Annotated in this window: 51 protein-coding genes (2 of these 51 cut by a window edge); 21 read left to right on the top strand and 30 right to left on the bottom strand. The window is 70.6% G+C overall.

Going from position 1 to position 55584, the window contains the following annotated elements; translation table 11 throughout:
- A protein-coding gene (locus ACQEXA_RS47990) for an MMPL family transporter (RefSeq protein WP_433133006.1) crosses the window boundary here: on the bottom strand, nucleotides 1-1583 show its 5' portion. The gene continues 652 nt to the left of window position 1, outside the view; only the first 1583 of its 2235 coding nucleotides appear in the window; it begins with the start codon at nucleotides 1581-1583; its stop codon lies off the left edge, out of view.
- A 251-nt stretch (nucleotides 1584-1834) separates the two neighbouring features.
- Here ACQEXA_RS47990 and ACQEXA_RS47985 point away from each other — a divergent pair, with 251 nt between their 5' ends.
- From ACQEXA_RS47985 to ACQEXA_RS47975, 3 genes are all read left to right on the top strand, one after another.
- Nucleotides 1835-2467 carry a TetR/AcrR family transcriptional regulator gene (locus tag ACQEXA_RS47985; RefSeq protein ID WP_432924241.1) on the top strand — a complete coding sequence of 211 codons (633 nt, stop codon included), beginning with the start codon at nucleotides 1835-1837 and terminating at the stop codon, nucleotides 2465-2467.
- Between the two features lie 258 nt (nucleotides 2468-2725).
- Nucleotides 2726-3094: a hypothetical protein gene (locus ACQEXA_RS47980; RefSeq protein ID WP_432924243.1), complete on the top strand. Its 369-nt coding sequence runs from the start codon at nucleotides 2726-2728 to the stop codon at nucleotides 3092-3094.
- A 61-nt stretch (nucleotides 3095-3155) separates the two neighbouring features.
- Nucleotides 3156-3803: a hypothetical protein gene (locus ACQEXA_RS47975; protein ID WP_432924245.1), complete on the top strand. Its 648-nt coding sequence runs from the start codon at nucleotides 3156-3158 to the stop codon at nucleotides 3801-3803.
- A 6-nt stretch (nucleotides 3804-3809) separates the two neighbouring features.
- Here ACQEXA_RS47975 and ACQEXA_RS47970 read toward each other — a convergent pair whose 3' ends face one another.
- The 5 genes from ACQEXA_RS47970 to ACQEXA_RS47950 all read right to left on the bottom strand — a co-directional run bounded on the left by ACQEXA_RS47970 (nucleotide 3810) and on the right by ACQEXA_RS47950 (nucleotide 8534).
- Nucleotides 3810-4442 (bottom strand): hypothetical protein, encoded by a 633-nt coding sequence (locus ACQEXA_RS47970; protein ID WP_432924247.1) that lies wholly within the window; start codon nucleotides 4440-4442, stop codon nucleotides 3810-3812.
- Nucleotides 4439-6145 (bottom strand): PHP domain-containing protein, encoded by a 1707-nt coding sequence (locus ACQEXA_RS47965; protein ID WP_433133004.1) that lies wholly within the window; start codon nucleotides 6143-6145, stop codon nucleotides 4439-4441. Before ACQEXA_RS47965 ends, ACQEXA_RS47970 begins: the two co-directional genes overlap by 4 nt.
- A 247-nt stretch (nucleotides 6146-6392) precedes the next feature.
- Entirely contained in the window at nucleotides 6393-6845 is a 453-nt protein-coding gene (locus ACQEXA_RS47960) for a flavodoxin family protein (RefSeq protein WP_433133002.1), read from the bottom strand.
- 196 nt (nucleotides 6846-7041) lie between these two features.
- Complete coding sequence (locus tag ACQEXA_RS47955; RefSeq protein ID WP_432924253.1) at nucleotides 7042-7452, bottom strand: tautomerase family protein; 411 nt, start codon at nucleotides 7450-7452, stop codon at nucleotides 7042-7044.
- A 50-nt stretch (nucleotides 7453-7502) separates the two neighbouring features.
- A complete protein-coding gene (locus ACQEXA_RS47950; protein WP_433132999.1) occupies nucleotides 7503-8534 on the bottom strand; it encodes a nitronate monooxygenase in 1032 nt (343 codons plus the stop codon).
- A gap of 288 nt (nucleotides 8535-8822) precedes the next feature.
- Here ACQEXA_RS47950 and ACQEXA_RS47945 point away from each other — a divergent pair, with 288 nt between their 5' ends.
- Nucleotides 8823-9674: a LysR family transcriptional regulator gene (locus ACQEXA_RS47945; RefSeq protein WP_432924257.1), complete on the top strand. Its 852-nt coding sequence runs from the start codon at nucleotides 8823-8825 to the stop codon at nucleotides 9672-9674.
- A gap of 223 nt (nucleotides 9675-9897) precedes the next feature.
- On the opposite strand, the gene ACQEXA_RS47940 is transcribed toward ACQEXA_RS47945, so the two are convergent.
- From ACQEXA_RS47940 to ACQEXA_RS47925, 4 genes are all read right to left on the bottom strand, one after another.
- On the bottom strand, nucleotides 9898-10698 hold the full coding sequence (locus ACQEXA_RS47940) for a sigma-70 family RNA polymerase sigma factor (RefSeq protein WP_432924259.1): 801 nt from the start codon (nucleotides 10696-10698) through the stop codon (nucleotides 9898-9900).
- A gap of 83 nt (nucleotides 10699-10781) precedes the next feature.
- Nucleotides 10782-11120, bottom strand: coding sequence for a hypothetical protein (locus ACQEXA_RS47935; protein ID WP_432924261.1), 339 nt, complete (start codon nucleotides 11118-11120; stop codon nucleotides 10782-10784).
- Nucleotides 11121-11157: 37 nt separating this feature from the next.
- Nucleotides 11158-12879: an MFS transporter gene (locus tag ACQEXA_RS47930; protein ID WP_432924266.1), complete on the bottom strand. Its 1722-nt coding sequence runs from the start codon at nucleotides 12877-12879 to the stop codon at nucleotides 11158-11160.
- Between the two features lie 46 nt (nucleotides 12880-12925).
- Nucleotides 12926-13372, bottom strand: coding sequence for a MarR family winged helix-turn-helix transcriptional regulator (locus ACQEXA_RS47925; protein WP_432924268.1), 447 nt, complete (start codon nucleotides 13370-13372; stop codon nucleotides 12926-12928).
- Between the two features lie 349 nt (nucleotides 13373-13721).
- Here ACQEXA_RS47925 and ACQEXA_RS47920 point away from each other — a divergent pair, with 349 nt between their 5' ends.
- Nucleotides 13722-14573, top strand: coding sequence for a methyltransferase domain-containing protein (locus ACQEXA_RS47920; protein WP_432924270.1), 852 nt, complete (start codon nucleotides 13722-13724; stop codon nucleotides 14571-14573).
- Nucleotides 14574-14700: 127 nt separating this feature from the next.
- Here the strand turns inward: ACQEXA_RS47920 and ACQEXA_RS47915 are convergent, their stop codons facing one another.
- Both ACQEXA_RS47915 and ACQEXA_RS47910 read right to left on the bottom strand, forming a co-directional pair.
- Nucleotides 14701-16161, bottom strand: coding sequence for a dihydrolipoyl dehydrogenase family protein (locus ACQEXA_RS47915; protein WP_432924272.1), 1461 nt, complete (start codon nucleotides 16159-16161; stop codon nucleotides 14701-14703).
- Between the two features lie 251 nt (nucleotides 16162-16412).
- Complete coding sequence (locus tag ACQEXA_RS47910; protein WP_432924274.1) at nucleotides 16413-17063, bottom strand: FMN-dependent NADH-azoreductase; 651 nt, start codon at nucleotides 17061-17063, stop codon at nucleotides 16413-16415.
- Between the two features lie 121 nt (nucleotides 17064-17184).
- On the opposite strand from ACQEXA_RS47910, the gene ACQEXA_RS47905 reads away from it, so the two are divergent.
- Entirely contained in the window at nucleotides 17185-17550 is a 366-nt protein-coding gene (locus tag ACQEXA_RS47905; RefSeq protein WP_359392784.1) for a winged helix-turn-helix transcriptional regulator, read from the top strand.
- A gap of 176 nt (nucleotides 17551-17726) precedes the next feature.
- Here the strand turns inward: ACQEXA_RS47905 and ACQEXA_RS47900 are convergent, their stop codons facing one another.
- Together ACQEXA_RS47900 and ACQEXA_RS47895 are read right to left on the bottom strand one after the other, a co-directional pair.
- Complete coding sequence (locus ACQEXA_RS47900) at nucleotides 17727-18605, bottom strand: YegS/Rv2252/BmrU family lipid kinase (protein WP_432924277.1); 879 nt, start codon at nucleotides 18603-18605, stop codon at nucleotides 17727-17729.
- A 70-nt stretch (nucleotides 18606-18675) separates the two neighbouring features.
- The gene (locus tag ACQEXA_RS47895) at nucleotides 18676-20271 is read right to left on the bottom strand and encodes an FAD-binding oxidoreductase (protein WP_432924279.1); all 1596 of its coding nucleotides are present in this window, start codon (nucleotides 20269-20271) and stop codon (nucleotides 18676-18678) included.
- Nucleotides 20272-20342: 71 nt separating this feature from the next.
- On the opposite strand from ACQEXA_RS47895, the gene ACQEXA_RS47890 reads away from it, so the two are divergent.
- The 4 genes from ACQEXA_RS47890 (at nucleotide 20343) to ACQEXA_RS47875 (ending at nucleotide 25817) form a co-directional block, all read left to right on the top strand.
- On the top strand, nucleotides 20343-20942 hold the full coding sequence (locus tag ACQEXA_RS47890; protein ID WP_432924281.1) for a TetR/AcrR family transcriptional regulator: 600 nt from the start codon (nucleotides 20343-20345) through the stop codon (nucleotides 20940-20942).
- Complete coding sequence (locus tag ACQEXA_RS47885; protein ID WP_432924283.1) at nucleotides 20939-22537, top strand: glycerol-3-phosphate dehydrogenase/oxidase; 1599 nt, start codon at nucleotides 20939-20941, stop codon at nucleotides 22535-22537. Before ACQEXA_RS47890 ends, ACQEXA_RS47885 begins: the two co-directional genes overlap by 4 nt.
- A 252-nt stretch (nucleotides 22538-22789) precedes the next feature.
- A complete protein-coding gene (locus ACQEXA_RS47880; protein ID WP_359392774.1) occupies nucleotides 22790-23314 on the top strand; it encodes a hypothetical protein in 525 nt (174 codons plus the stop codon).
- A gap of 253 nt (nucleotides 23315-23567) precedes the next feature.
- Nucleotides 23568-25817, top strand: a complete 2250-nt coding sequence (locus tag ACQEXA_RS47875) for an FUSC family protein (protein WP_432924286.1) — start codon at nucleotides 23568-23570, stop codon at nucleotides 25815-25817.
- Nucleotides 25818-25941: 124 nt separating this feature from the next.
- Here ACQEXA_RS47875 and ACQEXA_RS47870 read toward each other — a convergent pair whose 3' ends face one another.
- Complete coding sequence (locus ACQEXA_RS47870) at nucleotides 25942-27579, bottom strand: APC family permease (protein ID WP_432924288.1); 1638 nt, start codon at nucleotides 27577-27579, stop codon at nucleotides 25942-25944.
- 494 nt (nucleotides 27580-28073) lie between these two features.
- Between ACQEXA_RS47870 and mgrA the strand changes: the two genes are divergently transcribed.
- Nucleotides 28074-29117: an L-glyceraldehyde 3-phosphate reductase gene (gene mgrA, locus ACQEXA_RS47865; protein WP_432924290.1), complete on the top strand. Its 1044-nt coding sequence runs from the start codon at nucleotides 28074-28076 to the stop codon at nucleotides 29115-29117.
- A 125-nt stretch (nucleotides 29118-29242) separates the two neighbouring features.
- On the opposite strand, the gene ACQEXA_RS47860 is transcribed toward mgrA, so the two are convergent.
- A complete protein-coding gene (locus ACQEXA_RS47860) occupies nucleotides 29243-29488 on the bottom strand; it encodes a hypothetical protein (protein WP_432924292.1) in 246 nt (81 codons plus the stop codon).
- Between the two features lie 248 nt (nucleotides 29489-29736).
- Here ACQEXA_RS47860 and ACQEXA_RS47855 point away from each other — a divergent pair, with 248 nt between their 5' ends.
- Nucleotides 29737-30606: a helix-turn-helix domain-containing protein gene (locus ACQEXA_RS47855; RefSeq protein WP_432924294.1), complete on the top strand. Its 870-nt coding sequence runs from the start codon at nucleotides 29737-29739 to the stop codon at nucleotides 30604-30606.
- A gap of 27 nt (nucleotides 30607-30633) precedes the next feature.
- Here ACQEXA_RS47855 and ACQEXA_RS47850 read toward each other — a convergent pair whose 3' ends face one another.
- From ACQEXA_RS47850 to ACQEXA_RS47830, 5 genes are read right to left on the bottom strand one after another with little or no spacing between them, the layout of a single operon-like run.
- The gene (locus ACQEXA_RS47850; RefSeq protein ID WP_432924296.1) at nucleotides 30634-31824 is read right to left on the bottom strand and encodes a thiolase family protein; all 1191 of its coding nucleotides are present in this window, start codon (nucleotides 31822-31824) and stop codon (nucleotides 30634-30636) included.
- Nucleotides 31825-31841: 17 nt separating this feature from the next.
- The gene (locus ACQEXA_RS47845; RefSeq protein ID WP_432924298.1) at nucleotides 31842-32471 is read right to left on the bottom strand and encodes a CoA transferase subunit B; all 630 of its coding nucleotides are present in this window, start codon (nucleotides 32469-32471) and stop codon (nucleotides 31842-31844) included.
- Nucleotides 32472-32514: 43 nt separating this feature from the next.
- Nucleotides 32515-33300, bottom strand: coding sequence for a CoA transferase subunit A (locus tag ACQEXA_RS47840; RefSeq protein WP_432924300.1), 786 nt, complete (start codon nucleotides 33298-33300; stop codon nucleotides 32515-32517).
- Nucleotides 33301-33309: 9 nt separating this feature from the next.
- On the bottom strand, nucleotides 33310-35073 hold the full coding sequence (locus tag ACQEXA_RS47835; RefSeq protein ID WP_432924302.1) for an FAD-dependent oxidoreductase: 1764 nt from the start codon (nucleotides 35071-35073) through the stop codon (nucleotides 33310-33312).
- A gap of 15 nt (nucleotides 35074-35088) precedes the next feature.
- Nucleotides 35089-37020, bottom strand: a complete 1932-nt coding sequence (locus ACQEXA_RS47830; protein ID WP_433132997.1) for a maleylacetate reductase and hydroxyquinol 1,2-dioxygenase domain-containing protein — start codon at nucleotides 37018-37020, stop codon at nucleotides 35089-35091.
- 350 nt (nucleotides 37021-37370) lie between these two features.
- On the opposite strand from ACQEXA_RS47830, the gene ACQEXA_RS47825 reads away from it, so the two are divergent.
- Nucleotides 37371-37754: a VOC family protein gene (locus ACQEXA_RS47825; RefSeq protein WP_360997297.1), complete on the top strand. Its 384-nt coding sequence runs from the start codon at nucleotides 37371-37373 to the stop codon at nucleotides 37752-37754.
- Nucleotides 37755-37916: 162 nt separating this feature from the next.
- Here ACQEXA_RS47825 and ACQEXA_RS47820 read toward each other — a convergent pair whose 3' ends face one another.
- A complete protein-coding gene (locus ACQEXA_RS47820) occupies nucleotides 37917-39068 on the bottom strand; it encodes a glutathione-independent formaldehyde dehydrogenase (RefSeq protein WP_359392750.1) in 1152 nt (383 codons plus the stop codon).
- A 179-nt stretch (nucleotides 39069-39247) separates the two neighbouring features.
- Here ACQEXA_RS47820 and ACQEXA_RS47815 point away from each other — a divergent pair, with 179 nt between their 5' ends.
- Nucleotides 39248-40468 (top strand): RNA-guided endonuclease InsQ/TnpB family protein, encoded by a 1221-nt coding sequence (locus ACQEXA_RS47815; RefSeq protein WP_433132995.1) that lies wholly within the window; start codon nucleotides 39248-39250, stop codon nucleotides 40466-40468.
- Between the two features lie 535 nt (nucleotides 40469-41003).
- Here ACQEXA_RS47815 and ACQEXA_RS47810 read toward each other — a convergent pair.
- Nucleotides 41004-42098, bottom strand: a complete 1095-nt coding sequence (locus ACQEXA_RS47810) for a carboxylate-amine ligase (RefSeq protein ID WP_433132993.1) — start codon at nucleotides 42096-42098, stop codon at nucleotides 41004-41006.
- A gap of 374 nt (nucleotides 42099-42472) precedes the next feature.
- Between ACQEXA_RS47810 and ACQEXA_RS47805 the strand changes: the two genes are divergently transcribed.
- Nucleotides 42473-42913 carry an ATP-binding protein gene (locus tag ACQEXA_RS47805; protein WP_432924311.1) on the top strand — a complete coding sequence of 147 codons (441 nt, stop codon included), beginning with the start codon at nucleotides 42473-42475 and terminating at the stop codon, nucleotides 42911-42913.
- A 123-nt stretch (nucleotides 42914-43036) separates the two neighbouring features.
- On the opposite strand, the gene ACQEXA_RS47800 is transcribed toward ACQEXA_RS47805, so the two are convergent.
- Both ACQEXA_RS47800 and ACQEXA_RS47795 read right to left on the bottom strand, forming a co-directional pair.
- On the bottom strand, nucleotides 43037-43960 hold the full coding sequence (locus ACQEXA_RS47800; protein ID WP_432924313.1) for a GlxA family transcriptional regulator: 924 nt from the start codon (nucleotides 43958-43960) through the stop codon (nucleotides 43037-43039).
- Nucleotides 43957-44502 carry a cysteine hydrolase family protein gene (locus ACQEXA_RS47795; protein WP_432924315.1) on the bottom strand — a complete coding sequence of 182 codons (546 nt, stop codon included), beginning with the start codon at nucleotides 44500-44502 and terminating at the stop codon, nucleotides 43957-43959. Before ACQEXA_RS47795 ends, ACQEXA_RS47800 begins: the two co-directional genes overlap by 4 nt.
- A 253-nt stretch (nucleotides 44503-44755) precedes the next feature.
- Between ACQEXA_RS47795 and ACQEXA_RS47790 the strand changes: the two genes are divergently transcribed.
- Nucleotides 44756-45691, top strand: a complete 936-nt coding sequence (locus ACQEXA_RS47790) for a serine hydrolase (RefSeq protein WP_432924317.1) — start codon at nucleotides 44756-44758, stop codon at nucleotides 45689-45691.
- Nucleotides 45692-45783: 92 nt separating this feature from the next.
- On the opposite strand, the gene ACQEXA_RS47785 is transcribed toward ACQEXA_RS47790, so the two are convergent.
- Complete coding sequence (locus ACQEXA_RS47785; RefSeq protein WP_359392734.1) at nucleotides 45784-45951, bottom strand: hydrophobic protein; 168 nt, start codon at nucleotides 45949-45951, stop codon at nucleotides 45784-45786.
- 250 nt (nucleotides 45952-46201) lie between these two features.
- Nucleotides 46202-47293, bottom strand: a complete 1092-nt coding sequence (locus ACQEXA_RS47780; protein ID WP_432924319.1) for an alpha/beta hydrolase — start codon at nucleotides 47291-47293, stop codon at nucleotides 46202-46204.
- Between the two features lie 375 nt (nucleotides 47294-47668).
- On the opposite strand from ACQEXA_RS47780, the gene ACQEXA_RS47775 reads away from it, so the two are divergent.
- The 4 genes from ACQEXA_RS47775 (at nucleotide 47669) to nrfD (ending at nucleotide 51225) form a co-directional block, all read left to right on the top strand.
- A complete protein-coding gene (locus tag ACQEXA_RS47775) occupies nucleotides 47669-48235 on the top strand; it encodes a GNAT family N-acetyltransferase (protein ID WP_432924321.1) in 567 nt (188 codons plus the stop codon).
- Nucleotides 48236-48417: 182 nt separating this feature from the next.
- Complete coding sequence (locus tag ACQEXA_RS47770) at nucleotides 48418-48870, top strand: hypothetical protein (RefSeq protein ID WP_432924323.1); 453 nt, start codon at nucleotides 48418-48420, stop codon at nucleotides 48868-48870.
- Nucleotides 48871-49168: 298 nt separating this feature from the next.
- Nucleotides 49169-50215: a 4Fe-4S dicluster domain-containing protein gene (locus tag ACQEXA_RS47765; protein ID WP_432924325.1), complete on the top strand. Its 1047-nt coding sequence runs from the start codon at nucleotides 49169-49171 to the stop codon at nucleotides 50213-50215.
- Nucleotides 50212-51225 (top strand): NrfD/PsrC family molybdoenzyme membrane anchor subunit, encoded by a 1014-nt coding sequence (gene nrfD, locus ACQEXA_RS47760; RefSeq protein WP_433132991.1) that lies wholly within the window; start codon nucleotides 50212-50214, stop codon nucleotides 51223-51225. The genes ACQEXA_RS47765 and nrfD overlap by 4 nt, the downstream gene beginning before the upstream one ends.
- Before the next feature lie 26 nt (nucleotides 51226-51251).
- Here the strand turns inward: nrfD and ACQEXA_RS47755 are convergent, their stop codons facing one another.
- The gene (locus ACQEXA_RS47755; protein WP_432924329.1) at nucleotides 51252-51938 is read right to left on the bottom strand and encodes a haloacid dehalogenase type II; all 687 of its coding nucleotides are present in this window, start codon (nucleotides 51936-51938) and stop codon (nucleotides 51252-51254) included.
- Between the two features lie 189 nt (nucleotides 51939-52127).
- On the bottom strand, nucleotides 52128-52280 hold the full coding sequence (locus ACQEXA_RS47750; protein ID WP_432924331.1) for a hypothetical protein: 153 nt from the start codon (nucleotides 52278-52280) through the stop codon (nucleotides 52128-52130).
- On the opposite strand from ACQEXA_RS47750, the gene fdh reads away from it, so the two are divergent.
- Nucleotides 52279-55539, top strand: a complete 3261-nt coding sequence (gene fdh, locus ACQEXA_RS47745; protein WP_433132989.1) for a formate dehydrogenase — start codon at nucleotides 52279-52281, stop codon at nucleotides 55537-55539. The two genes, ACQEXA_RS47750 and fdh, sit on opposite strands and share 2 nt — an antisense overlap.
- Before the next feature lie 24 nt (nucleotides 55540-55563).
- Here fdh and selD read toward each other — a convergent pair whose 3' ends face one another.
- A protein-coding gene (gene selD, locus ACQEXA_RS47740) for a selenide, water dikinase SelD (RefSeq protein WP_432924335.1) crosses the window boundary here: on the bottom strand, nucleotides 55564-55584 show its end. Its footprint extends 1002 nt past the window's final position; only the last 21 of its 1023 coding nucleotides appear in the window; its start codon lies off the right edge, out of view; it ends in the stop codon at nucleotides 55564-55566.

The raw sequence follows: 55584 nt of genomic DNA, 5'->3' as shown, positions 1-55584 counted from the left end.
GCGTTCGGCAGGGCGTGGTCGGTCAGGTCGGTGAGGAGGCCGGTGGTCGCCGCGTCCTGCGGGCCCGTGGTGGGGGTCATGGTGCTGGCGAGGATCTTGCCGTCCGTGCTCGGTGTGACGGGGGTGAACCGGTCGACGCCGGGGGTGCGCTGCAGGGCCCGAGTGACATCGGCGGCGATCCGGTCAGCAGGGACACCTGCGTGGCGTAGGTCCACGACGGTCACGACCTGCCCGTTCGCACCTGGTCCGAAACCCGGTCCGTCGGCCTCGGCGATCCAGTCGTAGGCGAGGCGGGTGGCGCTGCCCGGCTTGTCCGCGCCGGCTCCGACATGGCCCAGCCGCATCGACAGCAGCGGCAGCGCACACAGGGCGAGGACCGAGGTACCGACGACGAGGAAGGGCCAGGGGCGGCGGGCGACGAGGGTCGCGTAGCGGTACCAGTTGTCGTCCTCGCCTGTGCTCTCGGCGACGGGCCGCCGTACGTGCAGCCGGTCGATGCGCCGGCCGACCAGGCCGAGGGCCGCGGGAACGAGGGTGAGTGCGGCCCCTGCGGTGACCACGACGGCGATGGTGGCCGCGAGTCCGAGCTTGCCGATGAAGGTCAGGCCGCAGGCGTACAGACTCAGCATGGCGACCGCGACGGTGACCGCGGCGACCAGCACGGCGCGCCCACTGGTGCGGGTGGTCCGGGCGGCGGCGTCGACCGGGTCACGGCCTTCGATGAGGTCCTGACGAAAACGGGTCGTCAGGAACAGGGCGTAGTCGATGCCCACTCCCAGCCCGATCATGCTGGCAAGGGTGGGCGCGGCGGTCGCGAAGTCGATGGTCGCCGCGACGATACCCACCAGGCCGAGCCCGGTCCCGACGCTGATCAGCGCGGTGACCAGGGGCATCAGGGCGGCCGCGACGCTGCCGAAGCCGACCAGCAGAATCACCAGCGCGGTGGCGACGCCGACCAGTTCGCTGAGCCTGTCGTTCGCCGGCGCGCGGACGACCTGGTCCAGGTCGCCTCCGTAGGCCATGTGAACACCTGCGGCGCGGGCGGGTTCGGTGGCCTCGTCGAGCGAGGACGTGTAGTCGTGTCCCAGGTTCTTCAGCTGTTCGTCGAAGGAGACCGCGGTGTACGCGGTGCGGCCGTCGGCGCTGGTCACCAGGGTGGACACCGCGGTGACGTGCGGGAGCTTCCCCAGCGTGGCCAGGGTCCGGTCCACCGCCGGCCGTTCCGCGGCCACGGTGCCGGAGTCGACGTGGAGGACGACCTTGCCGCTGGGGTCCGCCACGCCCGGCTCCGATGCCTTCAGAAGGTCGGCTCCGGTGTGCGACGGGGTGCCGGGCAGGCTGATCTGATCGCTGAAGGCGGGACCGGCCATGTGCCGGCCGACGAGGGCACCCGTCAGCAGGAGCAGCCAGACGACGATGACGAGGACGGGACGGCGGGCGCACGCCCCACCGATCCGGGCCGGCACGCTCCGCCTCTCCGGATCGGGCGAGGGCTCCTGCTCCCGGACGTCGGGGGGCTCGGGCGCTTCGAGCGATGGCTGCATGGGACGGGACGACACCGTGTCCTCCAGAGAAAGTGTCACGAGTGACAGGAACTCTGAGGCAATCTGGCATGAGTGTCAATTGTCACTGTCGACAGATTCAGGGCCTGGGGGCGCTTCGAAGGCGGTCAGCGAGGAGTCGCCTATCATCTGCCGGCGCAACGTCGGCGGGATGACAGGCGAGGTCAAGAGGCTCATCGGGTGGGTAGTCGCAGACCTGGGCCACCTCTGGAGCCGACGACATGGCACCACTGCCAATTGACACTCCGATGCCCATGCCTGAGGCTTCGGGTATGCCGAGTGACACCGCCGAGCCAGGACTGCGAGAGCGCAAGAAGGAGGAGACCCGGCGCCTGCTGCGCGAGGGAGCCGCGCACTTGTTCAAGGAGCGGGGCTTCGAAGGCACCACCGTCGCCGACATCGCCGCGTACGCCAATGTCTCGGTACGCACGTTCTTCCGGTACTTCGAGAGCAAGGAAGCCCTGCTCCTGCCGGACAGCGTCGAACTGTTCGCCTACGTGGAGAAGGCCCTGGCGGAGCGCCCCGCGGAAGAGGCCCCATGGGACGCGGTCTGCAACGCACTGCTCGCGGCCGCGGAACCGTTCGCCGCCTCGACCCTCACCGCGCTCACCCACCCTTTCGAGGGCACGGAGAATCTCGTCGCCGCCCGCCTGGTGCAGTCGTTCAGCGACTTCGAAGAGCGGCTGACCACTCTGGTGCATAGGCGTCTGCCGCCGGACACCGATGACGCCGATCTGAAGGCCGCCGTGATCGCGTGCGCCGCGCTGTCGGCGGTCCGTGCGATGCTGCGCACCCGGCGGGCCCGCCGTGCGGCCGGCCACGCGGTCACCGGCCCCGCGCCGCTGCCCAGGGCCTTCGCCTTCCTCAAGGAGATCGGGACGGATCGCTCCCGGGCAGGCACCTGACAGCGCCGAGCATCCACGTCACTGGACTCAGGAGACCCAGACCGCTTCACGCCGGCGGCCCCGCGTCCATCACTGATTGTCAGCCGCTGTGGGCACGGTCCGATCAATAGGTCGGCACCGGACGAACGCAAGTGCACCATCGGCGACAATTCACATCAACCACATGTGAACCCGCTCGCCACCCCATAACGTGCTCATCCTGTGACGCCGAGTGATCGACGCGTGCACGACCGAGGAAGCTCCTGGGGAGGTGCCCGGATGGATCCGGCAACGTTGGTGACACAGGCGCCGGCCACGGGCGCGAGCGCCTGCTTGACCACCGCCACCTCGAGCGCCGTCCGCGACGCCCACGGCGCGTTGAGATCGGCCTGCCTTCAGCGCCTCCCCGAGAGGTACCGGGAGCTGTACGCCACCGAAGCCGCGGACTCCTCGACGCCGTTGCCGGAGCCGGTACGCGAGTCGATCGCCACCGGCGGCGTCGACGCGCACCTCGTGGAACTCGCTCGACGGCTGTTGGCCCTGACCGACCCGGCCGGAACGCGCTCCGGGACCTACCGGGTCGACCTGCGTCAGGCCCGAGGCGTCCAGGTCGGCGACCACAACATCCAGCACAACACCTTCGGTTGAGCCATCCATCCCACACACAAGGGCCCGCGCCGCTGATGCGGGCCGCAGAAGGCAGACAGCGATGAACATCGATCGGACCAAGGGTGCCCAGGTCGGCGAGGGCAACGTCCAGAACAACACGTATCTGCCACCCCGTGCCGGCGCGCGGCACCATTCACCCGCCATGTCCGTCCACGCGGGTGACAACGCCCACGTCCATCAGAAGAACACCCACCTCAAGTTCTCCATCCCCGTCATCGGGCAGCTCTTCAACATGGCATCGGCGCACCCGGTGATCGCCGGTGCGACGGCCGTGGCACTCATCGGAGGCGGGACGATGGCGACCACGGTCGTACTCCAGGGCCCGGGCTCCCCGGCGTCCACCGCCGTCGTGCGCGGCTTCACGATGAAGAGCGACGGTCAGGGTGCGCCCACGGGCTACGACTTCTCCCACAGACCGCCGGTGGTTGCCGAAAGCGATTCCGACGCCATCTATGTCTCGGGAAGTCTGCTGGTGTCCACCAACGGCAAGCTGGCCGCCTGGCAGTCCGCGGCACTCCCCACGGGCGCCGAGTGCCGCACCGCCGTGGCCGAACACCCGGTGCGTGAGGCGCCCTTGGGTATCCAGTCGGTGTTCTGCTACCTGGATCGCAACGGTGACCCCGGCTATATCGCGGTCACCGCGTACGACACCGAGACCACGACCATCGACACCGCGCGGCTGAACTGACGTCCGTCAGGCGTGATCCGCGCAGCACGGCGTGGGGTTGGGCACCTCGAACGGAGCCAGCACTCCCCCTGCGGCCGGAACCAGGGCCAGGAGCAGCTGCCCGTCCCGCCACTCGGGACGTACATGGTCGCGTGTGAGCACAGGAGTGGCCGGATCGGGTCCTGGACCGCCGGTCGACGGAGCGCCGAGCACGGTGACCCGGTCGATCACGGCACGGGTGAGGACGTCCGCCACGGTGACGCTGCCGGTCAGGTGGTGGACGCCGGGGAAGACCACGGCCCGCCCGCTGTGCCGGTGGACGTGCTCGGCAGCCGCCAGGGCCGCCGCGCGGGCGGACTCGGCAGGGCCGTACACCCGCTCCCCCAACACGACACCGGCCGCGCTCATTTCCCTTGCGGCGAGTGCGGCCAGCGGGCCCCACGCCGCGTCCGCCGCGGCGCCATCGGGCACGGCGAGCGAGATCGCCGTGCCACGCCGCTCCGCGGTGCGAATCAGATGGGTGCAGGCGATCGTGCCCGCAGGAAGATCCAGTCGGTCCACCAGATCGTGGATCAGGTGGTCCGCCTCGCGCAGGGTCGCCGTCCCGGCGTCCACCCCGATGACGGAGTGGACGCCGGGCGCGTCGTGCTGTTCGGTCATGCGGGCAGGACCCACATGGGGTTGGTGTAGAACCAGAGGTCCTTCCACGGGTCGGCGTCGCCCAGGACGTCGATCGCCGGACCGGCCGGGTCGACGGAGGCGCCGTGCAGGCCGACGGCGCTGCGGTTGCCGTCGGTGCCCCTCAGCCGGACGTACACCGGCTTGTCCAGGCGTCCCAGGGAGTACGTCAGGCGCACCGCCCCCGTGGCCTTGTTCACCTCGAAGGACTGCACCACCTTGGTGGACGGCGTGGCGAACGCGTCCTTGTCCGCGACCGGGCCGGTGACATCGCCCTGGATCACGTCGACACGGGACAGCGCCGGCACGAACTGCGCCCAGTTCGGGCCGTTGGCGAGGCTGATCTCGACGACCAGGTCGACCCGGCTGCCGCGGCGCACATGAAGCGCACCGCCCAGCGTGACCTCGCGTCCGTCCGCACGCAGCCGCGCGTTGAGGCCGCTGATCAGCCCGCCGTGGTCCACCCAGACACGGCCGGCACGGATGCCGTCCATGACCGCCTTGTAGGAGAAGGAGCTCGCACCGACGTGGGTACGGGAGTACTGGCCGGGCCAGAAGTCGGTGTCGGTGAGGTTGAGCCCACCGCCGTACACCGGGTCGTCGTAACGGCCGTTGGCGTTGAAGTCGCTGTTCGGGCCGCGGACGGCGGCGTCGGCGTAGACGTTGTGCGAGTCGGAGTTGGCCGTGATCCACCACGGCTTGCCCTCGGCGAGCAGGCTGTCCCACAGGCCGCCGACGGTGGCGGTCATCCAGTCGAAGCCGCCCCACGTGCGGTAGCTCTCCAGCGGGTAGCCGGGGAAGGAGTCGGCGCTGGGGCTGTTGTCGTAGATGCCGCGTGCGCCGCCGGGGCCCTTCGGCGCGGGCACACCGCCGGCCTGGTGCCCGGGCGCGCCCTCCATGCCGACGGCGATCGACGGCTGCGCGTCGCGCCACGCGCGGATCTCGTGCGGAGAGTCGATTCCCTTGCGGGCCGGGTGGTTGGCCAGGAAGAGGGCGTCCTTGACCTTGCGGCGCTGAACCTGCTCGGCGAGGAAGTTGATGCCCGCGATGGCGAGCGCCTCGTTGGCCGGCGTGGCGGCGGAGGCCCCCTTCACCGAGCCGTCGAAGGAGTTCTCGAACTCCTTCAGCACCGCGACCTCGTTGTTGCCGGGGTGCACGAAGACGGTGCCGTGCTCGGCGGCCGGGATGTTCCACTCCAGGCCCTGGAAGACGAGCGTGTCGTCGATCTGGTCGCGGGCCGCGACGATGTCCGGGTTGACCTTCTCCACACCGATCTTGGCGTGCGCCTCGCTGCCGTGGTCGGTGATCACCATCCAGTCCAGGCCGTGCGCGTTCGCCTGCCGGACGTGGTCGATGACCCGGTACTTGGCGTCGGAGCTGTACTGCGTGTGGATGTGGTGGTCACCGGCCAGCCACAGGTACTCGCCGGAGCGCCCGCTGTGCTGAGCCGACGATCCGTGCGCCGCCGCCTGGCCCGCGCCCGCGAGGACGCTGCCCGCGGCCAGCCCCGCTCCCAGCAGACCGGTGCGGCGCAGCATGGAACGCCGCGAGAGCTGACTGGGCGTCAACTCCTCGTCCGGCACCGACAGGTCGAGCGCCGGCGGCAGCGACGAGGCGTCGCCGCTTCCGTGGTCGTGGTGGTGATGGTGGTGTCCATGCCTGTGTCCGTGACCGTCGTGGCCCATGTCAGCTCCCGCTGCAGCATTGGATTTACCTTTCAACGAGGCCGAGATTGGGCAGCGGGAATGAATGTCGGCCCACGCGCCAACTGCGGAACGACGAACACCGGATGTGCTACCGGCGGCTTGCGGAAGCCGGTGTTTCGGCCCTGTTCGACTCGGTCGTCCCCACACGCGGTCGCGGTCGCGAATCCGGGGCGGACCACACCGACTCCCTTGACCCGCCTCTCTGTTGACGCGAGTGCCTGCCGGGTCAGCTCATCAGTCCGGCGGCGACCGTCGCCCCCAGCTCCCAGCACGCCTCGATGTCGGTCTTGCCCGGCTCACCCGTCACCGTCACGGACGCGGCCGCAGGCCGCCAGCCGAGTCCGCCCGTGATCGCCTCGATACCGCGTACAGCCCCGGTCACATCGCTGCCGCCGTGTACCCAGAACCCGAAGGGCCGACCGCGCGTCTCGTCCAGACACGGGTAGTAGACCTGGTCGAAGAAATGCTTGAGGGCCCCTGACATGTAGCCGAGATTCGCCGGAGTGCCCAGCAGATACGCGTCGGCGGCCAGTACGTCGGCCGCGGTGGCGGACAGCGCCGCGCGCCGTACGACCCTCACTCCCTCGATCTCCGGCGCCGTTGCACCGGAGACGACGGCTTCGAACAGCGCCTGGCAGTTGGGCGAGGGCGTGTGATGGACGATCAGCAAGGTGGCCATACGGCCGAACACTGCCGTGACGCTCGGCGGGCCGCAACCGACGTACCCGGCGCCCGGTTGACGACGACCTGGTCACCATGGGCGGCCGAGCCACGTCCGGCCGGGCGATGGCCCCGGCAACCGCCGTCACATGCCGGCGACAGTGGGGACCTTGTCGGGCAAGGGCAGCAGGCCGACACGTCTCACGGGACGGGACTCAGTGCGCGTCGCCTGGAACGGCGAGCTCTCCTTCGAGGTACTGAGCGCGGCCGTGGGCGAACGACCAGTCCTGAGGGGCGTTCTCGGTGATGCCGATGAAGACGTCCTCTCCCTTGATGCCGAGCCGGCCCAGGCGTTGCGCGATGACGCGGTACAGACGCTGCTTGACCTCGGCGGTGCGCCCCGACTGAGTGAAGATCTGGATCATGACCAGCGCGGAGCTCCGGTCGAAGCCCAGGCCGGCGTCGAGGGCGATGATGTGGTCCGCCGCGTGCTCGGTGACGATCTGGAATCTGTCGCGTTCTGGAATCCGCAGCACCTCCACGATCGCCTGATGTGTGGCATCGGCAATCGCCTGGACCTCGTCCGTTCGGCGTCCACGGATCATGTCGATCCGTACCAGGGGCATGCCGGGCCTCCTTCCTGTCGCTGGATGGCTTGGTGAATCGGCGTTGGCGGTCAGAGATCGGCGGCGAGCCGGGCGAAGGTACGGGCAGCAGGCTCGGTCCTGGCGCGACGATGACCCGTGCCCGCCCACAGATGGATCAGACGGGTGTCCCCCGCTGCCGCGGCGGCTTTGCGCAGGGGGCTGGTCAGGTGGTGCAGGGCCGGGTAGCCGGCGGGGGCGATGTCGTCGTAGTGGTCGACGAAGTAGTTGCGCAGCGCGCGTGCCGGCCGCCCGGTGAAGGCCCGGGTGATCACCGTGGTGTCGAAGGCGGGGTCGGCCAAGGCGGCCTTGTGCGGCGCGGAGGCGCCGCTCTCGTCGGTGCGCAACAAGGCGGTGCCGACCGCGGCGGCTTCCGCTCCGGCGCGGAGGACGTCGGCCACGTCCCCTGACTGTGCGATTCCGCCCGCGGCGATGACCGGCAGCGGTACGGCGCTGCACACCTGGGCGACCAGTTCGGGCAGCGGAGTGGGCGGGGGCAGCTGTGCGGGGGTGAAGGTGCCGGAGTGCCCGCCGGCCGCCGATGCCTGGACGGCGACCGCGTCCACCCCGGCCTCCGCAGCGAGCCGGGCCTCGTCGGCGGAGGTGACCGTCTGCACCACTGTGCTTCCCGCCTTGCGCAGCTTCGCGACGACCGAGCGATCGGGGAGGCCGAAGGTGAAGGACACCACGGGGACAGGGTTCGCCACCAGCAGGTCGATCTTGTCCGTCCAGTGGTCGTCGTCCTCGACCGGATCGCCTTCCGGCAACGGCAGCCCGTATCGGGCGGCCTCGGACCTGATCGCCCGGACGTAGTCGCGGTAGTCCTCGGCGGATACAGGGACCGGATTGGGGGCGAAGAGGTTGACGCCGAACGGCACACCTTCTGCACGCACGGCCTCGATCTGCTCGGCGAGCGCCTGCGGCGTCTTGTACCCGCCCCCGAGGAAGCCCAGACCGCCCGCTCGCGCGGCCGCAATCACCAGTGCCGGTGTGCTCGGGCCGCCGGCCATCGGGGCCGCGAGGATCGGAAGACTGAGTCCGAAGGGGGACAGGAGTCGACTCATGACGGCTTCTCTTTCGTCGTTCGGGCAGCTTCTGCGTTCGGGCAGCTTCGTCGTGCGGACAACTTCGTCTTTCAGGCGGCTTCGTCGCTCAGGCCTGGCACCAGGATCGGCCACGGCGACCGTGTCCTGATGGGCGCGAAGCCGGATCGCACGGCAGTCATGATCCCTTCCTTTCGCGGTGCTCTCGACTGCGCTCTCCACGGTAGGCACTCGTCGCAGCGCTGTTAAATGCTGATTACGCTGCTTCTATAAGCGTCAGGCATAGACGCTGCGAAGGGACGGGCAGACATGGACGTCGAACTCCGCCATCTACGGGCGTTCGCCGCCGTGGCCCATCACCGGTCCTTCACCCGCGCGGCCGAGGAACTGCTGATCAGCCAGCCGGCCCTGAGTCGCACCGTCACACAGCTGGAGTCCGCCCTGAGCGTCCGGCTCCTCGACCGTTCCTCCCGGCACGTCGAGCTGACGACGTCCGGCACAGAATTCCTCACCCATGTCGAGCACGTCCTGGCCGCCCTGGACCAGGCCCTCGCCGCGGCCCGCAGAGAGATCACGATCAGGCTCGGCTTCAGCTGGCTGCTGCCCGACCCGTGGGCCCAGCGGGCTGCGAACCGCTTCAAGGAAACCACCGGTGCCTCCGTGGCATTGACCCGCTGCGACGATCCGCTACGGGGCCTGAGGCAGGAGAACATCGACATCGCCCTGGTCCGCGGCGACTTCACGGCCCCCCGGTCGGCCCACGCGGTGCATCTGTACGACGAGCCCCGCATCGCCCTCTGCTCCCAGGACAGCGAGCTGAGCCGGCTCGAACGCGTTGACTGGGCAGACATCCCCCGCTGGCCCCTGGTCGTCAACATCCTCAGCGGCACCACCGGCCCCTGGTCATGGCCGGCCGCGCAGCGCCCCGCGCAGATCATCGAGACGGCCAACTTCGACGAATGGCTCGAGTCGGTGGCGGCCAACCGCGGAATCGGCATCGTTCCCGAGATCGCTCAACGCCGCATCAGCCACTCCGCGGTCCGCTTCGTCCCCCTCACCAACGCACCTCCCAGCCCGGTGAGCCTCGTCTGTCTGCCGCACGCGCAGCAGGCCCTCATCCGCAGATTCCTCGATTCCGCCGTCTCTGCGGTGAGCGAGTGAACTGCCGCCTCCGGAGCGGCCGTCCGGGTCTCCGGACCAGCCCTCGGCCGCGCTCCCCCGCCCGACGAGTCCCGAAGCCCGTCCCAGCTGGGAGCCGTTCGTTCGGTACGGCACCGTTCTGCCACTGGCGCGTCTCCACCGGAGCGAGTCGGCATGCCGCCTGCCACTTCGTGGGTCCTGTCGGCAACACCGCTGTGAGACGTGACGGCCGTCCATGGCCGCCTCACCTGGGCAGTTCGGTGTGCTTCGGAAGGAGCCCGTGCTCGCCTGCGTAGTCCTGCAGCAGTTCGCGCATATGGTGCCGGGCCCGGTGGATGCGGCTGCCGACGGTGTTCGTGGTGACGCCCGTGATGTCGGCGATCTCTCGGTAGGTGAAGCCCTCGACGTCACAGAGGTAGATGGTGACCTGCTGTTCGGTGGGAAGGGCGTGGAGAGCCGCCCGGACGTTCGGGTCGCCGAGGCGGTCCAGCACCTCGGCCTCGGCCGAGCGCAGTCCCGGCAGGAGAGGGAAGTCGGCTTGGGCCTGCTCCCAGTCCTCGATCTCACCGGTGCGGCTGCGTGCCGGCTCACGCCGGGCCTTGCGGTTGTTGTTGAGGAAGGTGTTCGTCAGGATGCGGTCGAGCCATGCTCTGACGTTGGTGCCCTGCTGGAACTGGTCGAAGTGCGCGTACGCCTTGGCGTAGGTGTCCTGCACCAGATCCTCGGCGTCCACCCGGTTACGGGTCATGCGCAACGCGGCCGCGTACATCCGGCTGCGGAGTTCCAGGGCAGATGCGAAGCCGGGCTTGCCTTCTGCGACAGGCCGGCTCTGCTCCCGACGTATCTCGTGCGTGCTGCCCTCGGGGGCGGCCGGCGGCTGCCTCAGGTGCGTCCGGCCCGTCCAGCGGTGGCCGCCGTTCGGACTGCCGCCGGGCAGGGGCTGGTTGGTGGCGGTGCCCCGTCCTCGGTGACGGCCGGTGCTGTCGCCCGTCGTCGGCATCCTGCTCGAAGTGCCGGTGAGGGGACCTGTGCTGGGGTTGGGCATCGATGGTCTGCTCCTGACTGAGCCATGCCTCGCGCGCTCCGCAGTGCCGAAGGGCGTACCGCGGTTGCGCGGTACGCCCTGTCTCAGCCCTGGGGCAGGCCGAACCGGTAGTGGTCACCGTCGATTTCGAAGAGGTAGGGACGGTCCAGCTTGTCCCAGGCGCCGATCAGGTCGGCGTCGAACGCCGCGTCCCCCAGCGTGTGCAGGATGTTCTGCACCTCGTGGGCGTGGCGCGGGTTCTCGCCCGCCAGCCAGGTGGTCCTGACCTGCGCCTGGGCCTGGGACAGCAGCCGAAGCTCGTGCTCGCGCGCCAGGCGGCGCTGACGGTGCAGCACCCATCGCCAGCCCAGAGCGCTCCCGATGCGCCTGCCCGGCCAACCCGGTCGTGTCCGCGTGCTCGTGCACTCGTTCGTCGCCCTCACTTCGGCTCCTGTCCTCACTGCGCCGTGCCCGTACCGGTCAGGCGCTCTTGGTACGCAGCTCCTCCAGTGACGCTGCTGTCAACCGGTGCGGTGTCCGACCGGGTTCGACCAGTACGACGTTGCAGGCCGCGGCGTGGGTCAGCGCGGCGGTGAAGCTGCCGTCGGTGAACTGCGCCACCGCTCCGCGCGGGGAACGGCCGACCGCGATCGTGTGCGCCTCGACGTCGGCGGCGTACTGAGCGAGGACCCTGCCGGCTGCGGCGTGGTCACCGACGCTGGTGAGCACCTGTCCGGTCGCGGTGATGCCGTGTGCGGCGAGGCGGTCGAGGTGGGCGAGGACTGCGGCGCGTGCGTGGTCGGCGTCCTCGGTGTCGACGGCCTGTTCCTCGATCACGGCGGTCTCCCGTACGTGGACGACTTCCAGCGCGCTGCCCGTCTCGCGGGCGACGGCGGCGGCCGCGTCCACGATCCGGTCGGGGTCGCCGGTGGCGCCGATGGCCACGACGACCGGACGGTACCCGGGCGCCGGGACGGCCCCGATCCGCTCGAGGGTCGGGCGCACCGTCTCGCCGTGGGCCTCCTTGTTCTCGGCGGCGCTGACCAGCTTGTGGCCCGAGGCGAGGACGAAGATGGCGAGGATGAAGCTGGCGCCGCCGAGGTAGAACGGAACGCTGAGGTCGGTGGCCTCGGCGAGCTTGCCGGCGACGAAGGGGGCCAGGCCGCCTCCGATGAACCGGACGAAGCCGTACGTCGAGGAGGCGACCGATCGCTCGACCGGGGAGACGAGCATGACGGCCTGGGTGGTGAGGGTGTTGTTGATGCCGATGAACGCGCCGCTGACGATGACCGCGACGATCACGGCGGCGGGGGTGTCGACGCCGACGGCGATGACCGTCATGACGATCCCGAGCCCGACCATGTTGGCGCAGAGCACGGGAGCGGTGCCGAATCGTGCCTGCAGGCGAGGTGCGACGAATACGCTGAAGGCGGCGACCAGCAGGCCCCAGCCGGTGAAGACCAGGCCGAGTTGGTGGGCGTCAAGCTTCATGGGGTAGGGCGCGTAGCCCAGCATGGTGAAGAATCCCCAGTTGTACAGCAGCGCCATGATGCCCATGGTGAGCAGCCCGCGGTGCCGCAGTGCCTTGAGCGGGGCGCTCAGAGATGTGCGGCGCTCGGGTTTGGGCAGTGCGGGGACGAAGGCTAGGGTGGCGATCAGGGCGATGGCCATGAGTACGGCGACACCGAAGAACGGCCCGCGCCAGCTGATGCTGCCCAGTTCACCGCCGAGCAGCGGACCGACCGCGATGCCGATGCCCAGCGCGGTCTCGTAGAGGATGATCGCTCCGCCGAAGCCGCCGCTGGCCGAGGCAACGATGACCGCCAGGCTGGTCGCGATGAACAGGGCGTTGCCCAGGCCCCATCCCGCACGGAAGCCGACGATGCCGCCGATGGAGCCGGAGGTGCCGGCGAGCGCCGCGAACACGACGATCAGCGCCAGGCCTATGACCAGGGTGCGCTTGGCACCGATCCGGCTGGACACCCAGCCGACCACCAGCATCGCCACCGCGGTGACGACCAGGTAGCTGGTGAAGAGCAGCGACACCTGACTCGGGGTGGCGTGCAGGCTTTCGGCCAGCGAGGGCAGGATCGGGTCGACCAGGCCGATGCCCATGAACGAGATGACGCAGGCGAACGCCACGGCCCAGACGGCACGTGGCTGTTTGAAAGGGCTCGTCGAAGTCCCATGCGGTGCGGTCATTGCCTCTTTCTTCTCCTGGAAGGTCGGCTGTCTTCGATGCCGGCGGTCAGTCGGACGCCTCGGCCTGGACCAGCCGGGCGAGCGCGGGAAGTGCGATGACGACTGCGGTCCGCTCCTTCGGGTCGAGCCGCTCCATCAGCCTCTCCAGGGCTTCGGCGCGCTCGGAGCGCCGCCGTCTGACAAGGTCGGCTCCGGAGTCGGTCGATTCGACCAGCACGCATCGGCGGTCATCGGTACTGGCGACGCGGCGCACCAGCCCGTCGCGTTCCATACGCGTGACCAGCTGTGTCATGGCGGGCTGCGAGACACCCTCGGCGCGTGCGAGTTCCGTCAGCCGCTGGGGTCCCTCGCGGCCGAGGCGGCCCAACGCGGACGAGGCGGCGGTGCTCAGGCCCCCGGCCGTACTGACCTGGCGCACGTACCGCACCAGCTGCTCGAAGGCGACGACCAGCTCTTCGCCGGAGCCGCCGGATTCCATAAGCTCGTTATGCATAACTGCATTATGAATCTATACGAAGTCGACCGTCAATGTGACCCAGGTCTCAGCAGGGTTGTCGAGCGGCCGGCACGGACAGCCCACGGCACAGGCGGCTCAGGGCCCGTCCGACGCCCCTCCAGGGTTTCGTCGAGGCTCGTAGACTCATGACGTGGCATTCATGAGCACCCCGCACTGCTGCTTCCTGTGATCGGAAGGCGTTGAGGGCGATGTCGGACGGCATCGCCCTCGTTGGTGTGCCTTCCGTGTGAACTACCCCCTTGGCGCTGCCCGTTCCTTCCTGAGGCAGTGACCTTCTGTGCACGGAGGCACGTTCTCTTCCCTTCAGCCGCGCCAGGAGTGCCTCGTGCCCGTGTTGCTTCCCCCTGCCCTCAAACTCTCCCTCGACCTGCTGCGTTGCCCGACGTGCCGCACCCGCCGCCTGCATCCCGGCTGGGGCGCACTTCGCTGTCCGGCGGGCCACACCTTCAATATCGCCCGCCACGGCTATGCCGGCCTCCTGACGGGCACCCGCGCCACCAGCGGCGACGACGCGGCCATGGTCCAGGCGCGAGACCGCTTCCTGGCCACCGGCAGGTACGCCCCCATCCGCCAGGCCGTGGCCCACCTGGCGACCGGCTCGGCCCCTGAACGGGGAACGGTCGTGGACGTCGGGTGCGGCACGGGCTACTACCTGGCCGGCGTTCTCGACCAGCTGCCCGGCGCCCGAGGGCTGGGCCTGGACACGTCGGTGCGCGCGCTGCGCTCGGCAGCGCGAGCCCATGAGCGAGCCGCTGCGGCAACCTGGGATGTCTTCCGTCCCTTCCCGCTGGCTGACGATGTGGCCGACGTGGTGCTGGACGTGTTCGCACCCCGCAATCCAGCCGAGTTCTACCGAGTGCTCCGCCCGGCCGGCCGGCTGATCGTGGTCCGTCCGAAGGCGCGGCACCTGGCCGAGCTTCGCGGCCGGGTGCCTGCCATGGTCACCATCGACCCGGCAAAGGAACAGCGCCTGCACCGGACACTGGACCCCTACTTCGAGGCCGTCGTCACCGAACGCGTGGAGTACTCCATGGCCCCGATCGGGCCGGAGGCCCTGGACTTGGTGGGGATGACGCCGAGCGCACGTCACTTGAGCCCCACAGAGTTGGACGATGGCGGGCCCCTGCCCGACCGGCTCACGGTCTCTGTGCTGGCCACCGCCTACAAGCCCCGGTGACCACGAGCGGGCGCCTGCGCCTGCTGACCGGCGAGCAGTGGGCACGCCTGGCGCCCCGGCTTCCTCACAACATCTGCAGCCGTGTCAGCAGCGGTAGTCACCTGGTCACGAAGTTGAGAGACACGGCCTAATGCCGCTGCGTGCGCAGGGTCTCCAGGAGGCGCAGCCAGATCTCGCTGACCGTGGGGTAGCTGGGCACGACGTGCCACAAGGTGGAAACAGGGATGCGCCCGACGATCGCCGTGGTCGCGGAGTGCACGAGTTCGGCGATGCCGGCGCCCACGAACGTCGCTCCCAGGACGACGTCTTCGGCACGGTCCACGACGAGCTTGGCCCGGCCGCGGTAGTCCGCGCTCATGACCCAGGTGCCGGCGAGCGCGGCGAGGTCGTACTCGACGGTCTCGACGTCGGCCCCCGCGTCCCGGGCCTGCTGCTCGGTCATGCCGGCGCTGCCGACCTCGGGGGTGGTGAAGACGACCTGGGGCAGCCCGATGTGACCGAGCGCGGCGGACGGCAGGTCGGAGGAGCCGGCCGCGCGCGCCGCGATGACCTCTCCTGCGACACGGGCCTGGTACTTGGCCATGTGTGTGAGCAGTGCGCGGCCGCACACGTCGCCGATGGCGTAGAGCCAGGTGCCGGCCGCGCCCCGCACACCCTGGTGGTCGTCGACGTCGAGGTAACCGCCGGGGCTCAACCCGACGGATTCCAGGCCGATGTCATCGGTGTTCGGGGTGCGCCCGGCCGCCACGACGGCCTCGTCGGCCACGATGACCGTGCCGTCGTCGAGGGTGACGCGCACCTCGTCGCCGTGCACGCGGCCCTCGCCCGTGTCGCGGGCTCCGGGCCGCTGCACCTCGGCCATGGTGCGTCCGTAGCACAGTCGCACGCCCGCGTCCTGCAGCGCCTCACCGACGAGCGTCCCCGCGAACGGCTCGTTGCGGGCCAGCAGGCGCGTGCCGCGGTGGACGATCGTCACCTCGGCGGCGCCGAGCCCTTTGAGCCAGGTGGCGGCCTCGCAGGCGACCACACCGCCACCCAGGACGACGACCCGCCGCGGCACTTCCCGCATCGTGGTCACATCCCGTGAGACCCACGGCAGTGCGGCGCGCAGTCCGGGGACGTCCGGCACGGCCGGGCAGGATCCGGTGTCGATGACGACGGCCTGCCCGGCCGTCAGCTCCCGGCTCGAGCCGTCGGGCCGGCTCACCACGACTCTGCGTTCACCGGCCAGCCGCCCGTAGCCGCGCACCACGTCGATGCCGGTGTTCAGGGCCCATTTCACCTGGGAGCTGTCGTCCAGACCGTTGATCACGACGTCGCGGCGGGCGAGCACGGCGGCGGGGTCCAGCTGTGCCGAGACACCGGGCAGATGGGCGGCCGCGTCGACCACCTCCACGGGCCGGAGGAGCGCCTTGCTGGGCATGCACGCCCAGTACGAGCACTCGCCTCCCAGCAGGGCGTTCTCCACGAGCACCGACGACAGGCCGGAGAACTGGCTCGCGTACTGAGCGGCGTTCTCCCCCGCGGCCGCGCCGCCGAGGACGATCACGTCCCACTCGGAGCGATCCGGATCCACCGTCGCGGTCATAAGACCTCCCCTGTCACCCTTCCGCCGAGGCGGCGGCGCACGGAGTGTGCGGAGAACGGCTGCCGTCAGTCCGGCCACGGCATGCGACTGCGCAAGCAACGAGGGGCGCCGCAGATCGCCGGGGCCTGAGGCCAGCCTACGAGGAACGGGCCATTCCCTCTCGTTTCACCGCTGAGGGGATCAAGGTTCGGGAGCGACTGCGGAGGTCCGCCGGACGGCCGGGCCGCCCCCTCCCCCGCCTCGCGGTCACCTCATGCGGCCAGGCGCTCCACGAGCTGCTTGGCCTTGGCGGCGGCGTCCGCGAGGGCACGCTCACGGGACGCCTCGTAGAGCGGGACCAGCTGGGCCATGGCCGGATTGTGCGGGGCCATGGTCAGTTCCGGGACGATGAAGTCGAGGTCCAGGGCGAGAGCGTCGGCGAGGACGGCCCGCAGGTAGTTCTGGACGTACTCGTAGTCCTCCCTCGGGGTGCCGGGGCCGTACGCGCCTCCCCGGCTGGCCACGACGGTGACCGGGGTGCCCTTGGCGGAGGGGGTCTCGCCGGCGGTGCGGCCGAAGAGGATCACGTTGTCCAGCCACGCCTTGAGGGTGGAGGGGATCGCGTAGTTGTACATCGGGGCGCCGATTAGCACCGCGTCCGCCTGCTCCAGTTCCTCGATCAGCTTGACGCGCTCGGCGAAGGCGCCGGCCTGCTCGGCGGTGCGGGAGTCGGGGTCGGCGAAGCCGGCCGTGTGGGCGTCGGCGGTGATGTGCGGGACGGGGTTCGCTGCCAGGTCGCGGTAGATCACCGTCCCGTCGGGGTGCTGCTCCTGCCAGGTCTTGCGAAAGACGTCCGCCACGGCGCGGGACGCGGACGCGTCGCCCGGGAAGACGGAGGAATCGATGTGCAGCAAGGTGGCCATGGGTGTCTCCATGCAGAACGAGCCCACGTTGAGTACGGGGCTGATGTTTCGTACACAGCTATATCTAGCACAGGGACTTACTTTTTTTCACCCCCCAACAGCAGGGTAGTACCCTGTACCCATGGCGGTGGAGCAGAAGCACGACCCAGCGGCGTGCAAGCGGGTGGACGGCGGCATCACTCGCGTCTTCCAGCTGCTCGGAAAGCGCTGGAGCGGCCCGATCGTGGCGGTCCTCGTGGAGCAGCCCGCGCACTTCGCCGACCTGCGCCGGGCGATCCCGGGCATCAGCGAGCGCATGCTGTCGGACCGGCTCGCCGAGCTCGGCGCCGCCGGACTGGTGGTACGCGAGGTCGACGAAGGACCTCCGCTGCGCGTCTCCTACCGGCTGACCGAGTCGGGAGCCGCACTGGGACCGGCGCTCAAGGAGCTCGGCGCATGGGCGAAGGAGCACCTGCCGGGGGCCGAGCCCTGCACGGAGGAGTTCTGAGGCTGACGGCCTCGACGGCGGGACCGTGATCTCGAACCGCCGTCATCGCCGGGGCGGCGCCGACGCCGCCCAGCTCACTGACCCGTACACCCGCATCGCAGCGGCACTGTGTCGTTCGTGGTCTCCCGCCGGCTTTACGCGGACGCCTGCCGGCAGGTGTTCAGGTCTTCAGGTGTTCAGCACAGCACGGCGAGCGCTCCGGGCAGAACCCTGGCGGTGACGGGGAGGACGGCGTCCACCTCGCCGTCGGTGCCGTAGGGCACATCCCGGTCGGCCTCGATGCGGATCTCCCTGCCCCGGGCGATACGGACTTCGCCCCGGTTGACGTGCGCGCCTGTCTTGAGCTCGTTCATGAGGGTGAAGAAGAGCCGGCGTGGCGCGTGACGGATCATCACCACCTCGAGCAGGCCGTCGTCGACGCGCGCGTCGGGGGCGATGATCCGGCCGGAGCCGTAGTAGGCGGAGTTGGCGGCCACGACCGTGTAGCCGTGGTGCGTGATTTCCTCGCCGTCGATGGTGACCCGGTACGTGGCCGGGCGCCAGGTGGCGACGGCGCGCAGCCCGCCCGCGTAGTAGGAGGCGGCCCCGCTCAGCAGTCTGGACTGGTTGGCATGGCGGTTGGCGAGCGCGTCAACCCCCGCGTAGACGCTCCCGAGAGCGACGGCGCGTCCCTGGGCGGACTCGACTTCGATGGTGTCGACGTGCCGCGGGTCGTGGTGGAGCAGCGCCTTGGCGAGTGCGGCCGGGTCGGTGGGCAGGTCCAGCGCCCGGGCGAAGTCGTTGCCGCGGCCGGCCGGGACGATGCCGAAGAGCGTGTCGGTGCCGCTCAGCGCCCCGCCGATGCCACCGACGATGCCGTCGCCGCCGACGGCCAGGACGACGCGCTGCCGTTCGCCGGCCTGGCGCGCGAGGTCCTGGGCGTGGGCGAGGCTGCGGCTGTACTCGGTCTCCAGTTCGGCGCCGGCCTCCCGCAGCAGCCGGGCCACCTGGAGCAGGGTCGCGACCCCGGTCGAACCGCCCGCGGTGGGGTTGACGATGGCGGTGAACTGTCGCATCGGTGTGCCTCCGAGGGCGGCTGACGGTCGTGGACGGACGATGGTAAAGCGGGGACGGACAGGGTGGGAATCAGTCGGTGGGCAGCAGGATGCCCGGGTTGACCAGCCCGTCGGGATCCAGGTGTCGTTTGACCGCCTTGAGGGCCTCGATGCCGAGCGGCCCCGCCTCCCGGACGTACCAGTCGCGGTGGTCGCTGCCGACGCCGTGGTGATGGCTGATGGTGCCGCCCGCAGCCAGGATCGCCTCGTTCGCGGCGTGCTTGGCGGGCGCCCAATGGGCCACGGGGTCGTCGCCCTGGGCGCTGACCACGGTGAAATACAACGACGCGCCGTTCTCGTACACATGGGAGATGTGACACATCACCAGGGGCGGGGTGCCGGCACCGGTGAGCGTGGTGGTGAGCGCCTCCCGCACGGCGGCGTACAACTCGGGGATCCGGGACCAGAAGGCCGCCGTCTCCAGTGTCTCGGCGAACGCTCCCGCGTCCAGCAGCGCGTCGCGCAGGTAGGGAGCCGAGTAGCGGCCGTCGGCCCAGCGCTCTCCCGGTCCCCGGCCCACGTAGCTGCCGCCGCACTCGCGCAGCACGGCCGCCGCACGTTCCCGGCGGTATGTGGTGTCCTCCTCGGTGCCCTCGTAGCCCGCGATCGCCAGGCATCCTTGGGCCTGCTGCACGCCCGAGGAGCCGATGGCCTCGGGCTGGGCGAGGCCGATCAGGGTCTCCGTCTCGTCCGACAGGCGCAGGACGGTCGGCCGCGGCCCGTCCTGGGCCAGGCGGCGCAGCGCGGCGGCGCCCGCGTCGAAGGAGTCGAAACGCCATCCCTCGTATATGCGGGTGCGCGGGACGGGGCGGATCCGCACGGTCACCGAGGTGATGACGCCGAACGCCCCTTCGGAGCCGAGGACGAGCTGACGCAGGTCGGGTCCGGCGGCCGAGCGGGGGGCACGGCCGACCTCGAGGGTTCCGGCAGGGGTGGCGAGAGTGAGGCCGAGCACCATCTCGTCGAACCGGCCGTAGCCGGCGGACGCCTGGCCGCTGGAGCGCGCGGCGGCGAATCCGCCGATGGTGGCCCATTCATAGGACTGGGGGAAGTGGCCGAGGGTGAAGCCGCACTCGGCCAGGAGTGCCTCGGCCTGCGGAGCGCGCAGTCCGGGCTGCAGGGTGGCGATGCGGGAGACCGGGTCGAGGGCGAGCAGGTTGTCCATGCGGCGCAGGTCCAGCGCGACGAAAGGCCGCCGCCGCTCGGGGGCGAGGCCGCCGACCACGGAGGTGCCACCGCCGAACGGGACGAGGGCCAGGTCGTGTTCGGCGCAGGCCGTCAGCACGGACTGCACCTCGTCATGGCTCGCCGGGAGCGCCACGGCCGCGGGGACGTCAGCCATGTCCCCCTCGCGGATCCGCAGCAGATCGGGGGTGGACTTGCCGCGGGTGTGCCGGATCCGGGACTCCGCGTCCGTCCGCAGATGCTCCTCGCCGCCGAGGGCGGCGGCCAGGGCCTGGCGTGCGGCGGCGGCCAGGTGCGACTCGGGCACGGTGATGTCTTCCAGGGCCACCGGTTCGGCGCTGCGCGGTTTCACCCCGAGCAGGTCGCGCAGCAGTCCGATCACCGTGTCGGGCAGCGGCGTCGCCCTGGCCGGGTCTCCCCAGCCGCTCCACAGCATGTCCATGGGGCTTGTCCTCACCGGTCGTTCGAGAGTGCCGTCTCCTGTGCGGCCACAGGGGCGTTACACTGTGACACATGACGCCTATTCGTCACAACGCTTCGGACAGCGATCCGGTGCTCGACGCGGTACGCGACTGCGTCCTGGCCGTCGGCGTCCGGCGCACGACCCTCACCGATGTGGCCCGGCGTGCGGGCGTCTCCCGGATGACGCTGTACCGGCGCTGGCCCGATGTACGGTCCCTGGTCGGCGACCTGATGACCCGGGAGTGGATCGAGGCGGCCACCGGAGCGATGCCCGAGCCCACGCCCGGAATGCACGCGCGCACCCGGATCGTGGAGGGGCTGGCCAAAGGGGTCGGCGCCGTCCGCAGCCATCCCCTCTTCCGCAAGATCGTCGACGTCGATCCCGAACTGCTCCTTCCGTACGTACTGGACCGGCGCGGAGCCAGCCAGGAAGCCGTCATCGAACTGATCTCCGACGCCCTCGAGCAGGGCCACGCGGACGGGTCCGTACGCCCCGACCATCCCCAACGGCAGGCCAGATCCCTGCTCCTGGTCGCCCAGTCCTTCACCCTGTCGTTGCGCACCATGGCCGACGAGGACGACGCCGAACTGAGCACCGACGCCTTCTACGCAGAACTGCGGACCATCCTCGAGAGGACCCTGACGCCATGAGCCCCAGCAGCAGTCCGGCCCCCTCGGCGCACCCGGCTCCGGGCTCGTCCCTGACCGCCGCCCGCCGCCGGCGTGAACTCGGCCGGAGCACCGACGGCACGGCGGTGGACGTCCTGGTCGTCGGTCTCGGCGCGACCGGTGCCGGAGCCGCCCTGGACGCCGCCGCCCGCGGGCTCTCGGTCGTCGCCGTGGACGCTCACGACCTGGCCTTCGGTACCTCCCGCTGGAGCTCCAAACTCATCCACGGCGGGCTGCGTTACCTCGCCTCCGCCCAGTTCGACGTCGCCCACGAGAGCGCACGCGAGCGCGGGGTCCTCATGGAGCGCACCGCCCCGCACCTGGTGCGGGCCCAGCCCTTCGTGCTGCCCCTGACCCCCCTGGTCTCCCGTGGCCAGGCCGCTCTGGCCTGGGCCGGCTTCCGCGCCGGTGACACGCTGCGCCTCGCGGCACGCACCGCTCGTTCGACGCTGCCCGCGCCGCGCAGACTCTCCGCGGCGGAGACCCGCCACCTCGCCCCCGCGCTGCGCACCACCGGACTCCGCGGCGGCCTTCTGTCCTGGGACGGCCGCGTGACCGACGACGCCCGTCTGGTCACCGCCGTCGCCCGTACGGCCGCCGCCCACGGCGCACGCATCCTCACCCGCGTCCGCGCACTGGAGATCACCCGCTCCGGCGCCCGTGTACGGGACGAACTCACCGGTGAGGAGGGCGAGATCCGGGCCCGCTCCGTGATCAACGCCACCGGCGTGTGGGCGGGCGGCCTGGTGGAGGGCGTCCGCATCCGGCCCTCTCGCGGCACCCACCTCGTACTGCGGACCGACCACCTCGGAGCCATGCCCGCCGGGCTGCACATCCCGATCCCGGGCGAGACCAACCGCTTCGTCCTCGTCCTGCCCCAGGGAGACGGCCGGGTCTACGTCGGCCTCACCGACGAACCCGTGTACGGCGACATCCCCGACGTACCCCAGGTACCCGAGACCGACATCGGTTTCCTGCTCGACGTCCTCGGCTCCGCCCTGGACGTCCCGGTCCACCGCCACGACGTGGTGGGCGCCTTCGCGGGACTGCGTCCCCTGCTGGACACCACACCCGCGGCGGGCTCGGGGGCGCCGGCCGGCACCGCCGACATCTCCCGCAAGCACGCGGTGCTGACCTCGCCGGAGGGCGTGATCACGATCGTCGGCGGCAAACTCACCACCTACCGGCGCATGGCCGAGGACGCCGTCGACACGGCCATCGCCGCACACCGCCTCCCTGCCGGGCCGTCCACCACGACCGCGGTCCCCCTCGTGGGCGCGGCACCACCGCAGGTGCTCGCCGAACTCCGCGCCCCCCGACGCCTCATCAGCCGCTACGGCACCGAGGCGCCGGCCGTCCACGCCCTGACCGAGCAGGACCCCCGGCTCGCCGAACCCGTTCTGGAAGGCCACCCGGTGACCCGCGCGGAACTGCTGTGGGCCGTACGCCACGAAGGAGCCCTCGACACGGCGGACCTCCTGGACCGCCGCACCCGGATCGGCCTGGTGCCCGCCGACCGCGCCGACGCGATGCGTACGGCACACGACCTGCTCGGTGACACCTTCGACGCCGACTGACACGTCGTCGCGGCGGAGTTCGGGAGGTCACAAAAGCACCGGCCGGGCAGTGCATCGCAGCCCGGTGGGACAACGCGGCGATGGCCCACTGCGCCACGGGGACGGTGCGGCGCCGAGGGCCGGGCTCCTGAGGGGACACCCTCAGGAGCCCGGCCCTCTTTCGGACGCGCGTAGAACTCGGGCACCATCGCCGTGCACCACCTGCACAGCCGCCCCACAGGACGCACGGCCCGATCGCAGGAAGGTCCCCACATGAAGATCCGCTCCGCCCTCATGGCCCTCGCGCTCACGATCGCCCCTGGACTCGCCGTCCTCGGCAGCGCCGGGGACGCACTGGCCGCCCAGGACACCGCCCAGGCCGCGGCGGTCACCAAGATCTCCCACGCCACGGCCACCTCGATGTTCCGCCAGGTGGGCATCACCTGGTCGTCCTCCGGCAACTGCTCCGACCGCAACAACCCGACCTGCACGTCGTTCGAGCAGCTCAACCTCGCCACCGCCCAGGGCGCCCAGACGCTCAAGCGGGCCTCGGGCTGCGCGCTGAACATCACCGGCGGGACCGAGACCGGCCACGCCTCCGGCACGTACTCGCACTGGAACGGCTACAAGCTGGACTACGGCAAGAACACCTGCGTCACCAACTACATCAAGAACAGCTTCACCTACATCGGTCTGCGCGGCGACGGAGCACCCCAGTACCAGTCCGGTTCCGGCAACATCTACGCCGACGAGGGCAACCACTGGGACGTCCTCTACTACAACTGCGGAGGCTGCTGAGCAGCTGACGGCAGCAGGCCGACCGGCACGGTGCACAGAGGCCCCGGCGACCGCCGTCGCCGGGGCCGTTCGCCACCGGGCGAGTGGCGGCAGAGCTCGTCGGCAGGTGCGGGACGGCGGGCGGGCCGCCCGCCGGGTCCAGGGCGCGATCGCGCGCCCCGGCCGCCCTTCGGCGTCCCCCCTCCGTTGACCGGGCCCCCGCGTGCGATGCTGGAGCAGGGATCATGACGGGACGCGGAAAAGAGCACGCGGAGTGAGGGTGGCGGGTCGGTCGGTGCGGGTGGCGCTGCGGGATCGCATCGCGGCATCGGACCCGGGACTGCTGCGGCTGACCGCCGGCCTGAGAACGGTGTCGTCCATCGCGCTCACACTGGCTGTCCTGGCCCCGGTGGGCGTCGGCGTGCCCCATCTGGTGGCGGGCGCCATGTCGGCGATGGTCGCGACCTTCGCCATCCGCGACAAGAAGCGGTCCGGGCAGGCCGTCACCCTCGCCGTGGGACTGATCGTGGCGCTGGTCGCCGTATCGCTCGGCGCGCTCCTCAACTCCCGCCTCGTGGCCGGGGACGTCTTCTTCGTCCTGCTCATCTTCTGCGCCGTGTACACCCGGCGCTTCGGCGACCGCGCCACGGCGCTGGGACTGATCGGGTTCCAGGTCTACTTCCTCTCGCTGTTCGTCAGCGCGACCGTCCCGGTGCTGCCGCAGCTCTATGGCGCCATCGCCGTCGCCTTCGTCTGCAGTGCCCTGGTGCGCTTCGCCCTCGTGCCCGAGACGCCCTCGGGCATCCTGGACCGTCTGCGCCGTGCCTTCAGAGCCCGCCTCGGCCAACTGATCCTGGCGCAGATCGCCTTGCTCGACGCCGACGCCGACGACGTGGAGAAGGCCCTCGAGGAAGTGCGGCACAGGACGGCCGCGCTGCACGAGACCGCCTTGCTGATCCAGGCACGGCTGGATGAGGGGACCTCCGACGCGAAGACGGCCCGGCTCGTGCAGCGCCGTATCGCCGATGCCGAGATCGCCTCTGAACGGCTGGGACTCCTGCTACTCACCGCGCGCAGCGCCGAGCGTGCCGACACGCTGACTCTGCATCTGCCGGGCGCCTACCTGCCCTCGCGCGGACCGCTGGCCGAGCACGACGAGACGGCCTCGACGCTGCGCCGCGACCTCGAGGCGCTGCGCCTTCTCGTCCTGCGTCCCGTCGCCGACGCCGAGGGCACCGCCTGGTCCCATGTGCGCAACCGGCTCCTCGGCTACCGGGAGGAGGACCATCTGCCGCTCGCGCCGGCCGCCGTTCAGGACGTGTTCCGGGGCATCGGAGAGACGGCGCGGGCGGTCCTCGGGCTGCGGATCGCGCTCGGTGGAGCCCCGGACGAGTCGGAGGACACCCCCGCGACCGCCCGCTCGCGTGAAGAGATCGACGCCGAGGACGCGGCCATCAGCGGCAGCGAGAAGGAGGGGGAGGAAGGCGCGCAACGCACCGGGCTGGACCGCCCGACGACCCGTGCCGCGGTTCAGGTGGCGGTGGGCTCGTCGCTCGCCATCGTCGGCGGCGAGTTCCTCTCCAGTCATCGCTGGTACTGGGCGGTGCTGACCTGCTGGATCGTGTTCATCAACACCTCGTCCACCGGCGAGATCCTCGTCAAGGGGTACCGCCGCCTGATCGGCACGATTCTCGGCGTGGTGGCAGGCATCGGCCTGGCAGGGCTGGTCGGGCACCACACCTGGACTGCGTTCGCGCTGGTGTTGCTGTTCATCTTCGCGATGTTCTACACCGCACCGCTGTCCTACACGATGATGTCCTTCTTCGTCACGGCGATGCTGGGCCTCCTCTACACGCTCCTCAACACCTACAGCCTCTCCGTGCTGGTGCTGCGCATCGCGGAAACGGCGCTGGGCGCGGTCTGCGGAATCGTCGCGGCGGCCCTGGTCCTGCCCGTTCACACCGATCGCCGTACGAACGAACTGCTCACCTCCGTACTGGAGCAGCTCGCGGACGTCACCGACGCCGCGGTCGACCAGCTCAGCGGCGGGCCCGCGGCGGACCTCCTCGACAAGGCACGCGACCTGGACCGGACTCTGGCCGACCTGGCGGCCGCCACGCAACCGCTGACCCATCCGATCACACCCCTGCGGGCCCGGCGGGACACCGCACGCTATGTCGTCGCGCTGCTGGAGACCTGCGGATATCACGCCCGCTCACTCGCGGCGACGGCGGAACTGCTGCCCGAGCACCCCTCGATCGCGGCGGATCCTCGACTGCGCGGAGCGGGCATGCGCATCGTGGGCAACATCCGGGCGATCGCCGCGCACGTCGCGGACGAGGGCAGCACCGCTCGCATCGAGACCGGGCCGAGCATCGCCTCCATGCTCCAGCCGGGAACTCTGGGCGCACCCCGGTACGACCGCGTCACCGACCGCGTGCTGCGTCATCTGCAGCGGCTGGACGAGGTGGTGGCCGGGTTGGCCCGCCCGCTCGGCGTCCCGGCCCCGGCGCCGGAGCAGTGACCTGGCGGGACGGCCCGGGACCGGCGGTGCCTTGGGGAGCAGTCAGGATGCCGGCCCCACCGCCTGGACATGCCGTCAGCCCCGGCCGGGCGGCCGGGGCTGACTGGGCAGAGCCGGAGACGGGTCAGTGGGCCGGTGCCTCGGTGACCACCACTTCGTCGATGCTCTGCTCGATCTCCGCGGGCTTGGACGCTGTGGCCCTCGCCCAGTTGTAGATGACCAGGGAGAAGACCGCGACCACCACGATGTCCCACCACAGCGGGATGTGGTTCTGGCCGCCGAAGCCGCCCTGCCAGGAGATCAGGCCCATGCCCACCAGGTAGGGCGGAAGCCACTGGGCGGCCTTCCAGTCCAGCCGGGGCGCGTCCTGCAGGTTCTTCCGGGTGGCGTACCAGGCGTAGCCGCCGAGGAGCACGTAGCCCAGCAGGATCGCAATGCCGAGACGCCACAGCGTGTCCCAACCGGCCCAGTAGATGATGAGGTTGGCGACCGCGAAGGACAGCGGGGAGATCACCTTGCCGCCGGGCAGGCGGTAGGGGCGCTCGTGGTTCGGGAGCCGGTCGGCGAAGACGCCGTACGCCAGCGGAGCACCGGCATACATCAGGACGCTCGCCGAGGTGATGAAGCCGACCAGCTCCTGCCAGCTCGGGAAGGGCAGGAAGCAGACCACGCCGGTCACGAAGGAGATCCCCAGCCCGAACCACGGGACGCCGCGCGCGTCGATCTTCTCGAAGAGCTTCGGCGCGTAGCCGTTCTTGGCCAGGCCGTAGGAGACGCGGGAGGTCGCGGTGGTGTAGATCAGGCCGGTGCCGCCGGGGGAGATCACGGCGTCGATGTACAGCACCACGCTCAGCCAGCCGAGGCCGACCACCGTCGCGAGACCCGCCCAGGGGCCGCTGATGCCGGGGAAGTCGAGCTTGGCCCAGCCGTGCGCGAAGGAGCTGTGCGGCAGCGCGCCGATGAACACGACCTGGAGCAGGACGTAGATGATCGCGCCGATGGCGACGGATCCGAGGGTGGCGAGCGGCAGGTCCCGCTTCGGGTTGCGGCTCTCGCCTGCCAGCTGGATCGCCTGCTCGAAGCCCAGCAGGGCGAAGATGATGCCGCTGGAGCTGATGGCACCGAGGACGCCCTTGGCGCCGAAGGGGGCGAAGCCCTCAGCGGTGAAGTTGTGCGGGTGGAAGTTGCCCACCGCGATGATGAAGATCGCACCCAGCGGCACCGCGATCTTCCACCAGGTAGCCGCGCTGTTGGTGTGGGCCAGGACGCGGACGCCCAGGAAGTTGACGGCGACGAAGACGGCCATCAGGACGACGGCGACGACGAAGCCGCTGGTCGTCAGGGTGCCGTCGGCGTGCTGAAAGCCCTTGGCGAAGTCCCAGTGAGCGGCGTAGCCGATCATGGCCTCGACCTCGATCGGGGCCACGGTCGCCGCCTGCAGCCAGGAGAACCAGCCGAAGGACATACCGGCCAGGCCGCCGAAGGCGTAGTGGGGGTATCGGGCGGTGCCGCCCGCGACCGGGAACATGCCGCCGAGTTCGGCGTGCACGAGCGCCAGCAGGACGATGCCCACCGCGCCGATCAGCCAGGAGATGATCGCCGCCGGTCCGGCCGTCACGACCGCCTTCTCGGCGCCGTAGAGCCATCCGGAACCGATGATGGAACCGACCGAGGCCCACATCAGTCCGATCAGGCCGACGTCGCGGCGAAGACCGGTCGTCTTCCGCGCGACATCGGGGGCTGCATGGTCGATATTCACCATGTCAAGAGGCCTCTCGTTATCTGAACAGGGATTTAACGCTCGACGGCGGCTCACCATAGGAATGCGATTTGCTCGGCAGAAGGCCGTGGTCTCAGATTTGACTCTTCACTGGGGGATTCTTTTGCCTGCGTTTTGCGCAGGTCAGCCAGGGCGTGATGAATGTCACTATTCAGTAGATGAATATGAGAAGAAGGTAAGACACACGGGTTCCGGGTCGGAATGTCCGACGCGCGACAGGAATTTCCTCCATGGGCATGCCACGGTGCCGAACCGGCTCAGCCCGTAAGTGGAGACGGCACCCGCCCGGGTCATCGACACCGGTCATCGCAAGGGCACCGCCGTGGTTCGCCCCCTGTGCGGCTCCATTCAGAAGCGACACCGCTTAGTCCGATGAAAAGGAACTGTTGGACTTCAGGATCACGCTGCAGCAGTGTGGGCATGTCCCCTCGAACCCGACCGGGACAGCCAGCACTGCACCACCCGGAGATCACCCGATGACCTACGTCGCAGATCCTGAGCGCTACAACGGCACCATGCGCTACCGCCGCACCGGCCGCTCCGGACTCGACCTCCCCGTCCTGTCCCTCGGCTACTGGCACAACTTCGGCGACGACCGGCCGTTCGAGACCCAGCGGGAGATCGCGCTGCGTGCGTTCGACCTGGGGATCACCCACCACGATCTCGCCAACAACTACGGCCCGCCGTACGGCTCTGCCGAGATCAACTTCGGGCGTCTGATGAAGCAGGACCTCGCGCCGTACCGGGACGAGATGGTCATCTCCACCAAGGCCGGCTGGGACATGTGGCCGGGCCCCTACGGCCAGGGCGGTGGCTCCCGGAAGTACGTCCTCGCCTCGCTCGACCAGTCGCTGCGGCGCACGGGACTGGACTACGTCGACATCTTCTACTCCCACCGGCTCGACGCCACGACTCCGCTCGAGGAGACGATGGGGGCGCTCGACGCCGCGGTCCGCCAGGGCAAGGCCCTCTACGTCGGCATCTCCTCCTACGACGCGCAACGCACCCGGGAGGCGGCGGCCATCCTGCGCGAGCTGGGTACGCCGCTGCTCATCCACCAGCCGTCGTACAACATGGTCAACCGCTGGATCGAGAACGAAGGCCTGCTCGATGTGGCCAAGGAGGAGGGCTTCGGTGTCATCGGTTTCACCGCCCTCGCCCAGGGGCTGCTGACCGGGCGCTACCTCGACGGCATCCCCACGGACTCGCGGGCCGCGCAGGACAAGTCCTTCGACACCACCTGGCTGTCGCAGGACATGCTGCACAGGCTGCGCGCCCTCAACGACATCGCGGCCCGCCGTGGGCAGACCCTCGCGCAGATGGCTCTCGCCTGGGCGCTTCGCGACGCACGCGTCACCTCGCTCGTCATCGGCGCCTCCCGGGTCGAACAGCTCGAGCAGAACGTCGCGGCGCTGGAGAATCCCGACTTCAGCGACGAGGAACTGGCGGAGATCGACAAGTACGCCACCGACGCCGGCGTCGACCTGTGGCAGAGCGCCCGCCTCGGCGAGCTCGACTGACCGGCCGCGCCGGCCGGATCCGGTCGGCGCGGCGTTCGCGGTCCGACCGTCCCGACCCATGCGCGGCCCCCGGCACCTCCGATGACTCAGGGAGGCGCCGGGGGCCGCACCCGTCGCGCGGGCCGCTAGTCGCGCAGCTCCGGCGGCTCGTTGTCCAGTCCGACATCGGTGACGACGTCGTAGCCGACCGCGGCATGTCCGGGCGTGGGGTGGGCTATGTCGGCGCCGAGATCGAAGGCGGCGCCGTCCATCGCCTGCGCCAGCTCCTCCTCCTCGCGGCGCAGAACCGCTTCGTGGTGGTGCTCAGTCATGTGTTCGACAAGACCTCGGAGACCTTCGTGGTGGTCCTTGGGGACATCGGCTTCGCTCATGGCCTCCATGATCTAGGGCGTGCACGGGGCCGGACAACGGAGGGTGGGGTGCAGGCGGCGGGGTGTGCACGCACGGGACAGGACTGTGCAGTCCTGGGCCACACACGCCCGGAAGGGCAGGCCGGACGGCGCGTTCGCCCAGGCCGGCCGTCACTCTCGGCCACTGGCGCCGACTTGCCGGCCTCCGCCGTTCACATGCGCTCTGGTTTACTGTTCAATTAACAGGGGCGTCACGAGGAGGTCGCGCCATGACGGAACTCGGTCTGAGCGAGACGGTCGGCATTCTGCGGCAGCCGGGCGTGCGGCCACGCTTCAGCAGCGCGGGCCTCGGATGGGAGCGCCTGTTCCTCTCGGCGCAGGAGGAGCAGCCCTACCACGCCGAATTCGGTCCGGCCCCCACACATCTGCTGATCCTGCACCTCAGCGGACCGGTCACCGTGCGGCGAGGACGCGGCCGGGGCACGCGGTCGGAAAAGATCCCCGCCGGCGGGCTGTTCCTGCAGCCGGCCGGCCGAACCCTGTCCGTCGAGCTCGGCGGACGGCTCGACACGGTGCACGCGTACCTCACGGACGAGGCGCTGCGCGAGGCCAATGACGGACGTCCCGTGGAGCTGTCGGAGGAACTCGGTGTGACCGATCCGCTCGCCGAGCAGCTTCTGCTCGCGCTGGAGAGCACGGCCCGGCGCTGGGAACCGTCCGCCCGGACGTACGCCGACCATCTGACGGGGATGCTCGCCGCGCAGCTGGTCCAGCGCCACGGCACCGCCGCGAACGCGCCGCGCCCTGTCCCGTCCGGCCTCTCCGACCGGCAGCTGGCCGCCGCGCTGGGGCTCATGGAGGAGCGCCTCGCCGAACCACTGCCGATCGCCGACCTCGCCGCGGCCGTCTCGCTCAGCTGCAGCCAGTTCACACGGCAGTTCCGGGCGAGCACAGGTGAGTCGCCGCACCAGTACCTCCTCTCCCTGCGGCTGAAGCAGGCGACGCGGCTGCTGCGCACGGGGACCACGCCGATCGGGGAGGTGGCCGCCGAGTGCGGTTTCTCCCACCAGGAGCATCTGACGCGGGTGATGCGCGCCCGACTCGGCACGACCCCGGCCGCCCTGCGCCGGGCGGGCTGAGACCGCGCCGCGGGCCGGGCTGCCACGTCAGCGTTCCAGTACGAGGGCCAGCGCCTGGCCCACCCCGATGCACAGAGCCGCAAGCCCCGTGCCGGTGCCCGCCGCGGCGAGCTGGTGGGCCACCGCTCCGGCGATCCGGGCACCCGACGCACCCAGCGGGTGGCCGATGGCGATGGCACCGCCGCGGGGGTTGACGACGGAGGGGTCGAGTTCCGGCAGCGCGGCCAGACAGGCCAGCGTCTGGGCGGCGTAGGCCTCGTTGAGCTCGATCGTGTGCAGATCGCCGGGAGCGACGTCGGCCTTGGCCAGCACCTTGCGGATGGCGTCCACCGGGCCGAGTCCGAAGTACTGCGGTTCGATGCCCGTGACCGCGGCGGCCCGTACCCGGGCCAGAGGTTCACGGCCGATCGCCGCGAGCCCGGCCTCGTCGGCGAGCAGAAGGGCGGCGGCCCCGTCGTTCAGCGGGGAGGCATTGCCGGCGGTGACGGTGCCGTCCGCGATGAAGGCCGGCTTCAGCGCGGCAAGAGCCTCAAGAGAGGTGGTGTCGCGGATGTTCTCGTCGCGCGGCAGCTCGACACCCTCCACGGGGACGGCCTCCCCGTCGTACAGCCCTTCGCGCCAGGCCCGCGCGGCGTTGCGGTGGCTGGCGAGGGCGAACGCGTCCTGGTCCTCGCGGGTGATGCCGTACTTGGCGCCGACGAGTTCCGCGCTCTCGCCGAGCGGGATGGTCCACTCCTCGGGCATCCTCGGATTGACCAGACGCCAGCCGAGGGTGGTCGAGTACAGCTGCTGGTCCCTGGCCGGGAAGGCCCGGTCCGGCTTTGGCAGCACCCACGGAGCACGGCTCATGGATTCGACACCGCCCGCGACCGCGATGGAGGCGTCACCGAGGGCGATGGCACGCGCGGCCTGGACGACGGCCTCCATGCCGGAGCCGCAGAGCCGGTTGACGGTGGCGCCCGGAACGCTGACGGGAAGCCCCGCCAGGAGTACGGCCATGCGGGCCACATCGCGGTTCTCCTCGCCGGCCCCGTTGGCGTTGCCGAGCAGCACGTCGTCGATACGGGCCGGGTCCAGGTCCGGGCTGCGATCGACGAGGGCGCGCAGCACACCGGCCGCGAGGTCGTCCGGACGTGTGGCGGACAGCGCGCCGCCGTAGCGGCCGAAGGGGGTACGGACGGCGTCGACGACGTACACGTCGCGCGGGCGCTCGATCATCGGGGCTCCTTGCGGGTTCAGCAGGTGACGGGGACGGACGTCCGGGCGACGATCTGCTGGACCGTCACATCCGGTGCGGGCTCGACCAGTTCGAGGCCCCACGGGGTGACGTCCAGGACGCACAGGTCGGTGATGATCCGATCCACGCACGCCCGCCCGGTCAGCGGCAGCGTGCACTCCTGAACGATCTTGGGACTTCCGTCCTTCGCGGTGTGGTCCATCAGCACGACGACGCGGCGGGCTCCGTGGACGAGGTCCATCGCACCGCCCATGCCCTTGATCATCTTGCCGGGGACGGCCCAGTTCGCCAGGTCGCCGCGGGCCGAGACCTGGAGCGCGCCGAGGATGGCGGTGTCGATGTGGCCGCCGCGGATCATGCCGAAGGAGAGCGAGGAGTCGAAGAACGAGGCACCCGGACGTACGGTCACCGTCTCCTTGCCCGCGTTGATGAGGTCGGGGTCGACCTCGTCGGGCGCCGGGTAGGGGCCGACCCCGAGGAGACCGTTCTCCGAGTGCAGGACGACATCGACGTCCGGGGGCAGGAAGTCGGCCACCAGTGTGGGCAGTCCGATGCCGAGGTTGACGTAGTCGCCGTCCCGCAGCTCGCGCGCGGCCCGCGCCGCCATCTCCTGTCTGTTCCAGCTCACGGCGTACGCACCGCCTTCCACGAGGGCCACGAAGGACGCTGGTTCATCGTTCGCGCACCGTCCTCTTCTCGATGCCCTTCTCCGCCGCCTGCTCGGGCGTGAGCGCCACGACGCGCTGCACGAACACGCCGGGGAGGTGCACCTGGTCCGGATCGAGCACACCGGGCTCGACCAGTTCCTCCACCTCGGCCACCGTGATCCGGCCGGCCATCGCCGCGAGGGGGTTGAAGTTACGGGCCGCCCGATGGAAGACCAGGTTGCCGTGCCGGTCGCCGCGGGCGGCCCTGACCAGGGCGTAGTCGGTGGTGATGGAGTGCTCCAGGACGTACTCCGCGCCGCCGAAGACGCGCACCTCCTTGGGCGGCGAGGCGACGGCGACCGCCGCTCCCTGGGACTCCGTCCCCGAGGTGCCCGCGGGGGCGTACCGCCAGGGCAATCCTCCCTCCTGGACCTGCGTACCCACGCCGGCCGAGGTGAAGAAGGCGGGAATGCCGCAACCTCCGGCGCGCAGCCGTTCCGCGAGGGTGCCCTGCGGGATCAGCTCGACCTCCAGTTCGCCCGCGAGGTACTGGCGTGCGAACTCCTTGTTGTCACCGACGTAGGAGCCGGTGACCCGGGCGATACGGCCGGCGGCCAGCAGGATGCCGAGACCGCGGCCGTCCACACCGCAGTTGTTCGAGACCACATGGAGGTCGCGCGCCCCGCTCGCGTGCAGGGCGCCGATCAGGGTCTCCGGCACACCGCTGAGGCCGAAGCCGCCCACGGCGAACGACTGCCCGTCCGCCACGTCCGCCAAGGCCTCCTCGGCCGAGGCCACCCGCTTGTCCATGTCCGATCCCTATCGCCCGAGTACCTGGCGGAGCGCGCCGAGCAGTTCCTCCCGGGCCGACTCCTCGGTCTCGGGGGCGGTGGCGCGGCGCCAGGCCACGTAGCCGTCGGGACGCACGAGCAGTACGCCGCCCTCGTCCATCTCCGCGACACGGCTCCATTCGCCGTACGCGTCACGGCAGTCGGCCTTGCCGATGCGCACGAACCGCAGTGGCACGCCGAGTTCGTCACGGCACGCCTCCGCCGCCGCCTCCCAGGAACCGCCCGACAGACCAGTCAGCACAGTGAAGACGCCCTGGCCGACCACATCGAGCGTGGAGATCCGCTCACCGCCGGATCCGACCAGCCATGCGTGCGGAAGCTTGGCGCCCGGACGGGTGGTGGGCCGGGCCACCAACTCCGGGTCGGCCGACCAGTGTTCGTCCGGTCCGCCGTCGGGCACGACCGCACCGGACGCATAACGCTGGTTGAACTCGACGCCGTGCGCGTTGAATTCGTAGTTCTTGAGCTGGACGGCCTCCTCGAGGAGGCGCCGCTTCTTGGCACCCTCGGGTGTGCCGTCCCGCAGCGCCGCCAGGCCTTCGACGATGGTCTCCTCGTCGCTGCCGGCCCCGACGCCGAGCACGTCGAAGATGGGGCCGAACTGGTCACGGCTGAGGTTGGCCCGCTCCACGATCTGCCGCCCCACGGGGGCGCGTTCGGCCGTGTAGCTGTCGAGCAGCTCCGGCCCCGCCTCCCCGCGCACCACCATCGCGAGCTTCCACGCCAGGTTGTAGGCGTCCTGCACGGAGGTGTTGGAACCCAGGCCGTTGGACGGCGGGTGCCGGTGCACGGCGTCGCCTGCACAGAACACCCGTCCGGACGAATACACCGTGGCGTAGCTGTGGTTCACGGTCCACAGCGAGGTCGACGTGATCTCCACCTGCAGCTCCGGGTCACCGACGAGGTCACGCACGATCCGGCGTGCCTCCTCCGCGTCCACGGACGGCGGCGGCTGCTCGATGTCGTATCCCCACACCAGCAGCCACTCGTTCCACGGGCGGACCATACGGACCAGTCCCATGCCGATGCCGCCCGTCTCCGCCCCCGGCCTGAGCACCCAGTACAGGACGCTGGGCCGGTGGGCGCAGTACCTCTCCAGGTCGGCCTTGAAGACGATGTTCATGCTGCCGGCCTTGCCCATCTGCCCGTCGAAGGACAGTCCGAGCTGCTCGGCCACGGTGCTGCGGCCGCCGTCCGCGCCGACCAGGTAGCGGGCGCGCACGGTGAACTCGTCGCCGCGGACCCGGTCGCGCAGGAGCGCCGTGACGCCGTCCTCGTCCTGGGTGAAGCTCAGGAACTCGGTGTCGAAGCGGACCTTGGCGCCCCGCGCGGCCGCGTTGCTCACCAGGATCGGCTCCAGGTAGGTCTGCGGCAGATCGATCATCTCGCAGGGACTCTTGGACGTGTATTCGGTGAGCGAGTCCGGGCCCGTGCCCCAGCTGCGGATCCGGCCGATCTCCTCGCCGGCCAGGGCGGTGCACAGCACCGTGTCCCCCATGAGGTGCGACGGGCTGCCGGACGCTCGCGCCTCGGCCTCGACGCCGAGATCGCGCAGCACCTCCATGGTGCGCTGGTTGGTGATGTGGGCCCGCGGGGTGTTGGCCAGCCAGCCGTACTTCGTCACCAGCAGCGTGCGTATCCCGTACGTGGCCAGCAGCAGGGCGGCCGAGCCTCCGGCGGGGCCGCTGCCGACGACGAGGACGTCGGTGTCGTAGGTGTCCGTGCGTGTCATGAGGGCGCTCCTGGGTCAGCCGGCCAGCGGGGCGATGTGGAAGGTGTAGTCGAGCCGGCGCCACTCACCGTCGATGCGACGGCCGTCGGGAGTGGGGCCGGTGTGCGGCGTGAAGTCGACGACCAGTGCGTCCTTGACGCCGAACACGGTGTCGCTGTCCAGGTAGTCGCCGCCGGCCACGAACAGCTGGGTGATGAGCCGCCGGTGACCGGCCGCGTCGATCATGAAATGGAGGTGGGGAGCCCGGTAGGGGTGACGGCCCACGGCGGCGAGCATCTGCCCGACCGGGCCGTCGTCGGGGATCGGGTAGGCGGACGGCAGGATCGACCAGAAGGTGATCCGGCCCTCGCCGTCGCTGCGCAGCCGGGCGCGGAGCACCGGCCCGTCCAGGTCGGGGAGTTGAACGTCGTAGAAGCCGTCCTCGTTGGACTGCCAGACGTCGACGACCGCGTCCTCGACGGGCTTGCCTGCCGTGTCCAGGATCCGCACGTCCACCCACAGCGGCGACCCGGGCAGGCCGCCGGAGATGTCGTCCCCCAGTGCGGTCTCCGGCGGGCCCTCCACGTAGAAGGGCCCGAGCACCGCGGACGGAGTGGTCTCGGGCGTACGGGAGTTGGTGAGCAGGTCGACGACGCTCGAGACGCCGAGCGTGTCCGAGAGCAGCACGACCTCCTGACGGGTCGGGCCCGAGATCTGCCCGGTACGGGTGAGGAAGTCGATCGCGTACTGCCACTCGGAGTCGGTTAGGTCGTTGTCCTTCACGAAACCGTGGAGACGGCGGACAAGATCGGTGAGCAGAACGCGCACGCGCGGATCCGGGGCCTCGGCGAAGCTGGCCACGACCTGGTCGGTGAGAAGCGCCAACGGGTCGCCGGAGGGGGCGGGTCCGCCGGTCGGACGGCGTCCGTGCCAGGCGTCCGACAGCAGCGCCGCGACGCCCTCGGCGGTCACCTCGCGCGGGTTCGGGTACGGGGTCGCGGCGGCCAGCTCGGCCGCGCGGGCCAGGCCCGACTCCGGCATGCCGAGGTCCCGCAGAGAGGTCGGGCCGCCGAGGGAGGTCACCAGGTCGTGGACGCCGGAGGGGGCGTCCGCCGTGCCGAGGGCGTCGGCGATCCTGCGCATCACCTCGGGCACCGCAGGCGCGTTGTAGGCCATGGCGTGCGGCAGGACGACGGTGTGCGTCTCGGCGTGCGGCAGGTCGAAGCTGCCACCGAGCGTATGGCACAGCTTGTGGTGCAGGCCCATGCCGACGGTGGCGAGGCAGGTCCCCGCGAGCCACGCCGCGTGCAGCAGGTCGGCATGTGCTCCGGGATCGGCCGGATCGTCGGCGAGCCGGGGCAGGGCGCGGGCGATACGGGAGATCGCGTCCAGGGCCTGCTGGTCGGTGAGCGGGTTGGACTCGGCCGAGTACAGCGCCTCCACGGCGTGCGCGAGGGCGTTCACACCGCTCGTCACGGACAGCGCTAGGGGGAGGGTCGAGCTGAAGTTCACGTCGTAGACGACGGTCTCGGGCAGGATCGCCGCGGACGACTGCGTGACCTTACGTCCGTCGCGCGTCTCGCCGAGTACGGGGGTCACCTCGGAGCCGGCGTACGTGGTGGGCAGGATCACCTGCGGCAGGTCCGTACGCAGGGCCAGCGCCTTCGACAGCCCGGTCGTCGAGCCGCCGCCCACGGCGACGAGGCAGTCGGCGGACGCGTCCCGCAGAACCGCGAGCGCCTGCTCCGTGACCTCGACCGGAGTGTGCATCACCGCGCCGTCGAACTCCGCCACCACCAGGTCGCCGAGCGCCTCGCGCACCCGGGCGGAGGCGTCCGCCGGCACCCGGCTGGACAGCAGCAGTACCCGGGAGCAGCCGAGCCGCCCGACCTCCTCACGGAGTCTGTCGACGGTCCCGAATCCGAAGACGACCCGTGAGGACCGGGATGAATGAACGAACGTCCGCATTGAGTTCCGCCTCCGTGTGTGTCGGTGAGACGCACGTGTGCTTGGCCATCGAGTGTGCGAGTTACGACTGGGTGAACGCCTGCACGATCGGCGCGTCGTCACTGCACGAAACACGCACCGGAAGCGCCGCCCCGGCCTCCGGGTTGGGGCGACACCGAGGTGGCACGCACACTGTGCACCCGGCGGTCACTCGTCGTCACCGCCGCGGGGCATGGCAGAGCCAGAAGTTGTACACGTCAGCATCGGCGCGCCCTGGAGACGAACCTCAGCGAGGCGCGCAGGCCACGAGCCCGGTGCGCATCGAGCTGATACGTCTTCGGCTCCCCGGTGGTCTACGTACACTGACGGGCATGGCATGCCGCATCAGTGAGCTGGTCATAGACGCCGCCGACCCCGAGCGGCTCGCCGCTTTCTGGAGCGAGGTCCTGGGCTTCGTCGAACTCGGCCGGGAGGACGACGGAAGCATCGAGATCGGGCCGCCCGACGCCGGCTTCGGCGGCCCGCAGCCGACCCTCATCCTCAGCCCCAGCAGCGACCCGCGGGCCGGAAAGCTCCGACTGCACATCGACGTCAACGCCACCGACCGCGACCAGGACGCCGAGCTGGAGCGGCTGCTCGCTCTCGGTGCCAGGCCTGTCGACGTCGGCCAGACCGGCGCCGAGAACTGGCACGTCCTGGCCGACCCCGAAGGCAACGAGTTCTGCCTCCTGCACACCCGGCTCCAGCCCCTCTGACCGCGTGCGGCCAGGCGCCAAGCCGCTCGGCCGTCCGATTGAGGCCGGGAGTGTGCCTGTCGGTGTCAGCGCCCGAGCCTCGGCTCCAGTTCCGCACGCGCGGGGCACGGCACGGTGAGGTCCGGGCACGTGCGTGCCCGGACCCGTCCCTTCTGCCCTGCGCTATGCGGCGAGTGCGTGGCCGGGGTGCAGTACCACCTTGGTGTAGCCCTCGACCCGCTTGTCGAACTTCTCGTACGCCTGAGGCGCCTGGTCCAGCGGCAGTTCGTGGGAGACCACGAAGCTCGGCTTGGCCCGTCCAGCGATGATCATGTCCCGCAGCTGGCGGTTGTACCGCTTGACGTTGCACTGGCCGGTGCCCATCTTCTGGCCCTTCTCGAACATCCTGCCGATGGAGACCAGGAGTTGGCCGTGCTTGGCGTGCTCGTCGGGTCCTCCGGGATCGGAGGGGACGTACAGACCCGGGACGCCCAGCCTGCCGGTCGCCCGTACCGTGTCGACGAGCGCGTTCAGGACGATGGCGGGCTCCTCGTGGCTGGCGTCGTGTGCCTGCGCCTGGTAGCCGACGGCGTCCACGCCCTTGTCGGTCCCTTCTCCGTCCGTCCGGGCCTTGATCTGCTCGGCGGGGTCGCCCTTGGTGAAGTCGATGGGTATGGCCCCGATCTCCTCCGCCTTGGCGAGCCGTTCGGGCACCCGGTCGACACAGAACACCTTGGACGCACCACGCAGCAGGGCCGAGTACGCGGCCATCAACCCCACCGGTCCGGCGCCGTACACGGCCACGCTCTCGCCGGGCGACACCTGGGCGAGCTCGCAGCCGTGGTAGCCGGTCGGGAAGATGTCGGCCAGCAGCACGAAGTCGGTCTCGAACTCTTCCCCGGGCGGCAGCTTCAGACAGTTGAAATCGGCGAAGGGCACCCGCAGACGCTCCGCCTGACCGCCCTTGTACGGGCCCATGGCCACGTAGCCGTAGGCTCCGCCGGCGAAACCGGGGTTGACCGTCAGGCAGAAGCCGGTCTCCCCGGCGAGGCAGTTCTTGCAGAACCCGCAGGCGACGTTGAAGGGCATCACGACACGGTCGCCCTTGGCCAGGGAGACGACACCCGGGCCGGTCTCCTCCACGATGCCGAGGTTCTCGTGCCCGAAGACGATGCCCGGCTCGGCCGCCGTACGGCCTTCGTACATGTGCAGGTCCGATCCGCAGATCGCGGACGATGTGACCCGTACGACCACGTCGCTCGGATGCTGGATCTGTGGGTCGTCGACGTCCCTCACGGCCACACTGAAGGGCTTCTCATAGACGACGGCTTTCACCGGGTTCCTCCGAGGATGCCCCGGCCTTCAGGCCGGGGAGGAATCGGACTCCTGCGGAGCAGGACAGGAAATAGGGGTTTCGCCTCCAGGGCGAAAGATCGTCCACCCGCGACGAGGTGAGCGAGCCCGTGGCGATCAAGAGGCCTCAACTGTCAGTCCTCCCATATAGGTTCGGATGCATGACGACAGACGCGACCACGGAGGGGGCCGGGCATGCCCGGTACTCCTTCCGTGTGCGCCTGTCGGCTACCGCGCGGCGCGCACTTGAAGCGGAGTGGGACCGCTGCCGGTGGCTCTGGAATGAATGCGTGGCCAAGTCCAAGCAGGTCCACCAGCGAGCCAAGGAGTCCGGCGAGAAGCTGACGTGTGGTCCGGCGCAGCTGGACAGGATGCTGACCGACGCCCGCGGGGTGACGCCGTGGCTGGCCGAGGGTGCCTCGGTGCCGCAGCAGCAGGTGATCCGGGACTTCGCCAAGTCGCGGGCGAAGGCGCTGAAGGACATCAAGGACGGGCTTCCGGTGCACCGCCGGGCGGGGATGCCCCGCTTCAAGCGGAAGCGGGAGGCCAGGCCGAGCCTGAACTACACCCGGCGGGGTTTCCGTCTGAAGGACGGTCGTCTGCACCTTGCGGGCCAGATCGTGGTGAGCGTGGTGTGGTCGCGGGCTCTTCCGGCCGACCCGTCGAGTGTGCGCGTGTACCAGGACACGCTCGGGCACTGGTATGTGTCCTTCGTCGCCCCCGCGCAGAGCGAACCGCTTGCCCTCACGGGGCGGGTGCTCGGGGTGGACTGGGGTGTGCAGGAGACCGCCACCACCACCGACGACGCCTACGATCTCCCGCATGCCGAACACGGCAAGCGGTCCGCTCAGCGGCTCGCCCGCTACCAGCGGATGATGGCCCGGTGCCGGCGTCCGAAGGGCCGGCCCGCATCCGCGGGCTACCGGAAGGCGCAGGCACAGGCCGCGAAGCTGCACAAGAAGGTCGCGCGGCAGCGGGAGGACACCGGCCGCAAGTGGGCCAAGTCCGTGATGCGTGATCATGACGGGGTGGCGGTGGAGGATTTCCGCCCGAAGTTCCTCGCGAAAACCACGATGGCCCGCAAGGCGGCCGATGCCGCCATCGCCGCCACCAAACGCGCTCTGGTCGAGATGGGGCGCAAGCACGCACGGGACGTCCGCCTCGTGCACCCGGCGCACACCACGATGGACTGCGCGCAGTGCGCAGCGAGAACCAAGCACGCACTCCCTCTCTCGATGAGAACCTATGCCTGCACCGTGTGCGGAGCCGTCTCGCCCAGGGACAAGAACTCCGCCCGCGTGATGCTGGTCCGGGCAGGTTGGAACCCGGACGGTGCCGAGGGCGTAAGACCTCCTGGTCCGCTGGACCAAGAGGCGGCCTGAGCCGTGAATCCCCACGCAGCCCTGGAGGGTGGAGAATCCCCTCCCTTCAGGGAGGGGAGCCTTCAACTGGTCACCTCCGCGTCCATGCGCTCGATGACGGCGGCGACGGGAGAGCCGGTACCGGGAGGGCGCCCACGGAGAAACGGGCCTCGGCCTGCGCCGTGGCCCCGGGTGGTCTCGCTTCACCGCCGGATTACTTCCAGGTAACGCCCGTGCGGCAGGGGCCGCAACCCGCGCCGGGGGCGTGCCGGCGGACCGCGTCGCAGGGGCTCGCACGGTCTGCGGCGGCGGGCGCGCGATGCGCTACGACGTCGGCGGCGGAAGTGACCCGGCCCGGGACCTGGATCGCGGCGTACCCGCTTCACTTGTCGACGGCCGCTCACCGGGCGCCCGGCCACCAGGCACGGAGCACCGGTCGCACATCACCCGGCCCCCAGTCACCAGACTCCGATCACCGGGCGCAGATCAACGGGCTCCGGTCATTAGGCTCGGATCACCGGTGGCCGGGCTCCGGGCTCCGGGCTCCGGGCTCCGGTCAGGCCAGCGTGGCCTCGTCGACGATCATGTCCGTGACGGCCTGGAGGCCCCCGTTCGCCAGCGCTCGGCGCTGCCGCTCCGCGCCCGTGCCCTCCCGCAGGAGACGCTGCACCGAGGTGGTCACCTCAGCGGTGTCGCAGGCGGCATCCAGTGCGGCGGACACATGCTCCAGGAGTCCGTGCACCGCCTCGGCCGCCCGGCAGCGACAGCCATCGGGGGCGACCAGCTCTCCGCTCAACCCGTAACGGGCCGCCTGCCACATGGCCACCTCCACCAGCTCCGGCTCCCATTCGGGCACCGGGACGCCCGCGGTGGCCTCACGCATGGAGGTGTCGACCAAGGCGCGCACCAGACCGGCGAACATCACCGCGTCGTCGATGCGCAGCTGGATGTCCAGGCAGCGCACCTCCACCGTGGGGTACCGCTCGGACAGGCGGGCCTGCCAGTACAACTGGCCGGTGTCACCGATCAGGCCCGCAGCCACCAGCCGCTGGATGCGCCGGTCGTAGTCGGTCTCATCCGCGAAGTGCGGTGGCACACCGCTGACCGGCCATCGGTCGAAGATGATCGTGCGCCAGCTCGCGAAGCCCGTGTCGTGCCCCTCCCACATGGGTGAGTTCGCCGCCATGGCCGTCAGCGTCGGCAGCCACAGCCGCAGCCGGTTGAGCACCTGCACACCCATGCTCCGGCTCGGTACCGCCACATGCACATGCATGCCATTGACCATCTGCTCGGCCACCAGTTGCGGCGCCTGCCGCTGCATGACCCGATAGCGCTCCTTGTCGGTGACGGGCACCGGCGGACCCTCCGCCACCGGCGGCGTGCCGCTGGCCAGCATCCGGCAGCCGTGCGCTTGTGCCGCCCCGGTCACCGCATTGCGCAGACGCAGCAGATGTCCCCGGACCTCCTCCAGGGTGTCGCATACGGGGGTGTCGACCTCCACCTGGGCGCGCAGCAGTTCGGAATGCACCTCATCGGCGGTCACGAACGGCGCCAGACCGGCCGAGGCCCGCACCTTCTCTCCCTGCGCCGCCAAGCGACCGGTTTCCTGATCGATCAGCCAATACTCCTCTTCGACCCCAACCGTCGCCATCGCTGTCCTTCCTGTGCCCGCCACCTCACATGCTGCAGCGGGGACCGGGTTCCGGCCCGGCGCCGCGCCGCCCTTCTGCCCACCCCCGGTCGGCTTCAGGCTGCGCAGGGCAAGTTCCGCGGCCAGGGCCGCTCAAACCTGATCCCGGGCGGGGCAGCCGAGCACGACCTCAGCGGTCAGGCGCGTCGCCGGGCTCTCCGACCTGCCCCTTCTTCGTCGATCGCGGCAACGCATCCCGAGTGGCGGGGCATGAAGCGGTCGGCCAGGGCGTCTCCCGGGCCCCGGGCCGCGCGGCGGACTCCGGCTCCCCCGGCGCGTCAACAGGTACTGCCCGGGTACCAGCGAGACAAAGGATCGCAGCAGGGAGGGACACGATGAGCAGATCATCCATGAGGGCAGTGGGGTGGGCGCGCTCCCTGCCGCTGGACAGCGGGGTGAAGGCGGCACGTGACTGGGCTCGCCGGCACCTCGAGTCTCTGGGCTGGACCGAGCAGGCGCCGCAGACGGTGGACGCGGTCCTGCTGACCATCTCGGAACTGGTGACCAACGCCCACGTGCACGCACACAGTTCCGCGCAGCTCGTCCTGGCGTGGGACACCCGCTGTCTGCACGTGGCCGTCCACGACGCCTCCCCCGAGCTGCCCGCACCCCGCCCGCCGAGCGACGACCACCTCGGCGGACGCGGCATGCTGCTCGTGGACGCGCTCGCCGACGAGTGGCAGGCCCGGCCCTGCCCCGACGGCAAGATCGTCGACGCGTGCTTCCGACCGCCCGCTGCCGCCCGGCCGACCGACGAGTCCTCAGCGGCGGAGTAGACGAATTCCGCGAGCCGTACGCGGCGCACCAAGGAACGTGAGCCGGCCCGCCGGTGAGAGGGGCCGTGGCGGGTCGGCCGTACCTGAGCGGCGGGTGCGGGGACGCCGTGGGCTCACCGCCGGTCAGGCGTCCGCCGGGGCGGGCCGTCTGCGCAGGCGGCGCAGCATGCGGGCATTCTCGAATCCCACCTCGCGAGCGGCACTCTCCATGGTCGTGCCGTGGCCCAGCAGGTGTTCGGCACGTTCCAGCCGCAGGGTCTGCTGGTAGCGCAACGGGGTCAGCCCCTGGGTGGCACGGCCGAACCGGCGAGTGAGCGTACGGGAGCTGACACCGGCGTACGACGCCAGCGCGGCCAGCGGCAGCTGCTCGGCGAAGCGCTCGTCGATCAGGTCCTGGACGCGGTGCACGGCGTCGTCCAGGTGGGCCCGGTGCCGGAGCATGGCGCTGGACTGGGACTCATGGCCGTTGCGGCGCGTGTGGACGACCATCTCCCGGGCGACGCGGGCGGCGAGCGCCGGACCGTGCCGCACCGCGACCAGGTGCAGGGCGAGGTCGATTCCACTGGCGATACCGGCCGAGGTCACCACCCGGTCGTCCGTGGTGAACAGGACGTCCCGTACGACGATCGCCCCCGGGTAGCGGGCCGCCAGCTCGTCCTGCACATCGTGGTGGGTGGTGCAGCGGCGCCCGTCCAGCAGCCCCGCCCGGCCGAGTGCCTCCGCCCCGGCGCACACGCTGGCGACCGTGCCGCCGGCGGCGTGGTGGGTGCGCAGCCGCCGCAGCACGTCGTCGCCGATCGCCGGGCCGTCGCGCAGAGTGGGCCCGCGCCAGCCCGGCACCACGACGAGGTCGTCGGCGCGCAGCCCGGGCCACTCGGTGGCCGCGAGCAGCGGCAGTCCCTGGGCGCTCGGGACCTGCGCGCACTCGCCCACGTAGGCCAGCTCGTACGGCCGTCCCAGTTGCGCCACCGTGCTGAAGACCTGGGCGGGGCCGGCCAGGTCGAGCAGGTGCACTCCCGGCAGCAGGACGAAGACGACCTGGGTCACGCGCCGGCCGCCTCCGCCTCCAGTTCGGCCACTGTGGCGATGCGGGCGAACCGGTCGCGGAGGACCGCCACGGTGCGTTCGATGATCGCGGCGGGACTCAGCTCGCCGATCGGATGGGTGGCGGTGGCGTCGGTCACGAACACCATGCGGTAGCCGAGGTCGCTGCCGACCCGGGTGGTGGTCTCGACGCACTGCTCGGTGCGGATGCCGCACACGCGCAGCTCGCGGATGCCCGCCTCGGTGAGGAACTGCTGGAGGTTGGTGGTGGTGAAGGCGTTGTGCGACGTCTTGTGGAGCACCGGTTCGCCCGGCCTCGGCCCGTCCAGCTCCTGAAACAGGCGTACGTGGCCCGAGGCCGGGTCGAAGACGCCTTCCGAGCCGGGCTCGGTGTGCAGCACCCAGACGACCGGTTCGCTGGCGGCGCGGGCCAGCGCGACCAGCCGGTTGACCCGCTCGGCGATCTTCGGGTCGGAGATCCGGTCCCACAGCGGGTGGGCCCGGAACGACTCCTGGACATCGATGACGATCAGTGCGCGATTCATGGCACTGATTCTGACCTGGCGGCCCGCGCCGGGCGCAGGCCCGATCAGGGCCCGTGGCGGACCGATCCGGTCACACACTGCCGCGACGGCCTGGCCTCTCGGTGACGGTTCCCACCCCCGGCCTGTGGTTCTGGCCACAATCCGGTCCCCGGAGGGGTCGGTGGTGACGGCGGTCACCACGCGATGAAGTCGATTTGTCTACGTTCGCAGTTCCGCGTCCCCTTCCATGCGAACTGCGGAGGCTTGCTCCACGATGCCCCACGGACTGTTCCCCACGCCGCGCCCTGATGTCGCGACCAGGCGCCGGGTCAAGCGCGTCGTCGCCTGCGCGGGCGTGCTCCTGGCGTCGGCGACGGCGCTCTTCTCGGCCGGCACCCTCGACCCGTCACCGGCGACGGCGGCCACCTCCCCGGTTCAGGACGGCACCGCGCCCGCGCGGCCGGCGCCGGTGCAGCCCCAGGGCAGCACCCCCCAGCAGCCCCAGCAGCCGCAGAACAAGGCCCGGGTGACGGCCGCGGTGTACGGCCTGGACGGCGGCGGCAAGCAACCCGCCCTCTCCGGCCAGGACACGCCCTACGACACCGCGAGCATCGTGAAGGTCGACATCCTCGCCGCCGTGCTGCTTCAGGCACAGGACGCAGGCCGGCCTCTCATCGCGCAGGAGGACAGCCTTGCGCGCGCGATGATCCAGCACAGCGACAACGCCTCCGCCAACGCTCTGTGGCGTGAGATCGGCCAGGCGCCGGGACTGACGGCCGCCAACAAGCGACTCGGGCTGACCTCGACGCAGGGCGGCGCCGGGTTCCTGTGGGGGCTCACCCGGACGACGGCAAGTGATCAGATACGGCTGCTGCGCGCGGTCTTCGAGTCCGGCCCCTCGGCCCAGGCGGGCTCCCGGGCACTCCACGAGCCGGGGCGCGGCTACATCAGGACGCTGATGACCCGCATAGCGGCCGATCAGTCCTGGGGCGTGTCGGCGGCGGCCGGCAACAGCTGGGCGTTGAAGAACGGCTGGCTTCAGCGCACTACGACCGGGCTGTGGGACATCAACAGCATCGGAGAGGTCTCGAAGAACGGTCACCACTATCTGGTGGCGGTCCTCTCGGACGGCAACCCGACGATGCAGGACGGCGTTTCGCTCGTGGAGCGCACCGCGCAGGCAGCCGTGTCCTCGGCATCCGCGCACTGACAGGACACCGTCGGCACGAGGAAATGGGTGGGGGCCCGGTTCAGTGAACCGGGCCCCCACCCATTTCCGTCAGGCGCGGCGACCGCCCACCCTCACCAGCGGTACCAGCGACCCCTGCGTCCACCACCGGCGGGCCGGACGACGAAGCCCAGCAGCCACACCACCAGCACGATGACCGCGATCCACCACAGGGCCTTCAGTGCGAATCCGGCACCGAAGAGGATCAGGGCGAGCAACAGAACCAGAAGAAGGGGCACCATAGTTATCAACCTCCGTCGCTCCGGGTGCCCCCGAAGTGGGGGCACAAGCGCTCGATCAGCGATGTTTCTTCACGGACCCTGCGGGAACGCTTTTCAGTTTCTCCAAGATCCCGAGGGCCGCGGAAAACCCTTGGTCCGGCTGGGGACTTGCCGGAGACCTCCGAGGGCGGCGAGCGAACCACGGCCGGCTCGCCCGCCGTTGCCGCGCAGGACGCGGCGTGGTGCAGGAGGTGTCCGGCGGACGGATGCGTCAGGTGTGCAGCGCCTGGCGCAAGGCCTCGGTGGCCTGCGCGACCGCTGCCTTGGCCGCCTCGCTGTCGGCGAGCCCGTTGAGCATCACGAAGTCGTGAATGATGCGCGGGTAGTCGGTGTACGTGACGGACACGCCCGCGTCGCGCAGCTTGTCCGCGTACTCTCGGCCCTGGTCGTGCAGTACGTCACTGTCCGTGATGACCAGCGCCTGGGGCAGATCGCGCAGTTGGTCGGCGGTGGCACGCAGGGGCGAGGCGGTGGGCTGGGTGCGCACGGCGGTGTCGGGGGCGTACTGGTCCCAGAACCACTTCATGCCCGCGGCGGTGAGCCAGCAGCCGGTGGCGAACTGCTGGTACGAGGGGGAGTCGAACGATGCGTCGGTGACCGGGTAGAACAGCACCTGCTGGGCGAGCTTGGGTCCGCCACGCTCCTTGGCCATCATGGTGACCGCGGCGGTCATGTTGCCGCCGACGCTGTCGCCGGCCACGGCCAGCCGGGAGCCGTCGACATTGATCTCGTTACCGTGTTCGGCGACCCACTGGGTGGCGGCGTAGGCCTGCTCGTTGGCGACCGGGTACTTCGCTTCGGGTGACCGGGTGTAGTTGACGAAGATCACCGCGGCCTTGGCGCCATTGGCTATCTGCCGCACCAGCCGGTCGTGGGTGGAGGCGTCGCCGAGCACCCAGCCGCCACCGTGGAAGTACATCACCGCCGGCAGCTTCCCGGTCGCGCCCTTCGGCCGGACTATGCGTATCGAGACCGTGCCGGTGGGGCCACCCGGTATGTCGCGCGTGGTGATGTCGGCGGGGAGCTTGTGCACCGGGTAGGCGGCCTGGAGGTCCAGGAGCGACGTGCGGGCGGCGTCGGGCGTCAGGTCCTGGATCGGCGGGCCGCCCGCCGCGGCGAGCTTGTCGAGGAACGCCTGGGCGGTCGGCTCGAGCGTCACTGGGGGATCGCCGCAGGGCGCCTTGGGGGCAGCGGCGGCCGGAGTGGCGAGGGCCGGGACGGCGGCGAACGTGGCGGCGGCGACCAGCGCCGTGATGCCGGACAGGCACCTGCGCGGTGAGCGGGAGCGTCGGGTGGCGCTCATGGATGTCCTCCTTTCGAGGGGCACTTCCCCATGAGCGTTGCTGCGTTCGGCGTCAACCGGCCCGCCGGGCTGATCCGAAAGGGTGGTGGGGTGCGCCCGCCCAGGTGGACAGCGCAGAGGTGCCGTTTGAAACGGCCGACGCCACCGAGGACGACCCGGCAGAGGGATCGGCGCCCCCGCCCCCGCGAGGGTCCCAGGACAGGGCGGTCCCCGCCTGCCGCGGCACCAGCGTGCGGGCACCGGTCACGCATGCCGTCCGCGTCCCCACGGCGCACGGGAAATCTGCGAGCGGGCGCACCGTGTCCGTGACCTGTCCGCTGTGATTATCGGTGAATTTCACTGGCGGAGCCGCGCACCGACGTTGAGGATCGCGGCATGCAGATCTTCCTGGAGACCGAACGGCTTGTGCTGCGCCCGTTCACCGACGCCGATGCCGATCACCTCTTCGCGCTCGACAACGACCCCCACGTCATGCACCTCATCAACGGCGGCAAGCCGGCCAGTCGCGAGGCGATCCGGACGCGAACACTGCCGCACCTGCTCCGCGACTACGCGGGCCTCGGTACCCGCGGCTACTGGGCCGCCGAGGAGAGGACGACCGGCGCGTTTCTGGGCTGGTTCGAGTTCCGCCCCCTGGACGACCTCAGCCCCGCCGTGGTCGAACTCGGATATCGGCTCAACAGGACGGCGTGGGGCAGGGGTTACGCCACAGAGGGATCGCGGGCCCTGATCGACAAAGGCTTCACGGATCTTGGAGTGGAACGCGTCACCGCGAACACCATGGCGGTCAACGACCGGTCCCGGCGGGTGATGGAGAAGTCAGGGCTGACGTTCCTGCGGAACTTCACCGGGGACTGGCCCGACCCGATCGAAGGTTCCGAACACGGCGAAGTCGAGTACGAGATCACCCGCAGCGACTGGGAGAGCCGCCGGCAACCGTGAACTCCCCCGGCTCGCCGCACGGGCCGCGGGCCGGTTCGGGCCATCACATGTCGGCGACCACGCCAGAGAGCCGGAAGGACGAGCCGCCGGAACCGGTGCCGGCCACCGTGTTTTGCCCTCGCTGAGAGTGGAACCCGGAAGCCCGTGCTCACCACCGCACGCGCACCGAGGGAGTGCCTCATATGCAGCCAGTGACCAAAGGCCTGCTGGCGGGGGCAGCCGGAACCACCGCTCTGAACCTGACCAGCTATGCCGACATGCCGCTCAGGGGCCGGCCGTCCAGCGACACGCCGGCCCAGGTGGCGGACCGCCTCGTCGACCGCACCGATATCGACCTCGGGGACGACGAAACGAAGTCCCATCGTGAGCAGGCCGTCGGCGCACTCCTCGGATACGTCACCGGCCTCGGCGTCGGGGCGGCGAACGGGCTGATGCGGCGCGACGGCGGTCCGCCGTCCGTCTGGGCGGCAGGACCGCTGCTCGGCGCTGGGGCCATGGCGGGGAGCGACCTCCCGGCAGCGGCGTTGGGAGTGACCGACCCGGCCACCTGGGACCTGACCTCCTGGGCGTCCGACGTGGTACCGCATCTCGCCTATGGCTCCACCGCTGCCTGCGTGTACCGAGCGCTGTGCTGAGCGATGGCACGGCCCGGCCGGTGCGCATCCTTGGGCACACTCGGGATACGGGGTACGGGGAGGCCCGGACCCTGCCGGCCGCGGCCGACCGGCCTGTCGTACGCGAGAAACCTCAGCCTCTGGCACAAGGGGACGCGATCCGGCGGCGGCGCCGAGGACACCGGGTCAGCGACGCCCTCAGCAGCGGTACTTCGGCAGGACGGTGGAAGTGACGGGCCCCGAGGGACACCGGCACCGGGTCGCGGTGGCACCTGCCGGCCGGGCGCCGGCGACGCGCGAGGGAGAGGGAGGTTCGGGCATGGCCCAGGGCAGCGCCGCGGAGGTCGGCGGAGCGGACGAGGAAGCGGTGCGCGGCAACTTGCTGTTCGGTCCTGAACCCGACGTGGCGCGGGCGTCCGGGTATCCGGACGCCCCGCCGCGCATGGGCTTCTTCACCGACACCTCCGTGTGCATCGGCTGCAAGGCGTGCGAGGTGGCCTGCAAGGAGTGGAACTCCGTACCCGAGGACGGCCTCGAACTGACCGGCATGTCCTACGACAACACCCAGGGCCTCGGCGCCGACACCTGGCGGCATGTGGCGTTCATCGAGCAACGCAAGCCGCTCGGCGGCCAGGAACCCGGTGTCGGACACCAGGACTTGGACGTCTTCGACGCCGCCCGGCACCTTGGCACCTCCCCGTCGTCCCCCGGCCCCGGCGCCACCGTGCCCCCGCCCGGCTCCGCGCCCGCGGGCGCACCGAACGGAGCCGTCTCGCCCGTGTCACCGGACGGACGCACCGAACTTCGCTGGCTGATGGCCTCGGACGTGTGCAAGCACTGCACACACGCGGCCTGCCTGGACGTGTGCCCCACCGGGTCGCTGTTCCGCACCGAGTTCGGCACGGTGGTCGTCCAGGAGGACATCTGCAACGGCTGCGGTTACTGCGTGCCCGCCTGCCCGTACGGCGTCATCGACCAGCGGCGCGAGGACGGGCGGGCCTGGAAGTGCACCCTGTGCTACGACCGGCTCGGGACAGGGATGGAGCCGGCCTGTGCGAAGTCCTGCCCGACCGAATCCATCCAGTTCGGGCCGCTCGACGAGCTGCGCGAACGCGCCAATGCCCGCGTCGCCCAGCTTCATGCGACCGGCATCACCGACGCGCGCCTGTACGGCGAGGATCCCGAGGACGGTGTCGGCGGTGACGGCGCGTTCTTCCTGCTGCTGGACGAGCCCGAGGTCTACGGGCTGCCGCCGGACCCGGTCGTGACCACTCGCGATCTGCCCGCCATGTGGCGGCACGCGGCGGCGGCAGCCGTGTCGCTGGCCGCACTTGCAGCCGTCGGGTTCCTCAGGAGGCCGCGATGACAGGTTCGGACGTCACCCGCGACGGTGTGGAAGGGGCCCGCCCCGGACGCGACGCCCTCACCGGAGCGCACACCGGTCGCCGTCGTCGCCGCCGCGGCGAGCAACCCATGGTGCCCGACGCGCAGTTCTCCTCCTACTACGGCAAACCGATCCTCAACAAGCCGACGTGGGAGCCCCTCGACATCGCGGGCTATCTCTACCTCGGCGGTCTCGCCGGGGCCTCCTCTCTGCTGGCCGCCGGAGGACACGCCACGGGACGCCCGGCCCTGGCCCGGACGGCGAAGCTGGGGGCGGCCGGCGCCATCTCGCTGTCGCTGGCCGCACTGGTGCACGACCTCGGCAGGCCCGCCCGCTTCGTCAACATGCTCCGCGTCTTCAAGCCCACCTCCCCGATGAGCGTGGGATCGTGGCTGCTCGCCGGCTACGCACCCCTTGCGATGACCGCCGCGGCGACCCATGTCGCCAACCGGTACCGCATCATCGCCGCCGTCTCCACGGCGGGCGCCGCCGCCCTCGGACCGGCCGTCGCCACCTACACCGCCGTGCTCATCACCGACACCGCGGTGCCGTCCTGGCACGAGGGCTATCGCGAAATGCCGTTCGTCTTCGCGGGTTCCGCCGCGAGCGCCGCGGCCGGACTGGCGCTGGCCTGTTCGCCGGCGCAACAGGCACGGCCGGCTCACCGCATGGCGGTACTGGGGGCTGCTCTGGAGCTGGGCGCCTTCCGGCTGATGAAGCGACGCCTCGGGCTTGCCGCCGAACCGTATGAGCGGGGAAAGCCGCACATCCTGCTGCGCTCGGCCGAGGCCCTGACGGCAGGCGGTGCCGTCATGGCGGCGTTCGCGAGCCGGCGGGGAACGCGGTGGCCGGCCGCGGCGGCGGGTGCGGCCCTGCTGGCCGGCTCGGCGGCCCTGCGCTTCGCCGTCTTCCACGCCGGAGTGGCCTCCGCCGAGGACCCCAAGTACACCGTCGTCCCGCAGCGGGACCGGTTGAAGGCGCGCGAGGGGTGACCGCACCGCCACGGCCGTCCGCGGCTTCAGGCAGATCCCAGTTGCCCGGCGAGGTCGACCATGTCGACGGCCACCCGGTCGGCGGCGTGCAGGGCGGCCGGGTAGGGCTCGGGAGTCCGCCGGATCCAGGCGGCGGACAGCCCCGCCCGCACCGCACCGTCGAGGTCCCATGGATGCACGGAGACCAGCATGGCCTCGCCGGCCTCGACCGCCATGGCACCGAGCGCGTGGGCGTAGGCGCTCGGCGCGGGCTTCCAGCGGCCCGGGGCGCGGACGTCGAGGTGCATCTCGAAGCAGTCGGCGAGCCCGGCCCGCTCCACCACCGCCCGGGTCGTACCGGCCGAACCGTTCGTCAAGGTCACCAGACGGAACCCGGCCTCGTGAAGGGCGCGTACGCCTTCGGGGACGTCCGGGTGCACGGGCAACTCGGGCAGCGCGTCCAGCACGTGGTCCACGGCCGCTCCGGGGTCCGGCCCGCCAGGCCGTTGCCGGGCCAGCAGGGTGCGCAGCACGTCCCGGGCCACATCGGCGAAGGAGACGCTGCCGCCCGCCAGCGACACCGCGATGCCGTCGCGCAGCACGCTGACGAACCACACCGGCAGCAGGTCGCCGGGCAGACCGATGTCCGCGAGGCGGGCCGCGAGCGGGCCCATGTCGGTGAGGGTTTCGTTGACGTCGAAGACCACGACGGACGGACGGCCTTCAGGGGACATGCAGATCACCGCCCGGCACCCGGACCACGAGGGCGTCCGCCACCATCCGATCACTCCCGTTCGCACTGTTCGAACCGCGGCCACCTGGACAATACGGGCACAGTCCGTGAGTCCGCGTGCTGACACACCGCCGACCGCAGTGCCCCCGCAGCGGTGGTCCACTCCTCATAGGCCCACGACGTACCGGTTTCACCCGACCCCGGCCGGGTACCCAGCGGTGGCACCGAGAATCGGGACCTTCGGGAGCAGGCAGGACACCTCGTCGGGCCGCGCCCCACCGGCCGGGCGGACGAGCACGAACGGCGGACCCGTACCGAGCACCACCGAAAGGGCCAAGGACATGGGCGTACGCACATGGATCGACTCCTGGCCGGTCTACCGCCAGCTCAAGGGAACAGATCCCCTGGGCCGCGGAGCCGCCGCCAAGAGCGGTGCCGGCGCGCGGGTCACCGCACGGACGGCCACCGCGGACCGCGTGGTCAAGTCGGTCTGCCCGTACTGCGCCGTCGGCTGCGGCCAGAACGTGTACGTCCAGGAGGGACGGGTCACACAGATCGAGGGTGACCCCGACTCCCCCATCTCCCGTGGCCGTCTGTGTCCCAAGGGCGCGGCGAGCCTTCAGCTGACCACGGGTTCCGCCCGCGAGCACCAGGTCCTGTACCGGCGCCCGCACGGCACCGAGTGGGAACGTCTCGACCTCGACACGGCGATGGACATGATCGCCGACCGGGTGATCGAGGCACGCCGGACCGGCTGGGAGTGGGAGGTCGACAACCTCCGAACCCGGCGGACGCTCGGCATCGCCAGCCTCGGCGGGGCCACCCTGGACAACGAAGAGAACTACCTGCTCAAGAAGCTGTTCACCGCCCTGGGTGCCATTCAGATCGAGAACCAGGCACGTGTTTGACACTCCTCCACGGTTCCCAGTCTGGGAACCTCGTTCGGACGCGGCGGCGCGACCACCTTCCAGCAGGACCTGCAGAACTCCGACTGCATCGTCATCCAGGGCTCGAACATGGCCGAGTGCCACCCGGTCGGGTTCCAGTGGGTGATGGAGGCCAAGGCCCGCGGAGCGAAGGTGATCCACGTCGACCCGCGGTTCACCCGCACCAGCGCCCTGGCCGATGTGCACGTGCCGCTGCGCGCGGGTTCGGACATCGCCTTCCTCGGCGGGATCATCAACTACGTCCTGGAGAACGACAAGTACTTCCGCGACTACGTGGTCGCCTACACCAACGCGCCCGTCGTGCTGCGCGAGGACTTCCGCGATACCGAGGACCTCGACGGAGTCTTCTCGGGTCTCGACCCCGACAGCCGCAGCTACGACAACGGCACCTGGCAGTACGCGGGTACGGAGATGCAGGCGGCTTCGGGTGAGCGTGACCTGGAGTACGACAAGCGCACCGAGGGCGGCGGGTCCCTCGCCGAGGCCGCGCGTGGCGAGGCCCACGGCTCGGGCGGCGCCGACATCGGTGAGGGCGAACCGGAGCGCGACGAGACCCTGACCCATCCGCGCTGCGTCTTCCAGGTCCTCAAGCGGCACTACGCCCGCTACACCCCGGAGATGGTCGAGGAGATCTGCGGTGTGCCGCAGGACGTGTTCCGGCAGGTCTGCGAACTGATGACGGAGAACTCCGGACGCGAGCGGACCACCGCCATCGCCTATGCGGTCGGCTGGACGCAGCACACCGTGGGGGTCCAGTACATCCGTGCGGCCTGTGTCCTGCAGGGCCTGCTCGGCAACATCGGCCGCCCCGGCGGCGGCATCCTCGCCCTGCGCGGACACGCCTCCATCCAGGGCTCCACCGACATCCCCACCTTGTTCAACCTGCTGCCGGGATACATCCCGATACCGCACGCGCACCAGAACGAGGACCTCGACACGTTCGTGCAGGCCGAGGCCGCGCGCAAGGGGTACTGGGGCAACATGCGCGCCTATCTGGTGAGCCTCCTCAAGGCGTACTGGGGCGACGCCGCGACCTCCGACAACGACTTCTGCTTCGACTACCTGCCGCGGCTGACGGGCAGCCACTCCACCTACGAGACGGTCACGGCCCAGCTGGAGGGCACCTGCAAGGGCTACTTCCTCATGGGGGAGAATCCCGCGGTCGGCTCGGCCAACGCCAAGATGCAGCGGCTGGGCATGGCCAACCTGGACTGGCTCGTCGTACGCGACTTCTCCCTGATCGAATCGGCCACCTGGTGGAAGGACGGCCCGGAGATCGAGACCGGAGAGCTGCGCACCGAGGACATCCGCACCGAGGTGTTCTTCCTGCCGGCCGCCGCGCACACCGAGAAGGACGGCAGCTTCACCAACACCCAGCGCCTGTTGCAGTGGCACCACCAGGCCGTCGAGCCGCCCGGCGCATCCCGCAGCGACCTGTGGTTCACCTTCCACCTCGGGCGCATCATCCGGGAGAAGCTCGCCGCCTCCACCGACCCGATGGACCGGCCCGTACTCGATCTGACCTGGGACTACCCCACCAAGGGCAAGCACGCCGAACCGGAGGCGGAGGCGGTCCTCGCCGAGATCAACGGCCACGACGGCGACGGCGACCCGCTCGCGTCCTACGAACAGCTCAAGGCCGACGGTTCCACCGCCTGCGGGTGCTGGATCTACTGCGGGGTGTACGCCGACGGCGTCAACCAGGCGGCCCGCCGCAAGCCGGGCAAGGAGCAGAACTGGGTCGCGGCAGAGTGGGCCTGGGCATGGCCTGCCAACCGCCGGATCCTGTACAACCGTGCCTCCGCCGACCCGGACGGCAAGCCCTGGAGCGAACGCAAGGCACTGGTGTGGTGGGACGAGGGGCAGTCGCAGTGGGCCGGCCACGACGTCCCCGACTTCACGAAGGACAAATCACCCGGCTACCGGCCGCCCGAAGACGCGACCGGCCCGGAGGCGCTCTCGGGCACCGACGCGTTCATCATGCAGGCGGACGGCAAGGCGTGGCTGTATGTGCCGGCGGGCCTCACCGACGGTCCCCTGCCCACCCACTACGAACCGCAGGAGTCTCCCTTCGCGAACCTTCTGTACCGTCAGCAGCGCAATCCGGTACGGCAGTTGCGGCCGACGCACCCCGGCAACCGCTACCAGCCCAGCGGTGGCGAACCCGGATCGGAGGTGTTCCCCTATGTCGCCACCACCTACCGGCTCACCGAGCACCACACCGCGGGCGGCATGTCCCGTTGGCAGCCCTACCTGGCCGAGCTGCAGCCGGAGTTCTTCTGCGAGGTGTCGCCGGAACTCGCCGCGGAGCGCGGGCTGGAACACACCGGCTGGGCGACGATCGTCAGCGCCCGCAACGTGATCGAGGCCCGGGTACTGGTCACCGACCGGATGGCGCCCCTGAGGGTCCAGGGGCGGACCCTGCACCAGGTCGGGCTTCCCTATCACTGGGGGCCGAACGGCTACACCACGGGGGACGCGGCAAACGAACTGCTCCACTTGGCCCTCGACCCCAACACCCATATCCAGGAGTCCAAGGCCTTCGCGTGCGACATCCGGCCGGGACGCCGCCCAAGGGGCCCGGCCGCCGTCGAGTTCGTGCGCGCCTACCAGGCTCGGGCGGGCATCGGGGAACGCACCGGCACGGAGATCTGACCCACGAGGGGCCGGCCGCGGGTCTCACGTGAGCACGATCGAGTG

It is taken from the genome of Streptomyces sp. CA-106110 (assembly GCF_050936285.1).
Taxonomy (GTDB): domain Bacteria; phylum Actinomycetota; class Actinomycetes; order Streptomycetales; family Streptomycetaceae; genus Streptomyces.
Note: the sequence above shows the minus strand (reverse complement) of the source record. Positions and strands in the feature narration are given on the sequence as shown.

Bases quoted from the DNA above. Each gene is read 5' to 3' on its own strand.
- ACQEXA_RS47985 (WP_432924241.1), top strand. From the start codon at position 1,835: ATGCCGAGTGACACCGCCGAGCCAGGACTGCGAGAGCGCAAGAAGGAG.
- ACQEXA_RS47980 (WP_432924243.1), top strand. From the start codon at position 2,726: ATGGATCCGGCAACGTTGGTGACACAGGCGCCGGCCACGGGCGCGAGC.
- ACQEXA_RS47975 (WP_432924245.1), top strand. From the start codon at position 3,156: ATGAACATCGATCGGACCAAGGGTGCCCAGGTCGGCGAGGGCAACGTC.
- ACQEXA_RS47970 (WP_432924247.1), bottom strand. From the start codon at position 4,442: ATGACCGAACAGCACGACGCGCCCGGCGTCCACTCCGTCATCGGGGTG.
- ACQEXA_RS47965 (WP_433133004.1), bottom strand. From the start codon at position 6,145: ATGGGCCACGACGGTCACGGACACAGGCATGGACACCACCATCACCAC.
- ACQEXA_RS47960 (WP_433133002.1), bottom strand. From the start codon at position 6,845: ATGGCCACCTTGCTGATCGTCCATCACACGCCCTCGCCCAACTGCCAG.
- ACQEXA_RS47955 (WP_432924253.1), bottom strand. From the start codon at position 7,452: ATGCCCCTGGTACGGATCGACATGATCCGTGGACGCCGAACGGACGAG.
- ACQEXA_RS47950 (WP_433132999.1), bottom strand. From the start codon at position 8,534: ATGAGTCGACTCCTGTCCCCCTTCGGACTCAGTCTTCCGATCCTCGCG.
- ACQEXA_RS47945 (WP_432924257.1), top strand. From the start codon at position 8,823: ATGGACGTCGAACTCCGCCATCTACGGGCGTTCGCCGCCGTGGCCCAT.
- ACQEXA_RS47940 (WP_432924259.1), bottom strand. From the start codon at position 10,698: ATGCCCAACCCCAGCACAGGTCCCCTCACCGGCACTTCGAGCAGGATG.
- ACQEXA_RS47930 (WP_432924266.1), bottom strand. From the start codon at position 12,879: ATGACCGCACCGCATGGGACTTCGACGAGCCCTTTCAAACAGCCACGT.
- ACQEXA_RS47925 (WP_432924268.1), bottom strand. From the start codon at position 13,372: ATGCATAACGAGCTTATGGAATCCGGCGGCTCCGGCGAAGAGCTGGTC.
- ACQEXA_RS47915 (WP_432924272.1), bottom strand. From the start codon at position 16,161: ATGACCGCGACGGTGGATCCGGATCGCTCCGAGTGGGACGTGATCGTC.
- ACQEXA_RS47910 (WP_432924274.1), bottom strand. From the start codon at position 17,063: ATGGCCACCTTGCTGCACATCGATTCCTCCGTCTTCCCGGGCGACGCG.
- ACQEXA_RS47905 (WP_359392784.1), top strand. From the start codon at position 17,185: ATGGCGGTGGAGCAGAAGCACGACCCAGCGGCGTGCAAGCGGGTGGAC.
- ACQEXA_RS47900 (WP_432924277.1), bottom strand. From the start codon at position 18,605: ATGCGACAGTTCACCGCCATCGTCAACCCCACCGCGGGCGGTTCGACC.
- ACQEXA_RS47895 (WP_432924279.1), bottom strand. From the start codon at position 20,271: ATGGACATGCTGTGGAGCGGCTGGGGAGACCCGGCCAGGGCGACGCCG.
- ACQEXA_RS47890 (WP_432924281.1), top strand. From the start codon at position 20,343: ATGACGCCTATTCGTCACAACGCTTCGGACAGCGATCCGGTGCTCGAC.
- ACQEXA_RS47885 (WP_432924283.1), top strand. From the start codon at position 20,939: ATGAGCCCCAGCAGCAGTCCGGCCCCCTCGGCGCACCCGGCTCCGGGC.
- ACQEXA_RS47880 (WP_359392774.1), top strand. From the start codon at position 22,790: ATGAAGATCCGCTCCGCCCTCATGGCCCTCGCGCTCACGATCGCCCCT.
- ACQEXA_RS47870 (WP_432924288.1), bottom strand. From the start codon at position 27,579: ATGGTGAATATCGACCATGCAGCCCCCGATGTCGCGCGGAAGACGACC.
- mgrA (WP_432924290.1), top strand. From the start codon at position 28,074: ATGACCTACGTCGCAGATCCTGAGCGCTACAACGGCACCATGCGCTAC.
- ACQEXA_RS47860 (WP_432924292.1), bottom strand. From the start codon at position 29,488: ATGAGCGAAGCCGATGTCCCCAAGGACCACCACGAAGGTCTCCGAGGT.
- ACQEXA_RS47855 (WP_432924294.1), top strand. From the start codon at position 29,737: ATGACGGAACTCGGTCTGAGCGAGACGGTCGGCATTCTGCGGCAGCCG.
- ACQEXA_RS47850 (WP_432924296.1), bottom strand. From the start codon at position 31,824: ATGATCGAGCGCCCGCGCGACGTGTACGTCGTCGACGCCGTCCGTACC.
- ACQEXA_RS47840 (WP_432924300.1), bottom strand. From the start codon at position 33,300: ATGGACAAGCGGGTGGCCTCGGCCGAGGAGGCCTTGGCGGACGTGGCG.
- ACQEXA_RS47835 (WP_432924302.1), bottom strand. From the start codon at position 35,073: ATGACACGCACGGACACCTACGACACCGACGTCCTCGTCGTCGGCAGC.
- ACQEXA_RS47830 (WP_433132997.1), bottom strand. From the start codon at position 37,020: ATGCGGACGTTCGTTCATTCATCCCGGTCCTCACGGGTCGTCTTCGGA.
- ACQEXA_RS47825 (WP_360997297.1), top strand. From the start codon at position 37,371: ATGGCATGCCGCATCAGTGAGCTGGTCATAGACGCCGCCGACCCCGAG.
- ACQEXA_RS47815 (WP_433132995.1), top strand. From the start codon at position 39,248: ATGACGACAGACGCGACCACGGAGGGGGCCGGGCATGCCCGGTACTCC.
- ACQEXA_RS47810 (WP_433132993.1), bottom strand. From the start codon at position 42,098: ATGGCGACGGTTGGGGTCGAAGAGGAGTATTGGCTGATCGATCAGGAA.
- ACQEXA_RS47805 (WP_432924311.1), top strand. From the start codon at position 42,473: ATGAGCAGATCATCCATGAGGGCAGTGGGGTGGGCGCGCTCCCTGCCG.
- ACQEXA_RS47795 (WP_432924315.1), bottom strand. From the start codon at position 44,502: ATGAATCGCGCACTGATCGTCATCGATGTCCAGGAGTCGTTCCGGGCC.
- ACQEXA_RS47790 (WP_432924317.1), top strand. From the start codon at position 44,756: ATGCCCCACGGACTGTTCCCCACGCCGCGCCCTGATGTCGCGACCAGG.
- ACQEXA_RS47785 (WP_359392734.1), bottom strand. From the start codon at position 45,951: ATGGTGCCCCTTCTTCTGGTTCTGTTGCTCGCCCTGATCCTCTTCGGT.
- ACQEXA_RS47780 (WP_432924319.1), bottom strand. From the start codon at position 47,293: ATGAGCGCCACCCGACGCTCCCGCTCACCGCGCAGGTGCCTGTCCGGC.
- ACQEXA_RS47775 (WP_432924321.1), top strand. From the start codon at position 47,669: ATGCAGATCTTCCTGGAGACCGAACGGCTTGTGCTGCGCCCGTTCACC.
- ACQEXA_RS47770 (WP_432924323.1), top strand. From the start codon at position 48,418: ATGCAGCCAGTGACCAAAGGCCTGCTGGCGGGGGCAGCCGGAACCACC.
- ACQEXA_RS47765 (WP_432924325.1), top strand. From the start codon at position 49,169: ATGGCCCAGGGCAGCGCCGCGGAGGTCGGCGGAGCGGACGAGGAAGCG.
- nrfD (WP_433132991.1), top strand. From the start codon at position 50,212: ATGACAGGTTCGGACGTCACCCGCGACGGTGTGGAAGGGGCCCGCCCC.
- ACQEXA_RS47755 (WP_432924329.1), bottom strand. From the start codon at position 51,938: ATGTCCCCTGAAGGCCGTCCGTCCGTCGTGGTCTTCGACGTCAACGAA.
- ACQEXA_RS47750 (WP_432924331.1), bottom strand. From the start codon at position 52,280: ATGTCCTTGGCCCTTTCGGTGGTGCTCGGTACGGGTCCGCCGTTCGTG.